Origin of the sequence: Micromonospora sp. MA102 (genome assembly GCF_025460765.1) — a bacterium.
GTDB lineage: Bacteria > Actinomycetota > Actinomycetes > Mycobacteriales > Micromonosporaceae > Micromonospora > Micromonospora halotolerans.
In genome coordinates, this window is record NZ_JAMWEG010000006.1 from 285,402 (window position 1) to 340,089 (window position 54,688).

Here is a 54,688-nt window from a genome sequence, read left to right on the forward strand (position 1 = left end):
GCACGCCCGCACCGGCCGAGCAGCGTGTCAGCCCGGACGTCGCGCGGCTGCTCGGCCGGGAGCCACGCGGCTTCGCCGACTGGGCGGCGCGGCACGTCGCCGACTTCCGTTGACGGCCCGCCGGCCCGCCGAACAACCCCGGCGGGCCGGCGGGGGTGGTCAGCCCTGCGGCCGGGGGCAGAGGCAGAACGGCTGGCCGATCGGGTCGAGCAGCACGGTCCACCGCTCGCCCCCCGGCTGGAACTCCGGCCGGGTCGCGCCGGCCGCCACGAGGTCCTTCTCCGCCAGGGCCACGTCGTCGACGTAGAGGTCGAGGTGGTAGCGCTTGCCGGCCGTGTCGTCCGGCCAGGCCGGCGGCGCGTACCCGGGTACCAGGCCGAAGCCGATCGAGGTTCCGTCCTTGCTGATCATGGCGTATTCGGCCTGGCTGTGGGTGACCTCCCAGCCGAGGGCGCGGGAGTAGAACGCGGCGTGGGCGGCCGGGTCGGAGCTGTCGAGGTTGACCATCGCGAGGTCGGCGTGCTCTGTCATGCCGGCAGTCTGCCGAAGGTACCTGCCATCTTCTGTCAGGTTCGTCCGGCGGATCGCCGCCGAGCGACCCGTCGGGCCGGGCCGTCACAACTTCCTGCGGACCGGCCCGCCAGTCTTTACCGTCGGTGGTGATGGGCAGGGAACGGGCGGGGAGCCGGCCGGCCCGGCGCCGCCGCCGGCCGGTACGCGCCGGTGCGCTGGTCGCCGTCCTCGGGCTGGGCACCTGTTTGGTCGGGGTGGCCGGCCTCGGCGTCTGGAACGTGCAGGTGGTGCTGCAGGCCAACGGCCCGGTCCGGGACACCGCCGAGGCGTTCTTCCGCGAGGTCGCCGCCGGGGACACCGACCAGGCGTACGACAAGCTGTGCCGGGAGGCCCGCGGGAAGTGGAGCCAGGTCGGCTTCGGCAGTTGGGTGCGCACCCCGCCGCAGGTCAGCGGCTACGAGATCGTCGACGTGGCGGTGCAGACGCGGGGCGGCCGGCCCCGCGGCACGGTGACGGTGCGGCTGACCCGCGACGGCGGCGGCAGCGAGGAGCGGGAGCTGCCGATCGTGCAGGAGGACGGGAAGTGGCGGGTCTGCGGCGACCCGTTCTGACCGCGGTCACCCCAGCTTCGGCTCGATCCAGGCCGCCGCGTCGTCGCAGGACGTGAGCCCGACGCTCTCGACCTTCAGCACCAGTCGGAGCTTGCCGGCTACCGGCACATCCACCTCGGCGACGTCCCCGAGCCCCAACTCCCGGCGGAAGGCCACCTCGCCGTCGACCAGCACGGTGAACCGGGTGCGGTAGTCGCCCGGCGCGGTGTCGGCCACGCCGGCCCGGGCCTGGAACCGGGTGAAGCCCGTGCCGAGGTTTAACGACGCCGTCTCGTCGTTGGTGGCGAAGCAGGTGGACGCGACGAGGCTCTGCTCGTACCGGTGGCCGGCGACGGTCGCGGGGCGGTGCCGCCAGCCCTCGCCGCCCTCGACGGGAGGCAGGTCGAACAGCCAGGCCCGGGACCCGGCGGGCGGCGGTGGCGCATTCGTGGTGGCGGGGCCCGGTGTCGCCGCCCCGTCCCGCGCCATGCCATCCTGCGCCACGGCGCCGGCCTGGGGATCCGGTGCGGGCCGCGCGGCGTAGCCGAAGATCGCCGCGCCGGCGACCGCGACGGCCAGGCCCAGCAGCGCGGTCCGGTCGACCGGCTGCCCCAGGCGGCGTACCAGGAGGTAACCGCCGGCCAGGACGGCGCCCGCGCTGGCCGCCAGGACGATGGGCCGGCCGCCGCCGGCGAGCAGCGCGGCCACCGCCGCCACGTCGGCGACCACGCCGACCCCGTGCGGCAGCAGGCGCGCGCGTCGGCCGTCGTCCGCTGCCGTGGTGATGACCTCGGTTCGCACGCGCCGTTTGTACCAGGCGCGCGCCCGTCAGGCGCGCGGGCCGAGGTCGCCGGAGCGGTAGTGGCGCCGGCACAGCACCTGGTAGCGCACGTCGGCGGTGTCCACGGTGTCGCCGATGACGACCTGCTCGCCTTCGCGCACCACCCGGCCCTCGACGACCCGGGCGTTGAGCCGCCCTTCGCGGCCGCACCAGCAGAGCACCTCGACCTGGATGCGGGCCACCTCGTCGGCGAGTTCGAACAGCCGCTGCGCGGCGGGGAACAGGCAGGAGCGGAAGTCGGTCGCCAGGCCGAAGGCGTACACGTCGACGTCGAAGTTGTCGACCAGGTCGGCCATCTGCTCGATGTGGGCCAGGTCGTAGAAGGACGCCTCGTCGCAGATCAGGTAGTCGACGCGGACGCCCTCGGCCCAGGCGTCGCGGACCAGGTCGCGCAGGTCCAGTTCGTCGGTCACCTCGACGGCGGAGTGGGCCAGCCCGATGCGGGTGGTGACCTGCGGGCCGAGCGAGCGGTCGATGCGGGTGGTCACCAGGCCGCGCCGGCCCTGCCGGGCGTGGTTGTAGTTCATCTGCAGCGCCATCGTGGACTTGCCGCAGTCCATCGGCCCCCAGAAGAACTTCAGCGCGGCGGCGTGCAGGGGCCGGCCGTTCACGGCGCGGGCGGCGGCGCAGCCGCCGGCACGGTCGTCGCCGGGGCCCGGAAGCGGGAGGGCCAGGCAGATCGGGGCGGCAGCGGCGTCGTCGGTCACGTCGGGGCAGCCTAGCCCATCGATCCGGAAGGATCTTGCCCGCGCACGGCGCGGGTGAACCTCACAGCACCCGGGGCGGGGTGTTGCCGGCGGCGACGATGGCCCGGCGGATCGGCACGGCGGCCAGCAGCGCGAACCCGACCACGAAGAAGATCAGCAGTGAGACCAGGCCCACCCGGTAGGAGGAGGTCAGCTGGAACACCAGGCCGAAGGCGAGCGGCCCGAGCCAGCTGGTGCCCTTGTCGCTGATCTCGTAGAAGCCGTAGTACTCGCCCTCCTTGCCGGTGGGGATGAGCTGGCTGAACAGCGACCGGCTCAGCGCCTGGCTGCCGCCGAGCACCAGGCCGATGCACCCGCCGAGCACCATGAACGGCACCGGCGCCTCGGCGGGCAGCCGGAACGCCGCGATGATCACCCCGGTCCAGAGCACCAGGGACAGCAGCACGGTCTTCCAGGCGCCGATGCGTCGGGCCAGGGCGCCCAGCGCGAGCGCGCCGCCGAAGGCCAGGAACTGCACCAGCAGGATCGTCACGATCAGCGTGCTCTGTTCCAGCTTCAGTTCCTCGGTGCCGTACTGGCTGGCCAGGGTGATGACGGTCTGGATGCCGTCGTTGTAGACCAGGAAGGCGAGCAGGAAGAACAGCGTCAGCGGGTAGGCCTTGATGTTGCGCAGGGTGTGGCCGAGCTGCCGGAACCCGTCGGTGAGCACGTTGCCGCGGCCGACCCGGGCCGCCGCGGCGGCGGCGGGGTGTTCGCGCAGCCAGCGCAGCGGCAGCAGGGTGAACGCCGCCCACCAGACGCCGGCCGAGACGATCGACCAGCGGGCCAGGTCGAGGGTGCGCTGCGGGTTGCCCTCCTCGCTGAGCAGGGTGACCGCGACGAGGTTCAGCGCGAGCAGCAGCCCGCCGCCGAGGTAGCCGATGGCCCAGCCGCGGCTGGAGATGGCGTCCCGGTCGTCGGGGCCGCCGAGCTGCGGCAGGAACGAGTTGTAGACCACAACGGCGGCGCCGAAGGAGATGTTGGCGACCAGGAACAGCGCCCCGCCGAGCAGGTAGCGGTCGCCGGTGACGAAGGCGAACGCGATGGTCGCGCCGGCGCCGGTGAACGCGGCGAGGGCGAGCAGCCGCTTCTTGTGCGCGGACCGGTCGGCGATCGCGCCGACCACGGGCAGCACGAACACGGTGAGGAACACCGACAGCGAGATCAGGTACGGGTAGAAGGAGCCCGCGGCGACCCGGATGCCCAGGGGGTGCACGACCCCGTCGCAGCTGTCCGCGCCCAGCTCGCAGCCGGCGGCCAGCTCGGTGACGGTGGTGAGGAACGGGCCGAGGAAGACCGTGATCACCGTGGTCTGGAAGGCGGAGTTCGCCCAGTCGTAGAAGTACCAGCCGGTGCGTTCCCGGCGGGTGCTGCCCGGGCGGGCGGGCTCGACGGTGGGGGCGACCGTATCGGCCATCGGGGTCCTCGAGGTTCAGGCGGCCCAGTGGCCGCGGCTGCGGTAGACGTCGCGCAGCACGCCGACGTGATCGGTCATGATGCCATCCACACCAAGATCAAGTAAGTCGTGCATCTCGGCGGGTTCGTCGATCGTCCAGACGTGCACCTGCAGGCCGATCCGGTGGCAGTAGTCGAGGAAGCGCCGGTCGACCACGGGCAGGCGTCCGTACCGGACGGGGACCTGGGCGGCGACCACCGACGGGGGCAGCCGCATGGGTCGCCCGTGCAGGGAGGCCATCCGCAGCCGGGCCACCCCGCGCATGCCGAGGCCGGTGGCGACCTTCGACCCGGCCAGCGCCCGCAGCCGGGCCAGCCGGGCGTCGCTGAACGAGGCGAGCAGCACCCGGTCGCCGGCCCCGGTGCGGGCCACCGTGTCGACGGTCGGGACGACACCGCCGTCGGCCTTGACGTCGACGTTGAAGCGGACCTCGGGCCAGGCGCCGAGGACCTCGTCGAGGCGGGGCACCACGGCGGCGCCGCCGACGCGTACCGAGGCCAGGTCGGCCCAGCGCAGGTCGGCGATGCGGCCGGGCTCGCCGGTGACCCGGCGCAGGGTGGTGTCGTGGAAGATCACCGGTACGCCGTCGGCGGTGGCGTGCACGTCGGTCTCCACGTAGCGGTAGCCCAGGGCGATGGCGCGGGCGAACGCGGCGGCGGTGTTCTCGTCGCCCTCGGCCGCGCCGCCGCGGTGGGCGAAGGCCAGTGGCGCGGGGGCGTCGAGGTAGCCGTGACGGGGCTGCACGCCGGAAGTATGCCGGGCGTGGGTGGCGTACGGGTGACCGGCTGGGGTCGGGGTAACAAAGTTCCCTATCGCGCCCTGTTAGCGCTAGCATGGGGAACGATGGGGAATGGCATGTACTCGGTCGAGCAGGTGGCGGAGCTGCTCGGGCTGCACGTGCGCACCGTGCGCGGCTACATCCGCGACGGCCGGCTGCGCGCCGTGCGGATCGGCAAGCAGTACCGGATCGCCCGCGCCGACCTGGACGCGCTGACCGGCCGGCCCGCCCCGGCGGCCGGGCCGCCCGCGGTGGAGGTGTCGAGCATCGTGCAGGTCGACGGGGTCGACCGGGCCGCGGCCGACCGCCTGGCCACGCTGGTGCTGGCCGGTGTCAACACCCACCACGACCCCGCCCGCCCGCTGCGCGTGCAGACCGTCCACGACGAGGAACGCCACCGTATGAAGATCGTGATCCTGGGCGACGCCGCCGCCACCGCCGACCTGCTGCGCCTGGTCGACGCCGTGCTGACCGGCGACAACGACCTGCTCATCGGGACGGAGACCGGCGATGCCTGACGTGCTGGAGGAGCGGGCCGGGGTGCCGGTGCTGGTCTGCGACCCGGCCGGCCCACCGGTGGCCACCACCGAGGCGGCCCTGGACCTGATCGGCGCGGCCTTCGGCGGCGCCGAGGTGGTCGCCGTGCCCGCCGGCAGGCTCGACCCGAGCTTCTTCTCCCTGGGCACCCGCTTCGCCGGGGACGTCATGCAGAAGTTCGTCAACTACCGGATGCGGCTGGTCGTCGTCGGCGACATCTCCGCGCACGTGGCGGCCAGCGGCGCGCTGCGGGCCCTGGTGGCCGAGTCCAACCGCCACGACCACATCTGGTTCGTGCCGGACCTGGCCGCGCTGGACGCCCGACTGGCCGCCGCCGGCTGAGCCTCAGCGCACCCACCCGGAGGTCAGCGCGGTCACCCCGAGCCCGTCGGGGTCGGCCAGCTTGACCCCGACGAACTGCCGGGCGGCCGCGGAGGTCTGCACCCGGGGCGCCGGCTCCGGGTCGATGAGCGTCGCCACCACCGCGGCGGCGGCGTCCGCGGGCGACTGGGCGGCGGCGAACGCGGCGGCGGTGCGGTCCAGGTACGCGCGCAGCGCCGGCCCGTACACGCCGGCGGCGGCCACCGCGGCCTCGGCGTCGAGGCCGACGTTGGTGACGAACTCGCTGGCCACGGCGCCCGGCTCGATCACGGTGACGCTGACCCCGAGGGTGGCGGCGACCGGGGCGAGGCTCTCCATGAAGCCCTCGACGGCGAACTTCGCGGCGCAGTACGCCTCGTTGAACGGCTGCCCGATGACCCCGCCGACGCTGGTCACGGTGATCAGCCGTCCCCGGGTGGCGCGCAGGTGCGGCAGCGCGGCCCGGGTGACGTGCAGGACGCCGAAGAAGTTGACCTCCATGACGGCCCGGACGACGTCGACGGTCTCCCGTTCGAGGGTGCCGACGTGCCCGGCACCGGCGTTGTTGATCACCGCGTCGAGCCGCCCGTGCCGGGCGACCACCTCGGCCACGCAGGCGGCCGCCTCGGCCTGGTCGACGACGTCGAGCCGGCGTACCTCCAGCAAATCGCCGACCCCGGCGGCGTCGGCGGCCGCGCGCAGCCGGTCGGCGCGGGCGGGATCGCGCAGGGTGGCGACGGTGCGCCACCCGGCGCGGGCCGCGCCCACGGCGGTCTCCAGGCCGATGCCGGTGGACGTGCCGGTGATCAGGACCGTCGGTGCGCTCATCCCCGCCTCCGCCGTCGGCTGCCGCCTTCCGCTCGCAGGGTCGCACCGGGCGGCGGGTCGGCGCAGCGGAACGCCCGACGTGAGCGTGTCAGCCCGGCTGCCGGCTCGGGCTGACCCCGGCGTCGCGGGTCTGCGGCGGCGGGTACGGCTGCTCGGCCAGCAGCCGCGCCAGGTGCGCGCTGTTGAGCGCCAACGCCGAGGTGGTACGGCCGGTGGTGTCCGGTTTGGGGCGGGCATCGATGTAGTCGGTCGTGTGCAGCGCCTCACCGACCCAGTAGGTGGCTCCGGCGGCGGGGCAGGTGAAGCCGACCTCGTTGAGCGCCTGCTGCACCTGGCCGATGGTGTGGTGCGCGCCGTCCTCGTTGCCGACCACGGCGACGCCGGCCACCTTGCCGTACGTGCGCAGCCGGCCCTCGGGGTCGGTCTCGGACAGCTCGGCGTCCAGCCGTTCCAGGACCATCTTGCAGACCGCCGACGGCTGGCCCAGCCAGATCGGGGTGGCGAGCACCAGGATCTGCGCGGCGAGGAGCTTCGCGCGGATGGCCGGCCACCCGTCCCCGTGACCCTCGTCCGTGGAAACCCCGAAGCGCACGGAGTGGTCGACGACCCGGACCATCTCCCCGGAGACCCCCTGGCCGGCCAGCGCGTCGAGCACCTCCTGACCGAGCACCCCCGAGCTGGACGGGGCGGGGGACGGCTTCAGCGTGCAGTTGAGCACCAGGGCCCGGATGGACGCCACGGTCGTTTCCTCTCAGCCGGCTGGGGTGACCGTGTCGCATACCCCGGCCGGTGGCCGGCGAAGCCTGCCCGGTCAGCGCGCCGGGCGGGGGCGGTGCGTCCGGGTGGTCTCGGTGGGCCGGCCGGGATCGACGTGGCGGGGCCGGTCCGGCTCGTCGGGACGCAGCGGCGCGAGGTCGTCGGTGATCGCGTCGATGATCCGGTCGGTGGCCCGCCGGGCCGCGCCCGGGGTGCCGGGGTGCAGGTCACGCAGCAGCACCGGGGCGCCGAAGCGCACCCGGATGACCGGCCGCCGCAGCACCGCCCGCGCGAGGCCGCGCAGCATGCCCTTCGGCGCCCGGTAGGGCAGCACCTCGTGCGAGCCCCACTGGGCGACCGGGACGACGGGAGCGCCGCTGGCGAAGGCGAGCCGGGCGGCGCCGGTCTTGCCCCGTTCGGGCCACATGCCGGGGTCCAGGCCGATGCGTCCCTCCGGGTAGACCAGCACCACCGAGCCGCCGGCCACCGCGCCGGCGGCCATCTCCAGCGAGTGGTGCACGGAGCTGGTGCCGCGGTCGACGCGGATGTGCCCGGCGCGGCGCATCAGCGACCCGATCACCGGGGCGCGGAACAGCCCGCCGGTGGCCATGATCCGCGGGCGGATGCCGCGGACCTGGCAGGCCGCGGCGAGCACCACGGGGTCGAAGGGGCTGATGTGGTTGGCGGCCAGGATCAGCGGCCCGTGCCGCAGGTCCTCCGGCACGTCGCCGGTGACCTCGAGGCGGCCGAGCAGGCCGACGAGGGCGCGGGCGGCCAGTTGCGCGGCGCGCCACAGCAGGGGCGCCCGCCAGTGGGTGGTCGGGGTGTCCATCAGTGCTGGATGGTCGCACGCGCCGGGGTGAGCGAGGCGACCGATCCCGGGTACGCCCCGGCGGCCGGTGTCCTCCACGGCGGCGGAGGACACCGGCCGGCCGCGCTATTCGGCGTAGGGCTGGTTCTCGCCCTGGGCGCTGTAGCCGAGGCTCCAGATGTAGCCGTCCGGGTCGGCGAAGGTGCCGCCGTACCCGCCCCAGGGCAGGGGACCGGCGGGCTTGAGGATCGTGGCGCCGGCCTTCTCGGCCTCCGCCATGACCTCGTCGATCCGCCCCTCGCTGCGGACCACGTAGGTGAGGACCAGGCCGCTGAAGCCGCCGCCCTCGGGGCTGGCGCCCACCTGCTCGGCCAGGCCGTCGCGGCCGTAGAAGCCGACGGGCGAGCCGCCGTCCGGCGCGAAGAACACCGAGACGCCGTAGTCCTGCGCGATCTTCCAGCCGAGACCCTCGGTGTAGAACCGCTTGGCGCGCTCCATGTCCTTGACGCCGAGGAGGATCGAGCTGACGTGGGCCTTCATGCGTTGTCCCCTTCTCCGTACCTGCTGATCAGGTGCACGCCGGTCACGCTACGGAGCGGCCGCGGGCCGGCGCTTCTTGAATCCTGACCGGTTTCCCGGGGTGATCAGGGTCATTGGTCCCGGGCCGGATCGGGCCCTGTGGCCCTGCACGTCCTGCTACGACGCCGAGTAGTATTTACTACGTCTCGTAGTATGCACAGCTGGGGGTTTCAGGTGGACGCGTTGGACGTCGCCCGCTGGCAGTTCGGTGTCACCACCGTCTACCACTTTCTCTTCGTGCCCTTGACCATCGGCCTGTCCGTGCTGGTGGCCATCCTGCAGACCCTGTGGCACCGCACCGGCAACGAGCGGTACCTCAAGCTCACCAAGTTCTACGGCAAGCTCTTCCTCATCAACTTCGCGATGGGCGTGGTCACCGGCATCGTCCAGGAGTTCCAGTTCGGCATGAACTGGTCGGACTACTCGCGCTTCGTCGGCGACATCTTCGGCGCGCCCCTGGCGATCGAGGCCCTCGTCGCGTTCTTCCTGGAGTCCACCTTCATCGGCCTGTGGATCTTCGGCTGGGACCGGCTGCCCAAGCGGTTGCACCTGGCCGCCATCTGGGCCGCGGCGATCGGCACCAACCTGTCCGCCTACTTCATCCTCGCCGCGAACTCGTTCATGCAGAACCCGGTCGGCTACCGGATCAACCCGGACACCGGCCGTGCCGAGCTGACCGACTTCGTCGCGGTGCTCACCAACAAGGTCGCCCTGATCACGTTTCCGCACACCCTGTCCGGCGCGTTCCTGGTCGCCGGGTCCCTGATCGTGGCCGTCGGGCTGTGGCACGTCATCCGCGGCTCCGGCGCCGACACCGACGCCTACCGTTTCGCCACGAAGTTCGGCTCCTGGGTGGTGCTCGTCTCCGCGGCGCTGGTGCTGTTCACCGGGGACATCCAGGGCAAGATCATGACCCAGGTGCAGCCGATGAAGATGGCCGCCGCCGAGGGCCTCTACACCACCGAGAGCCCCGCCTCGTTCTCCGTGCTCACCGTGGGCAGCCTCGACGGCAGCCGGGAGATCTTCGCCCTGAAGATCCCGTACCTGCTGTCCTACCTGGGCACCGGCGACCCGAACGGCACCGTGCACGGCATCAACGACCTCCAGGCCCAGTACGCCAGCCAGTACGGCGCCGGCAGCTACACCCCGATCATCCCGGTCACCTACTGGAGCTTCCGCTTCATGATCGCGCTCGGGATGGCCGCCGCCGCGATCGCCCTGATCGTCCTCTGGACCCACCGCAAGGGGCGCACCCCGTCGAGCCGCTGGCTGCTGCGCGCCGGCCTGGTCATGCCGGCCCTGCCGCTGCTGGCCAACTCCTTCGGCTGGATCTTCACCGAGATGGGCCGCCAGCCGTGGATCGTCTTCGGCGAGATGCTCACCCGCAACGGCGTGTCCCGCAGCGTCTCGCTGACCGAGGTGCTCACCTCGTTCACCGCCTTCACCCTGATCTACGCCACCCTCGCGGTGATCGAGTTCAAGCTGCTGGTCAGCTACGCGAAGGCCGGCGTGCCCGACGTCACCCCGCAGCCCGCCGAGGACGACACCGACGACGCCGAGCGCCCGCTGGCGTTCGCCTACTGACCCCGGAGCCCACCGTGGAACTCACGACCATCTGGTTTCTCCTCGTCGCCGTGCTCTTCACCGGCTACTTCGTCCTCGAAGGCTTCGACTTCGGCGTCGGCATGCTGCTGCCCGTGCTCGGCCGCGACGACCGGGAACGCCGCGTCCTGATCAACACCATCGGCCCAGTCTGGGACGGCAACGAGGTCTGGCTGATCACCGCCGGCGGCGCCATGTTCGCCGCCTTCCCCGAGTGGTACGCCACCCTCTTCTCCGGCTTCTACCTGCCGCTGCTGCTGATCCTGCTCGCCCTCATCGCCCGCGGGGTGGCCTTCGAGTACCGGCACAAGCGCCCCGAGGCGGCCTGGAAGCGCCGCTGGGACCGGGCCATCTTCTGGGGTTCGGCCCTGCCCGCGGTGCTGTGGGGCGTCGCCTTCGCGAACATCCTGCGCGGCGTGCCGCTGAGCGCCGACCACGAGTACGCCGGCGGCCTGCTCGACCTGCTGCACCCGTACGCGCTGCTCGGCGGGGTGACCACCCTGGGCCTGTTCCTCACCCACGGGGCGGTGTTCCTCGCCCTGAAGACCGCCGGCGACATCCGGGAGCGGGCCGGCGCGCTGGCCGTCAAGCTCGGTGTCGGCACCGCCGTGGTGGCGGTGGTCTTCCTGGCCTGGACGCTGAGCATCCGCTCCAGCGCGGCCGCCGTCGTGCTCGCCGTCGGCGCCGCCCTCGCCCTGCTCGCCGGTGTCGCCGCCGCCCGGGTGCGCCGGGAGGGCTGGGCGTTCACCGGCACGGCCGTGGCCATCGCCCTGGCCGTGGCGACCCTGTTCGCCGCGCTGTTCCCGAACGTGCTGCCGTCCACCCTGGACGCCGCCGGCACGCTGACGGCGACCAACGCGGCCTCCACCCCCTACACCCTGAAGATCATGACCTGGGTGGCCGTGGTGTTCACCCCGATCGTGCTGGCCTACCAGGGCTGGACCTACTGGGTGTTCCGCAAGCGGATCGGGGTACAGAACATCCCGCAACACTGAGAGACCTGTGGGCGCGGGTGACGCCGGGGCCGGTGCGAGGGGGTCGCACCGGCCCCGCGGGGCGTCTCACACCAGGTCGATCCGCTCCCACTCGACCGGGTAGCCGGCGCGGGCGAAGGTGGCCGCCATCGGTGTGTTGCCCTGGTCGGTGGCGGCGCCACGATCCGCGCAGCGGCGCCGCGCGCAGCAGCTCCACGGCCGCCTGCGCGTCGGTGAAGTCGAACCAGTCCAGGGCACGCCCCGCGCCCCGGCCGGGGCGTCTACCCGGCCGGGGCGCGGGGTGCGGCTCAGCGGGCCTCGCGCAGCTCCGCCAGCCGCGCCTCGATCTCGGCCAGCTCGGCGCGCAGCTTCTCCGCCTGCTGCTCCGCCTCGGCCCGCTCGGCGGCGAGGATCTGCTCCACCGCCTCCTGCACGCCGGGCACGTCGACCAGCGCCACCATCCGCAGCGCCTCGGCCGGCTTCACCACGTACGGCTTCGCGAGGGCCTTCGTGCCCTGCTGCGCCGCCACCGTCCACTCGCCCTCGGCGTAGGCCAGGGTCACCGTCAACCCGGCCGGGTTCTTCGGCTTGACCGCCTTCACGGCCCGCCGCGCCGGCTTCGGCTCCGCCTGCTGCTCCACCCTCGGCTCCTCCCGCCGCGGCGCCGGCACCGGCGGCGCGTCCAACACGAACTCCGGCTCCGCCGGCGCCGCCTCGGCCGGGGGCTCCGGCTTCGGCTCCGCCGGCCGCCGCCCGGCCCCCTTCGGCGCGATCGCCACGTCGGTGGGGGAGAAGGGCAGCTCGTCGCGGCCGAACCGCACCACCACGAACTCCTCGGACACCTCCGGGTCGGTCAGCTCCACCACCTGCCCGAGCTGGCCCGATATCTGCCCGGCCGCCGCCGTGAACACCACCCTGGGCCTGCGGCCGGCCGCCAGCGCCTCCCGGATGCCCTGTACCTCGTCAGTGGACAAACCCTGGCCCGCCATCACAGCCCTCTTCCGTACCCGTGTCTGATGCCTGCCTTGATACCAGCCGGCACCGACACCCGGAAGATCAACCCCCGGCGGTCCAGACGGCCGACACCTCCTCGGCCACCGCGGCGGCCTGCGCGAACCCGGCCCGCGCCGACGCGGCCCGCCGCGCCGGGTCCAGCACGTTGCGCCCGATCGCCGCCCGCGCCGCCCGGTCCGGCGACACCACCGCCACCTCCGCGCCCGCCGACCGCAACTGCGCCACCTGCGCCGACAGCCGCGGCATCGGCCCGAACCCGGCCCGCGTCGGCGCCAGCACGACCACCGCCCGCGCGCCGGCGGCCAGGTCCGCGTTCACCGGCGAGCGCACCCCACCGTCGACGTACCGCCGGCCGCCGATGGTCACCGGCGGCCACACCCCCGGCACGGCGCAGCTGGCCCCCACCGCGTCCGTCAGCGGCACCCGCGCGTCGGCGTCGAAGACCACGAACTCGCCGGAGGCCGCGTCCACGGCCGTCACCAGCAGCCGCCGCGCCGGCCAGTCCCGCGCGGGCAACCGCGCCGCGATGACCGCCCGCCGCGACTCCTCGGACGGGGTACGTGCCGCCAGGGCCATCGCGCCGACCCGGGCCCGCGCCCGCACCTCGTCGCGGCCGCGCGCGCCCGCCCACGCCCAGCGGGCCAGCACCGCGACCCCCAGCCGGGCCGGCAGCTCGCCCCGGGCCGGGCGCAGCTGCGCCGCGTACAGGTCCTCGACCGGTGTGCCGGAGCACACCTGCGCGCCGACCACCGAGCCGGCCGAGGTGCCGACCACCAGCTCCGCCGCGGTCAGGTCCAGCCCGCGCGCCGCGAGCCCGGCCAGCAGCCCCAACTCCCAGGCCACGCCGGTCACCCCGCCGCCACCCAGCACCAATGCCCGCGTCATGTGTGACCGTCCTCTCCACCGGGACCCGCGCCGATCACGGTAACGTCACCGGCACCGCCAGGGCAGGGGAGAGAACATTGACCTCCGTCACCATCGTCACGGGTGGGGGGCGCGGTATCGGCGCGGCCACCGTCCGCCGTCTCGCCGCCGCCGGCCACGACGTGGTCATCGGCTACCGCAGCGATCACGCCGCCGCCGACGCGGTCCTCGCCGACGTGCGCGCCGCCGGTCGCCGCGGTGTGGCCGTCGCCGCCGACACCGCCGACCCCGAGCAGGTCCACCGGCTCTTCGACGCGGCCGCGACGCTGGGCCCGCTCACCGGCCTGGTCAACAACGCCGGGATCACCAGCCCGATCGGGCCCTTCGCCGACCTGCGCGTCGAGGACCTGCGCCAGGTCGTCGACGTCAACCTCGTCGGGTACGTCCTCTGCGCCCAGCAGGCCGCCCGCCGGATGGCCCGCGGCGGCGCCATCGTCAACGTCTCGTCCGCCGCGGCGACCCTCGGCAGCCCCGGCGAGTACATCCACTACGCCGCGGTCAAGGCGGCCACCGACACCCTCACCGTCGGGCTGGCCAAGGAGCTCGCGCCGCAGGGCATCCGGGTCAACGCCGTCGCCCCCGGCATCATCCGCACCGACATCCACGCCCTGTCCGGCGCGCCCGACCGCCCCGACACCGCGGCGGGCCGCGTCCCGCTGGGCCGCGCCGGCGAACCCGACGAGGTCGCCGGCGCCGTGGCGTTCCTCCTCGGCCCCGACGCCTCCTACACCACCGGCGCCGTCCTGCGCATCGCCGGCGGCCTCTGACACCACGGCGGCCCGGGGGAGTTCCCCGGGCCGCCGGTGTCTTCCCGTCAGTGGGTGAACAGCTTCGCCGCCGTGATCACCGTCTGCACCACCCCGTACCCCAGCAGCGCCGACACCACCACCCACGACACCACCAGGCGGACCCGCTGCCCGCCACCGGCCTGCTCGTTCACGACCCGCTCCTCTCCGCCGTCACCGGCTGCGCACCCTCGACACCGTCCGGACCCGGCGCCGGCTCGTGGAACCGCTCCGGCACCGGCCGGATCAGCAGGTTCGCCACGAACCCGACCGCCAGCACCCCGACCATCGTGAACAGCGCCGGCCGGTACGCCGCGGCCGTCAACGTGCCCGGCTTGCCCTGCGCGTCCAGGAACGCGTTCACGATCAGCGGACCGGCCACCCCGGCCGCCGACCACGCCGTCAGCAGCCGGCCGTGGATGGCGCCCACCTCGAACGTGCCGAACAGATCCCGCAGGTACGCCGGCACCGTGGCGAACCCGCCGCCGTAGAACGACAGGATCACGCACGCCAACAGCACGAACAGCGCCGTCGCCGTCTGCCCGAACAGGGCCAGCAGCACGTACAGCACCATCCCGACGCCGAGATACAGCAGGTAGATCGGCTTGCGGCCGATCACGTCCGACGTCGACGACCAGACGAACCGGCCGGCCATGTTGAACAGCGACAGCAGGCCCACGAACCCGCCGGCCGCCGCCACCGACACCGCCGACGTGCCGTTGTCCCGGAAGAAGTCCTGGATCATCGGGCTGGCCTGCTCCAGGATCCCGATGCCCGCCGTCACGTTGCAGAACAGCACCACCCACAGCAGCCAGAACGCGCGGGTCTTCACGGCGTTCGCCGCGGACACGTTCGCCGTGGTCACCAGCGGTTTCGCCGCCACCCGCGACGGGTCGAACCCGGCCGGCCGCCAGTCCGCGGCCGGCACCCGCACGTTGAACACCCCGAACATCATGATCACGAAGTAGCCGACGCCGAGGGTCAGGAACAGCCACACCAGGGCGCTGCCCGACGCCGTCGAGCCCGCGTTCGCCGGGTCGTACCCCGGGTCGTAGAACGACAGCAGCTGCCGGGACAGGGGAGAGGCGACCATGGCCCCACCACCGAAGCCCATGATCGCCAACCCGGTCGCCAGGCCGGGCCGGTCCGGGAACCACTTGATCAACGTGGAGACGGGGGAGATGTACCCGATCCCCAGCCCGATCCCGCCCAGCACGCCGTAGCCCAGGTACAGCAGCCACAGCTGCTTCGTGGCGATGCCCAGCGCGCCGACCAGGAATCCGGCCGCCCAGAAGCACGCCGAGACGAACATCGCCTTGCGCGGCCCGTTCGCCTCCACCCACGTGCCCGCCACCGCGGCCGACAACCCCAGCATCACGATCGCGATGCTGAAGATCACCCCGATCGCCGTCTGCCCGGTGTCGAAGTGCGCGATCAGGGAGTTCTTGTACACGCTGGTCGCGTAGACCTGCCCGATGCAGAGATGGATCGCCAACGCCGCCGGGGGTATCAGCCAACGGCTGTAGCCCGGCGGCGCGACGGTGTGCCGACGATCGAGTGCGGAAAGCATGCCTGCTTCCTCTCCGGAGAATGGCGAGAATCCCACCTGTTCATGCCCCCGCCGCACGCCGCGCCGAAACCCGCCACGCGCCGGACGGTCGAAACCCTGAGCCGAACGGTCACCGCAGCTCCCGGCCCCGCACCCGCCGTCGCCCGACGGTCACCGCCGGTCGTGGCGGATCATGACACCCATGCCGCTGCTCACCACCCCCGCCCTGCGCCCCGGCGCCCTCGCCGGCCAGCCCCAACCCGACCTGGACGCCGGCAACCTGCTCCTGCGCCCGTGGCGCCCCGACGACCGGCCCGCCGTCCTCGCCGCGTACGCCGACCCGGCCGTGCGCCGCTGGCACTGCCGCACCATGACCGACGACGAGGCCCGCGACTGGATCGACTCCTGGTCGCGACGGTGGCACCAGGAGACGGACGCCAGTTGGGCCGTCACCGACCACGCCGGTGTGCTCGGTCAGATCGGTCTGCGCGCAGTCGACCTCTACGAGGGTGAGGCCGCGGTGTCGTACTGGGTGCTGCCCGCCGCCCGCGGCCGGCGGGTGGCCGCCCGCGCCCTGACCGCGCTCACCGCCTGGAGCCTCGATGAGCTCGGCCTGCATCGCCTCGGGCTGCGTCATTCCACGGCCAACGTCGCCTCCTGCCAGGTGGCGCAACGCGCCGGCTTCCACCTCGAGGGCACCCACCGCGGCGCCGCCCGCCACAGCGACGGCTGGCACGACATGCACGTGCACGCCCGCCTGCGTACCGACACCTGACCGGCGCCGCCGCCACGGATGCGACGATGAGCCGGTGAAGATCCTGTCCATCCAGTCGTCGGTCGCCTACGGGCACGTCGGCAACTCCGCCGCCGTGTTCCCGCTGCAACGGCTCGGCCACGAGGTCTGGCCGGTGCTGACCGTGCACTTCTCCAACCACACCGGCTACGGGGCCTGGCGCGGCCCGCTGCTGCCCCCGGCCGACGTCGCCGAGGTGATCGCCGGCATCGAGGACCGCGGCGTGCTCGGCACGGCCGACGCGGTGCTCTCCGGCTACCAGGGCGACCCGGCGATGGGCGCGGTGATCCTCGACGCGGTCGCGCGGGTGAAGGCCGCCAACCCGGACGCCCTGTACTGCTGCGACCCGGTGATGGGCGACGTCGGCCGCGGCATGTTCGTCCGGCCGGGCATCCCCGAGTACCTGCGGGACACCGTCGTGCCCCGCGCGGACATCGTCACCCCGAACCAGTTCGAGCTGGAGTTCCTCGCCGGCCGCAGCACCGACACCCTCGACGACCTGCTCGCCGCCGTCGACGTCGTCCGCGCCACCGGACCCCGGCACGTGCTGGTCACCAGCGTCCTGCACGGCGACCTTCCCACCGGTTCGCTGGAGGTCGTGGCCGTCTCCGACGACGGCGCGTGGGCGGTCACCACGCCGCTGCTGCCGATCACCCCCAACGGCGGCGGCGACGTCACGGCCGCGCTCTACCTCGCCCACCTCGCGAGCACCGGGTCACCGGAGACGGCACTGGAGCGCACCACCAACTCCATCTACGCGGTCCTCGAGGCCACCCTCGCCGCCGGCACCCGGGAGCTGCAGCTCGTCGCCGCCCAGGACGCCATCGCCGACCCGCCCACCCGGTTCGGCGCCCGCCGGCTGCGCTGAGCCGACCCCGCAGCGCCGGCCGGGGGACTTCACCGGACCACCGTCCCCCGACCGGCGGCTCGGCCTAGGCTCGGAGGCGACGCAGTCCGCCGCCGCGCCTGCGGGCCCGACGCGGAGGACGCCGGATGGAGGGAACCACCTTCGCGGCACCGGCCTGGGCCTGGCTGGCCGTCGGCGCGGTCATCGCCGCCATGCTCGCCGTCGACGTGTTCTCCCACCGCGACCACCACGTCGTCGAACTGCGCGAGGCGCTGCTCTGGAGCGCGGTCTGGATCACCGCCGGGATCACCTTCGGGCTGGTGATCTGGCTCTGGCGCGGCAGCGGGCCGGCGGTCGCCTACTACTCCGGGTACCTGCTGGAGAAGGCGCTGTCGGTCGACAACGTGTTCGTCTTCGCGCTGCTGTTCGGATACTTCCGGGTGCCCCCCGCGTACCAGCACAAGGTGCTCTTCTGGGGGGTGCTCGGGGCGCTCGGCTTCCGGCTCGTGTTCATCTTCGCCGGCGCCGAACTGCTGGACCGGCTGACCTGGGCCGGTCTCGTGCTCGGCGCCTTCCTGATCTGGACCGGCTGGCGCCTCGCCGTCCGCGGCGAGCCCGACGTCGACCCCGACCGCAACGTCGCCGTCCGGCTCTTCCGCCGGCTGGTGCCCACCGAGTCCCGCTACCACGACGGCCGCTTCACCGCCCGCGTCGACGGCCGCCGCAAGGGCACCGTGCTGCTGGTCGCGCTGGTGGCGATCGAGGCCACCGACGTCGTGTTCGCGATCGACTCGGTCGCGGCGATCCTGGCCATCACCACCAACACGTTCCTGGTCTGGACGGCGAACGCCTTCGCCGTGCTCGGGCTGCGCAGCCTGTACTTCTGCCTGGCCGGCCTGCTGCGGCACTTCGGCTACCTGCGCTACGGGCTCGCGGTGCTGCTCGCGTTCGCCGGAGTGAAGTTGATCCTCGCCGAGACCCCGGTGGGCAAGCTGCCGGTCTGGCTCACCCTCGCCGTGGTGGTGCTGACGCTCGCCACCGCCATCGGCTGGAGCGTGGTGGCCGCCCGCCGGGACACCCGGGCCCGCTGACCGGCCGCGGCACGCGTCGCCACGACCCGGAACGCGGTGGGCAACCCCCGCCCCGCGTGGCACCATCTGGCAGGTGACCAGCAGTTCCGACCCGGCGCAGCACCTGCGCGACCTCGCCCGGCTGCGCCGCGTCCGCGACCGCATCGACCGCGAGTACGCCCAGCCGCTGGACGTCGAGGCGCTCGCCCGCGGCGCGCACATGTCGGCCGGCCACCTCAGCCGCCAGTTCCGGCACGCCTACGGCGAGTCCCCGTACGCCTATCTCATGACCCGGCGCATCGAACGGGCCATGGCACTGCTGCGCCGTGGCGACCTCAGCGTCACCGACGTCTGTTTCGCGGTCGGCTGCTCCTCGCTGGGCACCTTCAGCACCCGCTTCACCGAACTGGTCGGCATCCCGCCGAGCACCTACCGGGCCCGGGCGGCGGCCGGCGGCGCCGCCGAACTGCCGCCGTGCGTGGCCAAACAGGTGACCAGACCGATCAGGAATCGAGAAGCGCCGGCCGTCACGCCGCACCTAGCCTGACTGCCATGGACATCACCATCAACACCACCGTCCTCCCGCACGACGACCCGGACGCCTCCCTGGCCTTCTACCGCGACGTCCTCGGTTTCGAGGTCCGCGCCGACGTGGGGCAGGGCCGGATGCGCTGGATCACGGTCGGCCCACCCGGGCAGCCCGACACCTCCATCCTGCTGGCGCCGCCCGCCGTCGACCCCGGGGTCACCGACGAGGAACGCCGTACCATCGTGGAGATGATGGCCAAGGGCACCTACGGGTGGATCCTGCTGGCCACCCACGACCTCGACGGCACCTTCGACAAGCTCCAGGCCGGCGACGCCGAGGTGGTCCAGGAGCCGATCGAGCAGCCCTACGGCGTCCGCGACTGCGCGTTCCGCGACCCCGCGGGCAACCTCATCCGCATCAAGGAGCTGCGCTGATCTGTCGTACGGACCTGATCAGATCGAGCCAGCCGACGCCGGACGGGGCCGCGACCACGGCCCACGGGACAGATGGAGACACGATGAGCACGGCCACGAGGACGGACACCCCGTCACCCGCGCAGCACGTCGCCGACACCCATGAGCTGATCCGCGTGCAGGGCGCCCGCGAGAACAACCTCAAGGACGTCAGCATCGAGATCCCGAAGCGCCGGCTGACCGTGTTCACCGGCGTCTCCGGCTCCGGCAAGAGTTCCCTGGTGTTCGGCACCATCGCCGCCGAGTCGCAGCGGCTGATCAACGAGACCTACAGCGCCTTCCTGCAGGGCTTCATGCCGACCCTCGCGCGGCCCGAGGTCGACGTCCTCGACGGGCTGACCACCGCGATCATCGTCGACCAGGAGCGGATGGGCGGCAACCCCCGCTCCACCGTCGGCACCGTCACCGACGCCAACGCCATGCTGCGCATCCTCTTCAGCCGCCTCGGGCAGCCCCACATCGGCTCGGCCCAGGCGTTCTCCTTCAACGTCGCCTCCATCAGCGGCGCGGGCGCCGTCACCCTCGAACGCGGCGGCCAGACCACCAAGGAGCGGCGCAGCTTCAGCATCACCGGCGGCATGTGCCCCCGCTGCGAGGGCACGGGCTCGGTCACCGACTTCGACCTGACCCAGCTGTACGACGACAGCAAGTCGCTCAACGAGGGTGCGCTCACCATCCCCGGCTACAGCATGGACGGCTGGTACGGCCGCATCTTCAGCGGCTGCGGCTTCTTCGACCCGGACAAGCCCATCCGCAAGTTCACCAAGCGGGAGCTGCACGACCTGCTCTACAAGGAGCCGGTCAAGATCAAGGTCGAGGGCATCAACCTCACGTACGAGGGCCTGATCCCGAAGATCCAGAAGTCGATGCTGTCCAAGGACGTCGACTCGATGCAGCCGCACATCCGCGCCTTCGTGGAACGGGTCGTCACGTTCACCACCTGCCCCGACTGCGACGGCACCCGGCTCAGCGAGGCCGCCCGCTCGTCGAAGATCAGCGGCATCAGCATCGCCGACGCGTGCGCGATGCAGATCAGCGACCTCGCCGCCTGGGTACGCGACCTCGACGAGCCGTCGGTGGCGCCGCTGCTGGCGAAGCTGCAGCACACCCTCGACTCCTTCGTCGAGATCGGGCTCGGCTACCTCTCCCTCAGCCGGCCGTCCGGCACGCTGTCCGGCGGCGAGGCACAGCGCACCAAGATGATCCGCCACCTCGGCTCCTCGCTCACCGACGTCACCTACGTCTTCGACGAACCCACCATCGGGCTGCACCCGCACGACATCCAGCGGATGAACGACCTGCTGCTGCAACTGCGCAACAAGGGCAACACCGTCCTCGTCGTCGAGCACAAGCCCGAGACGATCGCCATCGCCGACCACGTCGTCGACCTCGGCCCCGGCGCCGGCACCGCCGGCGGTGAGGTCGTCTTCCAGGGCACCCTCGCGGGACTGCGGGCCAGCGGCACCCTCACCGGGCGGCACCTCGACGACCGGGCCCACCTCAAGCCCGCCGTACGCACCCCCTCCGGGGCGCTGCAGGTCCGCGGCGCCAACACCCACAACCTCCAGAACGTGGACGTCGACATCCCGCTCGGCGTGCTCGTCGTCGTCACCGGCGTGGCCGGCTCCGGCAAGAGCTCCCTCATCCACGGCTCGGTGTCCGGGCGCGACGGGGTGGTGACGGTCGACCAGGGCGCCATCCGCGGCTCCCGGCGCAGCAACCCGGCCACCTACACCGGGCTGCTCGACCCGATCCGCAAGGCCTTCGCCAAGGCCAACGGTGTGAAGCCGGCGCTGTTCAGCGCCAACTCCGAGGGCGCCTGCCCCACCTGCAACGGCGCCGGCGTCATCTACACCGACCTGGCCATGATGGCCGGCGTCGCCACCACCTGCGAGGAGTGCGAGGGCAAGCGGTTCCAGGCGTCGGTGCTGGAATACCGCTTCGGCGGCCGCGACATCAGCGAGGTGCTCGCCATGTCCGTCACCGAGGCCGAGCAGTTCTTCGGCGCCGGCGACGCCCGCACCCCGGCCGCCCACAAGATCCTCGGCCGGCTCGCCGACGTCGGCCTCGGCTACCTCACCCTCGGCCAGCCGCTCACCACCCTGTCCGGCGGCGAGCGCCAGCGCCTCAAGCTGGCCACCCGCATGGCCGACAGCGGCGGCGTCTACGTCCTCGACGAGCCGACCACCGGCCTGCACCTCGCCGACGTCGAACACCTGCTCGCCCTGCTCGACCGGCTCGTCGAATCCGGCAAGTCGGTCATCGTCATCGAGCACCACCAGGCCGTCATGGCGCACGCCGACTGGATCGTCGACCTGGGCCCCGGCGCCGGCCACGACGGCGGCCGGATCGTCTTCGAGGGCACCCCCGCCGACCTCGTCGCGGCCCGCTCCACCCTCACCGGACAACACCTGGCGGCCTACGTCGGCGCCTGAGCGCGGCGGCATCGGGACGGAACGGCCCCCCGCCCCGATGCCCGGGCCCGCCGGGGGAGCACCCCCGGCGGGCCCGGCACCCGCCAGGCGCTCAGCCCAACGCGGCGGCGAACATGCCCGGCTCGTACGAACCGCCCCGCTGGTGCACGATCACGGCCATCCGGTTGGCCGCGTTGATCAGCGAGACCAGTGCCACCAGCGCGGCGATCTGGTCGTCGTCGTAGTGCTTGCGCACCGCCTCCCACGTCTCGTCCGACACCCCCTGGTGGGCGTCGGCGAGCCGGGTGCCCTCCTCGGCGAGCGCCAGTGCCGCCCGCTCGGCCTCGGTGAACACGGTGGACTCCCGCCACGCGGCCACCAGGTTGAGCCGGACGGCCGTCTCACCGGCGGCCGCCGCCTCCTTGGTGTGCATGTCGATGCACCATCCACAGCCGTTGATCTGGCTGGCGCGCAGCGACACCAGCTCCTGCGTGGAACTCGGCAGCGGCGACTGGTGGATCACCATTGCGGCGTTGGCGAACCGCTTGGCGAACTTCACGGCGATCTCGTTGGCGAACATGTCGAATCGAGCATCCATGGCTCGGCCTCCCTCGTGGTGTCGCATCGGACGACCATGAGATGCCGGGCGGCCCGTCCCCGTGACAGGGCGGCCACGTGACGCACCGCACACCCGTCCCGGTGTCACACGACGGCCCGGCCCGGCATCTGATGGGGGACACCATCGACACCGAACAGGAGCCACCCATGGCCGGCACGGCGCAGAGCGCACCCGACGACCGCCCGGACCCCGCCACCGAGGTGTTCCTCACCCACCGCAACCTGCTGTTCACCGTCGCCTACGAGATGCTCGGCTCGGCCGCCGACGCCGAGGACGTCCTCCAGGAGACCTGGCTGCGCTGGGTGGGCGTCGACCTCGACACGGTGCGCGAACACCGCGCGTACCTGGTCCGCATCACCACCCGCCAGGCGCTCGCGCGGCTGCGCACGCTCGGCCGCCGCAAGGAGTCCTACGTCGGCCCGTGGCTGCCCGAGCCGCTGCTCACCACGCCCGACGTGGCCGAGGACGTCGAGCTGGCCGACAGCGTCTCCATGGCGATGCTGCTGGTGCTGGAGACGCTCACGCCCACCGAACGGGCCGTGTTCGTGCTGCGCGAGGTGTTCGACCTCGGCTACGACGAGATCGCCGAAGCCGTCGACAAGAGCCCGTCGGCGGTCCGCCAGATCGCCCACCGGGCCCGGGAACACGTCGCGGCGCGCCGGCCCCGCGGGTCCGTGTCCGCCGCCGAGAGCCGCGACGCGCTCGCGGCGTTCCAGCGGGCCACCGAGACGGGCGACCTGCAGGGCCTGCTCGACATCCTCGCCCCGGACGTCGTCTTCCTGGGCGACGGCGGGGGAGTCCGCCAGGCCGTCCCGCGGCCCGTCGTCGGCGCCGACAAGGTGGCCCGGCTCCTGGCCGCCGGGCTGGGCCGGATCGCCGAGCTGATGTCGCTGCGACCGGCACAGGTCAACGGCTTCCCGGCGCTGATCATGGAGCAGGGCGACGAGATCGAAGCCGTCCTGGCCGTACGCATCGACGACGGGCTCGTCACCGGGCTCTACGCCGTACGCAATCCGCACAAGCTCTCACACATGGAGCGAGAGGTCAGCCTCAGCCGATGAACGCGCCTGCCGTGACCACCAGTTCCGTCAGTTGCGCACCGCCGACACCGGTCACCCGTCGAGGGTCACCGGATGGCGCGGCGCCGTCGGGTGAGGAGCAGCAGCACGCCGCCACCCACCAGCAGGGCGAGGCCGGTCCCGGCGGTCAGCCCGGCCCGGGACCCGGTGATCGGCAAGCTGCCGCCACCACCGCCGGCGCCGCCACCACCACCACCCGCGCCACCACCGTCACCGGGGTCGCCGCCGCTTCCTCCGCCGTTGCTGTTCGCGACCACCACGACGGCGAACCCGTCCTGGTTGTCGCTGTCGTCCACATCGACCGCCCGTACCGCGACGGCGTTCGCGGGAAGCGCGCTCCGCGCCGGGCCGGAACGGTCCGATTGAGCGTCGCTCAGACCCTCGACCCGGACGGTCCCGTCTCGCAACGTGACCGGCGCCTTCGTGGCGGCCGAGACTGTCACCAGGTGGTACAGCTCGACGGCGGAGTGGCGCTGGTCGTTCGGGTCGGTGTCCTGGTCGACAGGCACGAGGGCCAGCCGGTCGTAGGTGCAGACCGCCGCACGCCCGGCGTCACCGAGGACGCACTCACCCGGCGGCCTGGTGAACGTGGCACCCGTGGGCAGGCGCAGCTCGACCTTGACGCCATCCACCGGCTTCCGCCCCTGGTTGGCGATCGTGTAACGCACCGCGCCCGTCTCGCCCGGATTCAACGTCCCGGTGGATGTGAGGCTGCCGTCGGCAGCGATCCGCACCGACTGCATCACGTCCGGCGCGACCACCGAAAGGTCGGCTTCGGCCTGATCCACCACCTCGATCGGGAACCACTTCGTGTTGTCGGCCGGATTCGTGTCGACCGGTTCGACCTCGACCGTCACCTTGATCCGGCCCGCGAAGGGCTCTGCGGTCTGGACGGTGGCGAGAACGGGAAGCTCCACCGTCTCGCCCGGCCCCGGAAGCTGATCCGGCAGCAGGTCGCAGTACCAGCCGGAGAAGTCCCCGTCGCACTCACCCAGCCCGCCGGTCGGCCAGAGCATGATTCGGAAACTCGAATCATCCAGCTCCGACGCGTCGACCCGGACGACGACCCGGGTCGGGGTCGCATCGCCCCGGTTGCTGATCTTCAGGTGAAGCGTCTTCTTCGTGACCCCCAGCGGAATCGTCCCGCCGGCCAGGTCGACGGTGACGTCCGTACCCGCCGGCGCCGCCGAGGCGGACGCGCCGGGCGCGCCGACCCCTCCCAGAAGAAGCAGCACGGTGGCCACCGTTCGGGGCAGCCACGGAAGTCCGAACCTCATGACGGAGCCCTCCGGATGAACGGACGGTGCGATCCGTGGACACTATCGGCAACCGGCCGGGTTCGGTAGCCCCGGCGTGCCCGTGTCGGCGGCACCTGCAAGCTGTCGCACATGGAGCGGGAAGTCAGCCTGAGCCGCTGAACACGGCCGGGCACGGCAGCATTTCATCCCAAGGAGAGGCAGGAGAACATGGCGGACGAAACCAGCATCCGGCAGCAGATCGACGCGATCGTCGAAGGACTGCGGAACAAGGACCTCGAGGCCCTGCGAAGGCTCTACACGACCGACGTGGTGTCCTTCGACGTCGAACCGCCACTGCAACACGTTGGGATCGACGCCAAACTCAAGAACTGGGCGAACGTCTTCGCGTTCTTCGACACCGTGTCCTACGAGGTCCGAGACCTGACCCTGACCGTCGGCGACGACGTCGCATTCGGACACGCGTTCGGCCGGCTCAGCGGCACACTGCACGACGGGACCGCGACGAACGGGATGTGGGTCCGGGCCACCTTCTGCTTCCAGAAGATCGACGGAACCTGGCTGATCGCGCACGACCAGGTCTCCGTACCGCTCGACATCCGCACCGGCAAGGGAGTGGTCGACCTCCAGCCCTGACGGCGGCCCGAGGCCGGTCGAGCCGGAACCGCGGGGCATCCGCCCAGCCAGAGACCGTGATAGACACCCTGTTGTGGGTGCACTGCGCGACCTCGGAATGTCCGACCTGACCGAACGCGCCTACCTTGCCCTCCTGCAGGGAGGTCCTCCACACCGCGAGAAACTCGCCGCACGGCTCGGCATCGACGTGACCGCTGTCGACGACGCCCTCGACGAGCTGGCCGGCCTCGGCCTCGTGGAGCCCGACGGGGACAGGTGGGTCCCCCTGCCGCCCCGGCTCACCCTCGAGGTCCTCGCCGAACAACACCTGCGAGCCGCCGCGGCCGCCCGCCAGGGCTCCGAGGCCCTGGGGCGGCTGTGGGCGGAGCAGTCACCCCTGCCCGACTACCTGGAGGTGCTCACCACCACCGACAGCACGGTCGCGGCCCAGGAAAAACTGCACCGCGAGGTCCGCACCCAGGTCATGGCACTGTCCGTCGGGCCCGTCGGCGACGGCGCACCCCAGCTCGCGCAGGCGCCCGGGTCCGCCGAGGCGATGCACCGCGGCGTCACCTACCGTGTGGTCTACAGCACGCACATCCTGCGGCAGCCCACGGCGATGGCGCTCGTCCAGCAGGCGATCTCGGCGGGGGAGTCCGCCCGGGTCTTCCCGAACGTCCCCTGCAACCTCATCATCGCCGACAGCCGGTGGGCGGTGCTCACCGCGCCCATGCCCGGCGCCGAGCGCCTGCACGGGCTGGTGATACTCGGCGGCGGCTTCCTCGACGCCATGATCGGCGTCTTCGAATCGTTCTGGGCACTCGGCGTGCCCATCTCCGCCATACCCCTGGACGGCGCGCCCGACGGTGGCCCCAGCGAGTCGAACCGGCACCTGCTCACCCTGCTCGGCGCGGGCCTCACCGACGAGTCGATCGCCCGGGAGCTGGGAGTCAGCGAGCGTACGGTCACCAGGAGGATCGCCGCCCTGCAGAAGTCGCTCGGCGCCCGCAGCCGGTTCCAGCTGGGCGTGCAGGCAGCACGCCGCGGCTGGCTCTGAAACCGCCGCCGGTCGCAAAACCGGGCCGGCCATCCACGGGGGACAGCCGGCCCGGCTTCAGCCGCGTCGGATCACCCGTTCGCGTCCGGCGCGACGAACACCGGCAGCTGCTGCTCGAACCTCACGTCGAGGGTGGCCGTCGGCAGGATGTGACCCTGCTTCTGGGCGCCGTCGGCCAGCTCCGCACCCCAGGTCGAGGCCCGGAGCCGCTGGTTCGGGGTGCCGTGGTGGCCGTCCGCGGTGAACGAGCAGTCGCCCACCTCGTAGAAGGCCTGCTCCGCCTCCAGGACCCGGCGGTCGTTCAGGGCCAGACCACGCGCGTGGGTGACGAAGTAGGTGCCGAAGGCGTCGGCCATCAGCTCGGTGCGGCGGGTGGCCTCGGGACCGGTGAGCGGGCTGTCGAACAGGCCGGCCTCGTACTGGACGTGGTGGGCCATCTCGTGACCGAGCACCGCGCGCGGGCCGGCGTCGCTGATGCCCAGCACCTCCAGCGCGGTGAACATGCCCTCGCCGAAGACCATCTTGTCGGGCAGGCCCGCGAAGGGCGGCCCGGTCTCGTCCGCCGCGCTGAACGCGAAGGCGTTGAGGGTGAACAGCGGGCTGTTGCCGCCGGCCAGGCCCGGGTCGGAGTTGATGATGTCGACGAGCTGCTCGGCGATGCTGCGCGCGTCGTCACCGGTCAGGCCCAGGAAGAGCGTGACCATGCGGGCGACCCGCTCCGGATCCTGCAGCATGTCGTTCTGCATGGCGAAGAAGTCGACGTCGCCGAGCGGGACGTCCCAGAACTTCTGCGCGGCCTGGAAGGCCCGCGACATCGAGTTCTGGTACTCCGCGGGCAGGCCGTAGTCGGTCTGGTCCGCCGACGAGCCGTACAGGACCGCGTCGTAGGTCGGGTAGTCGAGGACGCCGAAGATGACCAGGACGAACAGCGTGCCGATGTCGATGCCGCCGATCATCTGGTCCACCCAGGCGCTGAACGCGGTGTCGCCGCACTCGTAGTCGCCGGGGTCGATGGCTGCCGCGATGGCGTTCCGCAGGCCGGAGGGCTCGACGCCGGACGCCGCCCGCACGGCGGCGAGCCGGGCACGCCAGTCCGCCGGCAGCTGCGCGGCGATCCTGTCGATCTTCGCCTGGGTCACCGGGTCGCTCGTGGTGCCGGTGGCGAGGTCGTAGGTGTAGGTCTGCGACGCGGTCGTCGCGAGGGCGGGTTCCGCCGCGGTGGCCGGCAGTCCAGGTCCCACGATGAGGGCCATGGCGGAGACTGCGGTGACCAGCCGAAGGGCGCTCTTCCTCATGCACGCTCCCTGGGTTGTTCGGCCGGGAGCCGTCCGCGGGCGGAGGGCTCCGGTGCAGTCAGCATCGGATCCGGCTTGAGGAAACGACAGGGCCCTCAGGTGGCGGGAAGTCGCCATGGCCGAATCCAGCCGCGCACGCTGCCGCAACGCTAAAGTCGATAATGCACATTATGTAAAGTAGACAGGTTCCGGGGCCTCCCCGGCGTCAGTCCACCACCGGATCGGCGAGGACCGACGCCAGGACCTGCACCTGCTCCTCGTGCCGGCGGCCCGGACCCGCCAGCTGGATGAGCGCCTTCCACAGCGCCCAGCCGCGGGCGCGCCGCCACGCGTCGTCGGGCAGGCCGGCCGCCTCCCGGAACAGTTGCCGCTCGGGACCGGCGAACCAGGTCCACGCCGGCACCAGGTCGCAGGCCGGATCCCCGACGCCGCAGGTGCCGAAGTCGATGACCGCGGCCAGCCGCCCACCGGAGACGAGCAGGTTGCCGACGGCGACATCCCCGTGGAACCAGACCGGCGGCCCCTGCCACGCCGACACCAGGGCCCGCGCCCAGACGTCCCGGCAGGCCGCCGTGTCCACCCGCCCCCGCAGCACGTCCAGAGCGTCCTCCACCTCGTCGCCGTAGACGCTCGGATGGCAGCCCCGGAAGCTCGAGTGCCTACCGGCCACCGGGCCGCCGGCCGACGGCGCCCGCCGCAGCGCGGTCAGGAACGCCCCGAGGTCACGCGCCAGGCCCGGCCGGTCGACCTGCGCGGCGGCCTCCACCGTCTCGCCGGGCAGCCAGCGCCGCACCGACCAGGGGTACGGGTAGCCGGCGCCGGGCCGGCCGGTGGCGAGCGGTTCGGGCACGGGCAACGGCAGGTGGCGGGCCAGCGCCGGCAGGCAGCGGTCCTCCTTGGCGACGCCCGGCACGTAGCCCTCGGCGCTGGGCAGCCGCACGACGAGGCCGTCCCCGAGGCGGAACGTCCGGTTGTCCCACCCCTGCCGGTCCACCGCCGTGACCGGCAGGTGCGCCCAGTGCGGAAACTGCGCGGCGACGAGCCGGCGTACGAGTTGTTCGTCGATGTCCACCACTGAGCCAGTCTGGGTGCCCGCGACAAGTGAATTTCCCGGGTCGCTCCCCTGCGCCGGGCACTGGCGGGAACGCGAAAATCATGCATAATATGCCTTATGCATGACAAACCGGACGAACCGGTAGGCCGGTTGATCGAGGAGTTCCTGACCGCCCGGGCCACCCGCAAGCCCTCCCCGCACACCCTGGCCGCATACCGGAGGGACCTCACCACCGTGTCGGGCCTCGTGGCAGCCGAGGACGGCACCACTCCCCTCCCCCTCGACCGACTCCCGGTCACCGCCCTGTCCCCCCGGGTCATGCGCGCGGCGTTCGCCCGCTTCGCCGCTCCCCGCGCCGCCGCGTCGGTCCACCGTGCCTGGTCCACCTGGAACAGCTTCTTCACGTTCCTGGTGGCCGAGGGTGTCGTACCCGGAAACCCGATGCCCGCCGTGGGGCGTCCCCGGACCCCGCTCCCCCAGCCCAAGCCGCTGCGGGGCGAGAACACCCCGGAGGAGCTGCTGGCCGCGGTGGCCCGGGAGGACGGCCGGCAGCGCGACCCGTGGCCGGAGCGGGACCTGGCGGTGCTGGCGCTGGCGCTCTGCGCGGGCCTGCGGCTGTCGGAGCTGCTGGCGCTGCGGGTGGCGTCGGTGGCCGGCCGGGACGGTGAGCGCCGGGTGGACGTGGCAGGCAAGGGCGGCCGGCCGCGGACGGTGCCGATCGAGGCGGGCGTGGACGGGGTGCTGGCGGACTACCTGGACAGCCGGCGGCGGCGGTTCGGGGCGCGCAGTGTCCGGCCGGACGCGCCGCTGCTGGTGGACCGGCGGGGTGAGCCGCTGCGCCGGGGCGGCCTGCAGTACCTGGTGGAGTCGTGTTACCGGCGGGCGGGCATCGGTGACCGGGTGCCGCGGGGCGCGCGGTTGCACGCGTTGCGGCACACGTTCGCGACGCGGTTGGCGGAGGACGGGGCGAGCGCGGCGGAGATCATGCGGTTGCTGGGGCACGCGTCGTTGGCGTCGTCGCAGACGTACATCGAGGTGACGGCGGGTCAGCAGCGCGCGGCGGTGCGGTCCAACCGGACCAACCAGGCGCTGGCGAAGCTGGTGCGTGGCGGCTGATCGAGCGGATCAGGGGGTGCCGGCGCGGACGGCGGTGGTCGCGAGAGTGGTGTAGTGCATCGTGAAGCGGCCACCCAGTGCGTCAATGGCGTCCCCCACCGCGCCCAGTATCTCGGTCAGCTGGTCGGGACGAAGCCGGGTGAGGCCGCCGGTGGTGGGAAGCAGGTTCAGCCATTGGTCGCGGGTGTAGGACTGCTTCCAGTCGAACTGCCACTGCTCCAGGTCGTTGAACCGCTCCGTCTCGCGGATCCTGTCGGCGATCTGCGCGTACCCCGCTCGGTATGTCTGCAGTGGACGTTGCGCTGGCTGGTTGCTGAACGGGGAGTCGGGCGCCACCCGCCGGTAGGCCGCGGCAAAGGGCTCGGCCACCTCGGCGGGTGGTTCGAATACGTGGCCGAAGATCGCCAGACGCCCGTTCGGGCGCAGCACCTGGGCTGCCTTCGCGGCGCCGACGGCGGGATCCACCCAGTGCCACGACTGGGCGGCGATCAAGGCGTCGAACATTCGGCCGGCGGGCTCCCAGGCTTCGAAGGTCGCCACCTCGACCTGCAGGCCGCGGGCCTGCGCGAGGTCGGCCATCCGTGCATCCGGCTCGATGCCGAGCACGGCGCAGCCGGCGGCCTGGAACTGGCGGGCCGCGATGCCGGTGCCGCAGCCGACGTCGAGCAGGTCAGGCCCGGGGCTGCCGGCGACGATCCGCGCCACCAGGCCGTCGGGGTAGCCGGGTCGGGCTTGGTCGTAGCGTTGCGCGTCCGTGCCGAACGATTCGGCCGTCTGCCGAGCCTGGTGTGGCTGCGCCGATTCTGGTTGCTCCCGCGGCTTCGTGGGCATGCGCCCACTATAGTGGGCGCATGCCCACTGGGTAACGGATGCCCGGCGCCGGGCATGCGAGAGGATCTGGCAGTGCCAACCGGGACGCACCTTCGCGACGCGCGGCGGCAGCTGTTCGACGCCGCCGAACGCGTGCTGCTGCGCGCTGGCCCGAACGGGCTGACCAGCCGCGCCGTCACCGACGAGGCGGGCTGCGCGAAGGGCGTCCTGCACCGGCACTTCACCGACTTCGACGCCTTCCTCGCCGAGCTGGTGCTCGACCGGGCCGCACAGCTCGACAGCCAAGCGCATGCGCTCCGCGAGGCCGCCGGCACCGGCACGGTGGCCGGCAACCTCACCGGCGCGCTGACCACCCTGTTCGGACCGGTTCCGGTGGCGATCATCCCGCTCATCACCTTCCGGGACGAGCTGCGCGCCCGGCTGCGGCAAGCCATGCCCGGAGGCGGCGTGGCGATCCTCGCCCAGGTCACGACCGCGGTCTCCGCCTACCTGGCTGATGAGCGCGAGATGGGCCGCATCGTGGCCGATGCCGACGTCGACTCCCTCACCCTCTCCCTGGTCGGAGGCGGGCATCTCCTGTTCGCCGACCGCGACCCGGGCCCGCCGACCACGGCAACCGTCAACAAGCTCGTGACCACGGTGCTCGCGGGCGTCCTGCCACAGCGGCCACGCCGAGCTTGACGGGTAGCGAAACCACCGCGGCAGTCCCCGCCGACGGGATGCGGGTGGGTACGGGGCGGGCGGTGGCGGCCGGGTGGGTGCGGGAGGCGATGCGCCGGGACCCGTCGATCGGGGGCGCGTTCTTCAGCGGGTCGACGGTGGGTCTGCCGGACGGGGCGGAACTGCCGGCGTCCTCGGATGTCGACGTGCTGCTGGTGCGGGACGCCCCGGCGGCGAAGGTGGGCAAGTTCCGCCACGGCGGGGTGCTCCTGGAGGTCTCGGCGCTGACGTGGGCGGAGCTGGGGTCGCCTGAGGAGGTGCTGGGGTCGTGGGTGTTCGCGCCGATGTTCCGCACGGACACGGTGATCGCGGACCCGTCGGGCCGGCTGGCGGTGATCCGGGACCGGGTGGCGGCCGGGTTCGCGGATCCGGTGTGGGTGCGTCGCCGGTGTGCCGGGGTGCGGCGGCGGATCGAGGGCGGGTTGGCGCGGCTGGACGGGCGCGCGCCGCTGCACGACCAGGTGCTGGGGTGGGTGTTCCCGACGTCGCTGCTGGCGGTGCTGCCGGCGGTGGCGGGGTTGCGGGATCCGACGGTGCGGCGGCGGTACCTGCGGGCGCGGGAGGTGCTGGCCGGGTACGGGTTCGCCGACCGGTACGAGGAGTTGCTGGCGTCGTTGGACGGCGGTGGGGTGGGTCCGGGCCGGGTGCGGGAGCACCTGGCGGGGTTGGCGGTGACGTTCGACGAGGCGGCGCGGGTGGCGCGTACCCCGTTTCCGTTCGTGGCGGACCTGTCGGCGGCGGGGCGGCCGGTGGTGCTGGACGGGAGCGCGGAGCTGGTGGCGGCGGGCGCGCACCGGGAGGCGATGTTCTGGGTGGTGGTGACGTACGGGCGGTGTCACGCGGTGCTGGCGGTGGACGCGCCGGAGCGGGAGCGGGTGTTGCGCCCGGCGTTCGAGGCGGCGTTGGCGGATCTTCGGGTGGCGTCGGTGGCGGAGCGGCGGCGGCGGGCGGCGGCGCTGCTGGGGTCGTTGCCGCGGTGGCAGGCGGTGGCGGATGCGGTCGTGGAGCGGGCTGTGGCAGGCTGAGGGGTGAACGCGACTGGCGGCACGGGGATGGGCAACCATCGGGGAGCTCGGCGCGGGGGTCGACCGCCTGGGCCTCCGTGGGCGGGGTGCGGCATGTCTTCTTCGGGTACGACGACGGCACGGTTGCTGCCGGGTGCGCCGGTGGCGGCGCAGGTGTTGGCGGAGGTCGCCGAGTCGGTGGTGGCGTTGCGCGCGGCGGGGGTGACGCCGGCGTTGGCGACGGTGCTGGTGGGCGACGACGACGCGAGCGCGGGTTACATCCGGATCAAGCAGCGGCAGGCGGCGGAGCTGGGTTTCGTGTCGCCGCACGTGCATCTGCGGGCGTCGGCGTCGCAGGCGGATCTGCACGCGGTGCTGGCGGATTTCAACGCGGACAAGGCCGTGCACGGGGTGCTGGTGCAGTATCCGATTCCGGGTCACCTGGACTATGACCGGGCTCTGGCGGAGCTGGACCCGGACAAGGACGTGGACGGGATGCATCCGGTGAACATGGGCCGGTTGGCGTTGGGGTTGCCGGGTCCGTTGCCGTGCACGCCGGCGGGGATCGAGGCGTTGCTGGCGTTCCACGGGGTGCCGGTGGCGGGCCGGGAGGTGGTGATCCTGGGTCGGGGCGCCACGCTGGGCCGGCCGTTGGCGATGTTGCTGGCGCAGAAGCGGCCGACGGCGAACGCGGCGGTGACGGTGGTGCACACGGGTGTGCCGGACTGGCCGCGGTACACGCGGCGGGCGGACATCCTGGTGGCGGCGGCCGGGGTGCCGGGGATCATCCAGCCGGAGCATGTGCGTCCGGGTGGTGTGGTGGTCGGCGGCGGGGTGCGGTACGAGGGGCGGCGGTTGCTGCCGGACGTGGACGAGTCGTGTGCCGAGGTGGCGGGGGCGATCACGCCGCGGGTCGGCGGGGTGGGTCCGACGACGGTGGCGATGTTGTTCCGCAACGCGGTGCGCGCGGCGGAGCGGGCGTCCGGGCTGGGCTGACGGCCCGGCGGGTCAGCCGAGGTCGACGATGAGCGGCCGGTGGTCGGAGATGGTGGACAGCGGGGTGTGCACGGCGGTGACCGGGGGCAGCCGGTGCAGGCCGCGCCGGTCGGCGAGGATGTGGTCGAGCTGCACCCGGGGTTGACCGGCCGGGTAGGTGGACCGGCGGCCCAGGGGTCGCCAGCGGGTCAGCAGCGCGGCGGGTCCGGCGGGCAGGTTGAGGTCGCCGAGGAGGATCCGCGGGGCGGGCAGCGCGCGGAGGGCGCGCACGACGCGGCGCAGTTGCAGCATGTTCCAGCCGGGCACGAAGGACAGGTGGGTGGCGGCGACGGTGAGCGGCCCGTGCGGGGTGTCGAGGACGGCGGCGAGGACGACGCGGGGTTCGTCGCGGAGCAGCACGAGCCCGCCGCCGGGGCCGGGGACGTAGATCGGTGAGCGGACGGGGGCGGGTCGCAGTCGGGTGACCTGCCAGGAGCGGACCGGGTGGCGGCTGACGAGGCCGACGCCGTAGAGGGGTTCGCCGTGGCCGTCGTCGTCGTGGGTCAGCGGGCGGAACTGTTCGCCGGGGGTGCCGACGACGGCGGCGGCGAAGCGGTGTTCGGGGGCGTCGAGGGCGCGGGCGGCGATGGCGGTGAGGTCGAGGCGGCCGCTGCGGGTCTGGTCGCGGTCGACCTCCTGCAGGGCGAGGACGTCGGCGTCGAGTGCGGTGACGGCGGCGGCGAGCCGGTCGGGGTCGACGAGCCCGTCGGTGAGGGACCGGCCGTGCAGCAGGTTGAAGGTGGCCAGGCGCACCTGCACACCCTACGTCCGCGTGGCAGGCTTGCCCGGTGCTGAAGGCGTTGCTGTGTTCGATGCTGGTGTTCGTGACGGTGGCGTCGTTGGGGTTGTGGCTGCGGCGGCTGCGGGGGCGTTGAGCTGCGGTGAGGCTGGCCACACGCCCGCCCGCCGCGGTGCCGGGGTGGGCAGAATGGCGGCCCGTGGATCCTGTGTCGCTGACGACCCTGTTGACCGCGGCCGCTCTGGCGGGCTGGGTGGACGCCGTGGTGGGCGGCGGTGGCCTGTTGCTGTTGCCGGCGTTGCTGCTGGGCGCGCCGGGGGTGCCGGTGGCGACGGCGTTGGGCACGAACAAGCTGGCCGCGATCTTCGGCACGTCGACGGCGGCGGTGACGTACGCGCGGCGCACGAAGCTGGACTGGGCGGTGGCGGGTCCGGCGGCCGGGTTGGCGGTGGTGACGGCCGGGGTGGGCGCGGCGCTGGCGGGTGCGGTGCCGGCGGGGGCGTACCGGCCGGTGGTGCTGGCGGTGCTGGTGTCGGTGGCGGTGTTCGTGTTGACCCGGCCGCGGCTGGGGGTGGTGTCGTATCCGGCGCGGCGCACGCCGGTGCGGGTGGCCACGGCGGTGGCGGTGGCGGGTCTGGGCATCGCCCTGTACGACGGGTTGATCGGCCCGGGCACGGGGACGTTCCTGGTGGTGGCGTTCACCGCGCTGGTCGGGGCGGATTTCGTGCACGCCTCGGCGATGGCGAAGGTGGTCAACGCGGGCACGAACCTGGGGGCGCTTGTGGTGTTCGCGGCGACCGGGCACGTGTGGTGGCTGCTGGGCGCGGCGATGGCGGTGTGCAACGTCGCCGGGGCGGCGGTGGGCGCGCGGATGGCGTTGCGGCGCGGGTCGGGTTTCGTGCGGGTGGTGCTGCTGGTGGTGGTGCTGGCGCTGGTGGGCAAGCTGGGCTACGACCAGTGGGTGGCGGCGTGAGGCGCTGACCGGCGGCGTGTGATCATCGGCGGGTGGCTGTCCGCGCCGAACACGACCGTGCCGTCCTCGCCGAGCTGCTGGACCGGGATCCGGTGTTGCACGCGTACCAGTTGGGCGACCTGGACGACTTCTTCTGGCCGTACACGTCGTGGTTCCGGCGGGGTGACGAGGTGGTGCTGCTATACCACGGTGTCGAGCTGCCCACGCTGCTGGCGTTCGCGCCGCCGGAGCGCGCCGGGGACCTGGCGGCGCTGCTGGCCGAGGCGGCGCCGGTGCTGCCGGCCCGGCTGTGGGCGCACCTCTCCCCCGGCCTGGCCGCCACCCTGTCCCGCTGGTACGCGGTGTCCGACGCCGCCGCGCACCACCGGATGGCGTTGACCGACCCGGCGCGGCTGGCCGCGGTGGCCCCGGCCGGGGAGCCGCTGGGCCGCGCCGACCTGCCGGAGCTGCGGGAGTTGTACGCGGCCGCGTACCCGGGCAACTGGTTCGACCCGCGGATGCTGGACACCGGCCGGTACGTCGGGGTGCGGGAGGGCGGCCGCCTCGTCGCGGTGGCCGGGGTGCACGTGTGGTCCCCGAAGTGGCGGGTGGCGGCGCTGGGCAACGTGACCACCCACCCGGACGCGCGGGGGCGGGGGCTGGCCGGGGCGGCGGTGGCCGCGGTGTGCGCGGGGCTGCGGGCCACCGTCGACCACGTCACGCTCAACGTCCAGGCGGACAACGCCGCGGCGGTGCGCCTCTACGCGCGGCTCGGCTTCACCCGGGTGGCCGATTTCACCGAGTGCGCGCTGCGCCGCCTTCCGTGACCGGCTGACCGCTCAGTCTGTGCTGTCCAGCCGCCACGCCGGGTCAACAACCCGACCCTGACCTGGGCTTGTGTCTGACCGGCCCGGCGCGGCCCAGCCCCTAGCGTCTGCCTTCGAGGCCGCGCCCGGGGCGGGCGCGGCGGAGCTGAAGGAGACACGATGGGTTTCACGACAGTGCCCCGGGGGCGAAGAACGGCGGTGACGGTGGCCGCCGCGGTGACCGCGTTGGTCACCGTGGTGGCCACGCCCGCCTGGGCGGCGCCCGGCGTCGACCCGGCCACCGTGGACCGGTCCGCCGATCCCGGCGCGACGATCCCGATCAGCAAGGTGGTCTCGACGCCGCCGATCCCACCGAACCCGGACGTGGTGCTGCTGGTCGACACGACCGGCAGCATGGGCCCGGCGATCGCGAACGTCCGCACCAACCTGCAGCAGGTGATCACCAACGTGCGGGGGGCGCAGCCCAGCGCGCAGTTCGCGGTGGCCTCCTACCGGGACGAGGGCGACGGCGCGGAGCTCTTCCGGGTCCGGCAGAACCTCACGGCCGACGCCACCGCGCTGCAGGACGCCGTGGACGGTCTGGCCGCGGGGGGCGGCGGGGACGTCCCGGAGGCGTGGGTGAACGGGCTGTTCCAGGTCTCCGACGGGGGCATCGCCTACCGCTCGGGCAGCAGCCGGATCGTGGTGCTGGTCGGCGACGCGCCCAGCCACGACCCGAGCGCCGGGCACACCCTGGCGCAGGCGACCGCCGCGCTGCTGGCCGACGACGCCCGCGTGCTGGCGGTCGACGTCACCGGCGGTGGCGGCGGCCTGGACGCGTCCGGCCAGGCCACCGACGTGGCGGCCGCCACCGGCGGGCAGGTGGTCGGCAGCGCCCCGGACACGGTCACCGCGGCGATCCTGTCCGGGCTGCGGGACCTCGACGTGACCGTCACCCCGCAGATGGCCTGCGACGCGGGCCTGTCGGTGGGCTTCGACGCGCCGTCGAGGACCCAGCAGAGCGGCACCGACGTGCCGTTCGCCGAGACCATCACGGTCGCCGGCGACGCCCCGCAGGGCGCCACCCTGCACTGCACGGTGGACTTCCTGCTCAACGGCCTCTCCGGGGGGCCGGCGTTCGTCGAGCACATCACGGTGACGGTCAACGACGTGACCCCGCCGACCGTGGTCGTCGACGACCGGACCGTGGAGGCGACCAGCCCCGCCGGCGCGGTGATCAACTACCCGGCGAGCGCCACCGACAACGTCGACGGCCCGCTCACCCCGACCTGCGCGCCGCCGCCCGGCAGCACCTTCCCGCTGGGCGCCACCACGGTCACCTGCACCGCCACCGACGCCGCCGGCAACACCGGCAGCGACACCGCGGTGATGCGGGTGGTCGACACCACGGCGCCGACCACGCAGTGCGTGCCGACCAACAACCCGAGCGGCGGCACCATCCCCGGCTCGTACAACCCGGACGGGTTCTACCAGCTGACCTCGACGGACATCGTCGACACGGCGGTCCAGGTCTACATCGCCGACGCCGCCGACCCGTCGGTGCGCTTCGGCCCGTTCCCGGCCGGCACGAAGATCAAGCTGGTGCAGGCGCCGGGCGCGCAGTCCCGGGTCAAGGACGGCACCGGCGACATCGACTACAAGGTGACGCTGCGCGGCGACGCGATCATCACCGGCGTGGACGACTCCGGTAACACCTCGACCGCGACCTGTCTGGTGGCCCCGCCGCCGAAGTGACCCGTCGCGACCGAACGTGCGGGGGTGGCCGGCGTGCCGGCCACCCCCGCACCTCGCGGTCAGCGGCCCCGGCTGGGCGAGTCGAACCGGCCGGCGCGGATCTCCCGCAGCGCCCGGCGGCGGGCGTCGCCGCGCAGCGTGTCCACGTACAGGCGGCCGTGCAGGTGGTCGGTCTCGTGCTGCAGGGCGCGGGCCAGGAATCCGCTGCCGGCGATGGTGAGCGGCTGGCCGTGCTGGTCGAAGCCGCGGGCGGTGGCGTGCATGGCCCGCTGGGTCGGGAAGTACAGCCCGGGGATGGACAGGCAGCCCTCGTCGTCGTCCTGGCGCTCCTCGGACAGCTCCAGGGTGGGGTTGACGAGGTGGCCGCGGTGCCCGTCGGCGTCGTAGACGAACACCTGCGCGTTGACCCCGATCTGCGGGGCCGCCACGCCGGCCCGGCCGGGCGCGCCGAGCAGCGTGTCCATGAGGTCCTGCACGAGCGCGCGCAGGTCGGCGTCGAAACTGGTCACCGGCTCGGACGGCGTGCGCAGCACGGGGTCGCCGATGATCCGGATCGGGCGCATAGTCATGCCCGGAAGGCTAGCCGCCCGTTACCCCGGCGGGTGCGGTACCCGCCCGGTCGCGGACCAGGACCTCGACGCCGTCGAGCAGGCGGGCCAGCCCGAACTCGAAGGCAAGGGCCGGGTCGCCGGTGGCCTGGTACTCCTGCCCGGCGGTGGTGCCGATCCGGGCGGCGAGGGGGAACCGGTTCGGGTCGAGGACCTTCTCCAGGTACGGGGCGTGCGCGTGCCACCACTGCTGCTCGGTCATCCCGGTGTGCCGGGTGGCCTGGGCGGCCTCCACGGCGGGGCGGGCGGCGCCGTGGACGTAGCCGGTGACCAGGGTGATCACGGCGTCCATCTCCAGGTCGGTCAGGCCGATGCCGTCGACGGCGCGCAGTTCGTACTCGTACTTGGCGATCAGGTTCGGGCCCAGCGGCGGGCGGGTGGTGGCGACCTGCAGCAGCCACGGGTGGCGCAGGTAGAGGGCGAAGTTCTCCCGGGCGATCTGCGCCAGCCGGCCCCGCCAGCCGCCCGGGACCTGCTCGGGGCGGGCGGTCTCGCCGTAGACGGTGTCGAGCATGACGTCGAGCAGTTCGCCCTTGCCGGGCACGTGCGTGTAGAGGGTCATGGTGCCCACCCCGAGCCGCTCGGCGACGCGGCGCATCGACAGCGCGGCCAGCCCCTCGGCGTCGGCGACCTCGATGGCCGCGCGCACGATCCGCTCCACGGAGAGGTCGCCGCCCTTGCGGCTGACCTTCTCCCGGGTACGCCAGAGCAGGGCGAGGCTGCGCGCCGGGTCCCCGGTGCCGCTGTACTCGGTGGTCACTCGCCGACTGTACCGACCCTCTTGTCGTATGGTGTACGGTACGCCGTACCGGACGAGGAGCGGAGGGACCATGCGACGGGACGGACCGGCGATCGAGGCGGAGGGCCTGCGCAAGCGGTACGGCGAGGAGGTCGCCCTGGACGGCGTCGACCTGACGGTGCCCGCGGGCACGGTCTGCGCGGTGCTCGGGGTGAACGGGGCCGGCAAGAGCACCCTCGTGCGCATCCTCACCACCCTGCTGCGCGCCGACTCCGGGGCGGCCCGGGTGGCCGGCTTCGACGTGCGGCGGCAGGCCGGCCGGGCCCGCGCGCACCTGGGCCTCGTCGGCCAGCACGCGGCGGTCGACGAGATCCTCGGCGGCCGGCAGAACCTGGTGCTGTTCGGCCGGCTGTACCACCTCACCCCGGCCCGCGCGGCGGCCCGCGCCGACGAACTGCTGGACCGCTTCGACCTGGCCGGCGCCGCCCACCGCCCGGTGGCCGGCTGGTCCGGCGGGATGCGCCGCCGACTCGACCTGGCCGCCGCGCTGATCGTCGACCCCCCGGTGCTGTTCCTCGACGAACCCACCACCGGCCTGGACCCGCGCGCCCGCAGCGACGTCTGGGACGCCGTACGCGGCCTGGTCCGCGCCGGCACCACCGTCCTGCTGACCACCCAGTACCTGGAGGAGGCCGACCGGCTCGCCGACAGCGTGCGGGTGCTCCACCACGGGCGGGTGACCGCGGCCGGCACCCCGGAGGAGTTGAAGTCGACCCTCGGCGGCGACCGGATCGACGTGGTGCTCGACCACCCCGACGACCTGGCCACGGCCGCCGCGGCGGTCACCGCCGCCACCGGTGTGCCGCCCACCGTCGACCGCGCCGCGCTGCGGCTCAGCGTCCCGGTCACCGACCGGGTCGCCGCGCTCGCCGCGGTGCTGCGCGCCGTGGAGGCCGCCGGCCTTCGCGCCGGCGACGTGGCGGTGCGCCGCCCCACCCTCGACGAGGTGTTCCTGCGCCTCACCGACTCGCGCACGGAGGTGCCGGCGTGACCGTCCTGCCGCTGTCCCGGGCCCGCTGGGCCGCCGCCGACACCGCCGTCCTGACCCGCCGGACCCTCGCCCACTGGGCGCGCCGCCCCGGCGAGGTGCTGTTCGGCCTGCTGTTTCCCGTCCTGCTGCTGCTGATGTTCGGCTACCTGTTCGGCGGCGCCATGGCACTGCCCGCCGGCGGGGGCGGGACGCCGTCCGACGGCGCCGACTACCGGGAGTTCCTGCTGCCCGGCATGGTGGCCATGACCATGCTCTTCGGCGTGGAAACCACGTACACGGCCGTGGCGGTGGACACCGCCCGGGGCGTGACCGACCGGTTCCGGTCGTTGCCGATGAGCCGCGCCGCGGTGGTCACCGGCCGGGCCGTGGCCGACCTGCTGCATTCCGCGGTGGCCCTCGCGGTGGTGCTCGGCTGCGGCGCCCTCGTCGGCTGGCAGCCGCACCGGGGCCCCCTCGCGGCGCTGGCCGCGGTGGCGCTGCTGCTGCTCCTGCGCTTCGCGATGATCTGGCTCGGGGTGTACCTGGCACTGCTGCTGCGCCGCCCCGAGACGGTCGCCGTCCTGCAGATCCTGGTCTGGCCGCTGGGATTCGCCTCCAACGCGTTCGTCGCCCCGGCCACCATGCCGGGGTGGCTCGCCGCGGTCGCCGCGTGGAACCCGCTGTCGGCCACCGTCGCGGCCACCCGGGACCTGTTCGGCAACCCCGGCTGGGGCGCCGGCTCCTGGCCCGCCGAGCACGCGGTGGCCCTCGCGGTGCTCTGGCCGCTGCTGCTGGTCGCCGTGTTCCTGCCGCTGTCCGTGCGCCGCTGGCAACGCCTGGGCCGCTGAGGCCGGCGGGCCCGGCTCAGGCCGGCGGTCGGGCCGGCGCCAGGCCGGTGTCGGCGATCCGGTCGCGCAGCGGGCGGCGCCGCAGCGCCGCGAGCACCGCATACAGCTCGTTGGCCAGGGGTACGGGCAGCTCGGCGTCGAGCCCCCGCATGGCGGTGGTGGTGGCCGCCCACTCGGCCTCGATCGCCGGCAGCAGGGCGCGCGCCCGGTCGGCGAGGGTGACGATGCGCTGCCGGGCGTCCGCGCCGGGAGCCAGGACGACCAGCCCGGCGCGGGCCATCTGGGCGACGGTCTGGCTGGCCGCGGAGTGGGTGACGCCGACCCGGGCCGCCAGGTCGCGGATCGCGAGGGGACCGTCGGCGACGAGCACCCGCACCAGCGGTGAGAAGCGCGGCCGGTAGTCGGCCAGGTCGAGGCCGGCGTAGACGGCGGCCACGTCACCGTCGAGCAGGTCGAGGACGTGGCGCAGCAGGGTGCCGAGGGCCTCGCGGTCGGGGATGGCGGTCACGTCCGCTAATGTAACAGTGCTGTTGTATCCGGGCCGTGGGAGGGGAACCCGATGTATCCACCGATCGAGCCGTACGCGCAGGGCCAGCTCGACGTGGGCGACGGCCAGCGGATCCACTGGGAGACCTGCGGCAACCCCGACGGCCGCCCGGCCCTCGTGGTGCACGGCGGCCCCGGCTCCGGCGCGGGCGCCTCCTGGCGGCAGCTGTTCGACCCGGCCGCCTACCGGATCATCCTGTTCGACCAGCGCGGCTGCGGCCGCAGCACCCCGCCCGCCAGCGACCCGGCCACCGACCTGTCGGTCAACACCACCGCGCACCTGCTGGCCGACATGGAACGGCTGCGCGCGCACCTGGGCGTCGACCGGTGGCTGCTCTGCGGCGCCTCCTGGGGCTCCTCGCTGTCCCTGGCGTACGCCCAGCGCCACCCGGAGCGGGTCACCGCGCTGGTGCTGTTCAGCGTGGTCGCCAACACCCGCCGGGAGATCGACTGGGTGACCCGGGACATGGGCCGGATCTTCCCCGAGGAGTGGGCCCCGTTCCGCGACGGCGTGCCGGCGGCCGAGCGCGACGGGGACCTGTCCGCCGCGTACGCCCGGCTCGTGAACGACCCGGACCCGCGGGTGCGCGACCGGGCCGCCCGGGACTGGTGCGCCTGGGAGGACGTGCACGTCTCCCTGGCCGGCGGGTTCAAGCCCAGCCCCCGCTACGCCGACCCGGTGTTCCGGGCCGGCTTCACCCGGCTGGTCACCCACTACTTCAGCAACCTGGGGTTCCTGCCTGACGGGCAGCTGCTGCGCGACGCCGGCAAGCTGGCCGGCATCCCGGGCGTGCTGGTGCAGGGCCGCCTGGACGTCAGCGGCCCGCCGGACATCGCCTGGCAGCTCGCCCAGGCATGGCCCGACGCCCGGCTGGAGATCGTCGAGTCCGGCGGCCACGGCAGCGGCCACGGCGTGGGCGAGCGGGTGGTGGCCGCCCTGGACGCCTTCGCCCGCGCCTGAGACGGATCAGGCGGCGGCGAGCAGCGCGCGGACCGGGGCAGCCTTCGCGGCGGCCTCGGCGACCTCGGCGGCCGGGTCGCTGTCCCAGGTGATGCCACCGCCGGCCCACAGGTGCAGCCGTTCGGCGTCCGCGGCGGCGGTGCGGATGGTCAACCCCAGGTCGACGCGGCCCGGCCCGACCCAGCCGAACGCGCCCATGCTCGCGCCACGGCCGACCGGCTCCAGGGCGGCGATCTCGTCGAGCGCGGCGAGCTTCGGGGCGCCGGTCACCGACCCGCCGGGGCACACCGCGCGCAGCAGGCCGGCCAGGCCGAGCCCGTCGGCGGGCGCCGCGGACACCGTCGACTCGGCCTGCCACAGGTCGCACCACCGGCGTACGGCGAACAGCTCGTCGACCCGCACCGAGCCGGTGCGGGCCACCCGGGCCAGGTCGTTGCGTTCCAGGTCGACGATCATGACGTGCTCGGCGCGTTCCTTGGCCGAGGCGAGCAGCTCCCGGCGGCCGGCCGGGGTGGCCGGGCGGGTGCCCTTGATCGGCCGGGTGACCAGGCGGCCGTGTTCCACCGCGACGAGGGTCTCCGGGGAGGCGCAGCCGATCGCCCAGCCGAGCCCGGACAGGGTGCCGCCGTAGCGGGCGCCGGGCAGCGCGCCCAGCCGCGCGAGGGCGGGCAGCGGGTCACCGGCGTACCCGGCGGCGGCGTGACCCACGACGTTGACCTGGTAGACGTCGCCGCGCCCGATGGCCGCCCGGACCGCCGTCACGGCCTCGGCGTGCGCGGCGGAGGTCCAGCTGTCCCGCCAGGGGCCCAGCCACCAGCCGCCGGGTCCGGGGCGGGTCGGCGGGGCGGGCCGGTCGGCGTGGCCGTAGACCACCACCGCCAGGTCCGGCAGCGCCGGCACCGGCGTGGGCGCGCCCGCCGCGCCGCCGGCGGCGCGGGCCCCGGCCGCGGCGGACAGGAACAGGGCCGCGCCGCAGGTTCCGTGCGGGTCGTGCGTGGCCGGCCGGGCCAGGTCGGACAGGGCCACACCGTGCGCGGCCAGGAAGTCCTCGGCCAGCGCGGCCGGGTCGCCGCCGTCGGCGAGCCACCATTCCAGCCGGGCCCGTTCCACGAGCCGGTCGCGGCATTCCGGCGGGGCTCCCGGCACGTCGACCCCCATCTTTGGGAGCGCTTCCACGCCGTCCGGCCGGTTCGCACTCATCCGTTCAGCCGATTTCGGGTGAACAAGACGCATCCTTGCTCGATAGCGCGCGCTTCCGCTTGGTACTGTGCGTCACTGGTCATGTGAACCATGACACAGTGCCCCCACAGTCCGGAGAACCCGATGTGCCAGCACCTACCCCACTGCCCCTCCGCCGAGGCGACCGATCGCGAAGCCGCTCGCGTCATCGCCTGCTTCCCTGAGCAGGGCTGGAGCCTGCTCTGCAACGGTGTCATCGTCTTCGAGGACACCGGTGAGCTGCTTCCCGACGGCAGCACCATCGCCCCCCACCGCGGCCCCGCCCGGCACGCCCTCGTCGCCTGACCGATCACGCTCCGTCAGGGAGCGTACGCGCCGACCGACCGGTCGACGCGCCGGCCGGGGCGGCGGCACTGCACCGCCCCGGCGAGCTGCGCCTCAGCTCTCGAACGCCTCCGGCGCCGGACACGAGCAGACCAGGTTCCGGTCGCCGTACGCGCCGTCGATCCGCCGCACCGGCGGCCAGTACTTCCCCGCCCGGTCCACCCCGGCCGGGTACGCGCCCACCGACCGCGGGTACGGGTGGGGCCACTCGTCACCGGACACCATCGCCGCGGTGTGCGGCGCGTTGGCCAGGGGGTTGTCCCCCGCCGGCCACTCCCCCGAGCCGACCTTGTCGATCTCCGCGCGGATGGCGATCATCGCGTCGCAGAACCGGTCCAGCTCGGCCAGGTCCTCGCTCTCGGTCGGCTCCACCATCAGCGTCCCGGCCACCGGGAACGACATCGTCGGCGCGTGGAAGCCGTAGTCGATCAGCCGCTTCGCCACGTCGTCGACGGTCACGCCGGTCGCCTTCGTCAGCGGCCGCAGGTCCAGGATGCACTCGTGCGCCACGAGGCCCTTGTTGCCGGCGTACAGCACCGGGTAGTGCTGCCGCAGCCGCGCGGCCACGTAGTTCGCGGCGAGGACCGCCACGCCGGTGGCCCGGGCCAGCCCTTCGGCACCCATCATCCGCAGGTACGCCCACGGGATCGGCAGGATCCCCGCCGACCCGTGGTTCGCCGCGGAGATCGCCGGCCGCCCGTCGACGTGCGCGCCGAGGGGGTCGCCGGGCAGGAACGGCGCCAGGTGCGCCCGCACCGCCACGGGGCCCACGCCGGGGCCGCCGCCGCCGTGCGGGATGCAGAACGTCTTGTGCAGGTTGAGGTGCGACACGTCCGCCCCGAACCGGCCCGGCTTGGCGAACCCGACAAGCGCGTTGAGGTTCGCGCCGTCGACGTACACCTGACCGCCGGCGTCGTGCACCTTCGCGCACAGCTGCGCGATGCCCGTCTCGTACACCCCGTGGGTGGACGGGTAGGTCACCATGATCGCGGCGAGCGCGTCCCGGTGCTTGTCGATCTTCGCGTCGAGGTCGACCAGGTCGACGTTGCCGTCGTCGTCGCAGCCGACCACCACCACGCGCATGCCGGCCATCACGGCCGACGCGGCGTTGGTGCCGTGCGCCGACGACGGGATGAGGCACACGTCGCGGTGCGCCTCGCCGCGCTCCCGGTGGTAGGCGCGGATGGCCAGCAGCCCGGCCAGTTCCCCCTGCGACCCGGCGTTGGGCTGCACGCTGACCGCGTCGTAGCCGGTCACCTCGGCCAGCCAGCCCTCCAGCTGGGCGATCAGCTCCCGGTAGCCGGCGGTCTGCTCCGCCGGGGCGAACGGGTGCAGGTGCGCGAACTCCGGCCAGGTGACCGGCTCCATCTCGGTGGTGGCGTTCAGCTTCATGGTGCACGACCCGAGCGGGATCATGCCCCGGTCGAGGGCGTAGTCGAAGTCCGACAGCCGCCGCAGGTAGCGCAGCATCGCCGTCTCCGAGTGGTGGGTGCGGAACACCGGGTGGGTGAGGAAGTCGCTGCCGCGGGCCAGGTCGTCCGGCAGCGCCGCGTCGACCTCGCCGTCGACGCCAGCCACGCCGAACGCCGCCCACACGGCCGCCAGGTGGGCGGGAGTGGTCGTCTCGTCGCAGGAGACGCCGACCCGGTCGGCGTCGACCAGCCGCAGGTTCACATTGCGCGCCGCGGCGGCGGCCACCACCTCGGCGGCGCGCCCGGGCACGGTCGCGGTGACCGTGTCGAAGAACGCGACGTCCGCGACCTGCACGCCGCCGGCGCGCAGCCCGGCCGCGAGCCGCGCCGCCGCCTCATGGGTACGCCGGGCGATGGCCCGCAGCCCGTCCGGGCCGTGGTAGACGGCGTACATGCCGGCCATCACGGCCAGGAGCACCTGGGCGGTGCAGATGTTGCTGGTCGCCTTCTCCCGCCGGATGTGCTGCTCGCGGGTCTGCAACGCCAGCCGGTACGCCGGGTTGCCGTCGGCGTCCTTGGACACCCCGACGAGGCGGCCGGGCAGCATCCGCTCCAGCCCGGACCGGACGGCCAGGTAGCCGGCGTGCGGGCCGCCGAAGCCCATCGGCACACCGAAGCGCTGGGTGGTGCCGGCGGCGATGTCCGCGCCGATCTCGCCCGGCGGGCGCAGCAGGGTCAGCGCCAGCAGGTCCGCGGCGACGGTGACCAGCGCGCCGGCGGCGTGCGCGGCCTCCACCAGCGGCGTGTGGTCACGGACCGCGCCGGACGCGCCCGGGTACTGCAGGTGCAGGCCGAAGAACTCGGCGGGCAGCGCGTCGTGCTCCACGTCGAGCACCCGCACGTCGATGCCGAGCGGCTCCGCGCGGCTGGTGATCACGGCGATGGTCTGCGGCAGGGTGTCGGCGTCGACCACGTACACCGGGCTCTTGGTCTTCGACGCGCGGCGGGCCAGGGTCATGGCCTCGGCCGCGGCGGTGCCCTCGTCGAGCATGGAGGCGTTCGCGGTGGCCAGCCCGGTCAGGTCGGTGACCATGGTCTGGAAGTTCAGCAGCGCCTCGAGGCGGCCCTGGCTGATCTCCGGCTGGTACGGCGTGTACGCGGTGTACCAGGCCGGGTTCTCCAGCACGTTGCGGCGGATCACCGCCGGGGTGTGCGTGCCGTGGTAGCCCAGCCCGATCATCGACACGGCGACGGTGTTGCGGGCGGCCAGGGCGCGCAGCTCGGCGATGGCCTCCCGCTCGCTGGCCGGGGCGGGCAGGTCCAGGGCGCCGTGCCAGCGGATCACCTCGGGGATCGCGGCGTCCATCAGCTCGTCGATGGAGCTGTGACCGACGGTCTCCAGCATCCGGCGCTCGTCGTCCGGGCCGGGGCCGATGTGCCGGTCGGCGAACTGCTCTGCGGTCATGCGCTGCGCTCCTTGCGGGGGCGAGGTCGACGGGTCGGCCTCCCCCTGAGTCGCGCTGACGCGCTCCACAGCGCCTGCCCACGTGGTCCTTTTGCCTGAGAGGTTCCGGGGAGAATCTGCCCCTTCGGCGCCGTCCGGGTGGTTCCCGGGCGGTCTCTCCCACGTGGGTGGTACCGGCATGGTCAACGCTACCAGCGACCATGTTTCCGGCTCATGTCGTACCCCGCCGGGGGGTCGGTCACACGGCGGCGGGGACCGGACCGGCGGCGACCCCGTCGGCCAGGGCGGTCAGGGTCGCGCCCAGCGGCGCGTCGAGGGTGAGGGTGGCGTGCCCGTCGCCGCGGGTGGGTCCCTGGTTGACGATGGCCACCGGGATGCCGAGCTTCGCGGCGCGCAGCACGAACCGGCGCCCCGACATGACGGTCAGGGAGGAGCCGAGCACCAGCAGCGCCCGGGCCCGCTCGACCAGGGCGAAACAGTCGGCGACCCGCGGCGCCGGCACGGTCTCCCCGAAGAACACCACGTCGGGTTTGAGCATCCCGGCGCCGCAGATGCCGCAGTCGACGGTGCGGAACCGGGCCACCGCCTCGTCCGGCAGGTCCACGTCGCCGTCGGGGTTGACGTGCGCGACGTGCGCGTCGAAACCCGGGTTCGCCTCGACCAGCCGCCGGTCCAGCTCGTCGCGGGAGGTCAGGTTGCCGCAGTCCAGGCAGGTCACCTCGTCGAGGCGGCCGTGCAGCTCGATCACGCCGGTGGCGCCGGCGGCGGTGTGCAGGCCGTCGACGTTCTGGGTGATGATCCCGCCGAGCAGGCCGGCGCGTTGCAGCCGGGCGACCGCCCGGTGCCCGTCGTTGGGGGCGGCCCGGGCGATCAGCCGCCAGCCCAGGTGGCTGCGCGCCCAGTAGCGCCGCCGCGCGTCCGGGTCCCGGGTGAACGCCTGGTAGGTCATCGGGGTGTGCCGGCGGGCCGCGCCGGAGGGCCCCCGGTAGTCCGGGATGCCCGACTCGGTGGACAGGCCGGCGCCGCTGAGCACCACCACGTCCCCGGCGCCCACCAGCCGGGTCAACGCGTCGAACGTCTCGGTCACGGCGTCCATGCTGCCTCGCCCGACCCGCCTCCGGCGAACCCGGGCCGCCCGCTCACCCGGTGCGGGTCCGGTCGCGACGCTAGGTTGAGGGCATGCGCGTCGTCATCGCCGGAGGCCACGGGAAGATCGCCAAGCTGCTGGAGCGGGAACTCGCCGGACGCGGCGACACCGCCGTCGGTCTGATCCGCAACCCCGGGCACGAGGCCGCGCTGCGCGCCGCCGGCGCCGAACCGGTGGTCTGCGACCTGGAACACACCGACGTCGACACCCTCGCCGGGCACCTGGCCGGTGCCGACGCGGTGGTCTTCGCCGCCGGCGCGGGCCCGGGCAGCGGCGCGGCCCGCAAGGACACCGTCGACCGGGCCGCCGCGGTGCTGCTCGCCGACGCCGCGCAACGTGCCGGGGTGCGCCGCTACCTGCTGGTCTCCTCGATGGGCGTGGACCGGCCCCCGACGGCCGGCACCGACGAGGTGTGGGCGGCGTACCTGCGGGCGAAGAAGGCCGCCGAGGACGACGTCACCGGCCGGGACCTCGACGTGACGGTGCTGCGCCCCGGCCGGCTCACCGACGACGCGCCGGTCGGCCGGATCACCCTGGCCCGGCACGTCGACCCCGGGCCGGTCACCCGCGCCGACGTGGCCCGGGTCCTGCTCGCCCTGCTGTCCGCCCCGCACACCGCCGGGCTCACCCTGGAACTGGTCGGCGGGGAAACCCCGATCGCCGAGGCGGTCCGCGCCGCCAGCTGAGCGCGTCCCGCCCCGGCTGCCGTTCAGTGGCGCAGCCCCGCGTTGAGCCGTGCCGCCTGGCGGGTGAGGTGGTCGCGTTCGGGCAGGCTGTGCGCCGACCGGGCCGCCTCCGCGTACAGCCGCGCCGCCGTGACCGGGTCACCGTCACGCTCGTGCAGGTACGCCGCGACGGCGGTGTGACGCGGCAGGTCCGGGTCGAGCCCCGCCAGGGCGGCCAGGCCGGCGCGCGGGCCGTCGGCCTCCCCGACCGCCACGGCCCGGTTCAGGCGGGCCACCGGGCTGTCGGTGAGGCGCACCAGCTCGTCGTACCACTCGACGATCTGCACCCAGTCGGTCTCCTCGACCGTCCGCGCGTCGGCGTGGAGCGCGGCGATGGCCGCCTGGGCCTGGAACTCCCCCAGCCGGTCGCGGGCCAGCGCCGCCTGGAGCACGTCGACGCCCTCGGCGATCAGCCGGGTGTCCCACCGACCGCGGTCCTGCTCGGCCAGCGGCACGAGCCGCCCGTCCGGGCCGGTCCGCGCCGCCCGCCGCGCGTGGTGCAGCAGCATGAGCGCCAGCAGGCCCGCGACCTCCTCGTGGTCGATCCGCGCCGCCAGCTCCCGGGTGAGCCGGATCGCCTCCCCGGCGAGGTCGACGTCACCGGAGTAGCCCTCGTTGAACACCAGATACAGCACGCGCAGCACGGTGGCGACATCACCGGGCTGGTCGAACCGGACATCCGAGACGGTCCGCTTGGCCCGGCTGATCCGCTGGGCCATGGTCGCCTCCGGCACCAGGTAGGCGCGCGCGATCTGACGCGTGGTCAGGCCGCCGACCGCGCGCAGCGTCAGCGCGACGGCCGGCGCCGGCGTGAGCGACGGGTGCGCGCACAGGAAGTACAGCTGCAGCGTGTCGTCGGCCGCCTCCCCCGGCCTGGGCGCGGGCTCACCCTCGACGCGGGCCTCCCGGTGCCGCCGGGACGCGTCGGCGCGGACCGCGTCGAGGAACTTCCGCCAGGCCGCCGTGACCAGCCAGCCCTGGGGGTCGCGCGGCGGGTCCTCCGGCCACACCCGCACGGCCTCGACCAGGGCGTCCTGGACGGCATCCTCGGCCGCCGCGAAGTCGGCTCCGCGGCGGACGAGGATCCCGATCACGGTGGGGGTGAGAGCCCGCAGCAGAGCCTCATCCACCGTGCGTCACTCCGTGATGGTCGGGGCCTCGCCCAGGAACGGGCGCACCTCGAGCCACTCGTGGATCGGCTTCCCACCCGCACCCGGGGCCGCGGACAGCTCCCCGGCCAGCTCGACCGCCCGCTCGTAGGTGTCGACGTCGATCGCCATCCAGCCGGCGATGAGGTCCTTGGTCTCCGCGAACGGGCCGTCGGTGACCGGCGGCCGCCCCGCACCGTCGTAGCGGACGAACGTGCCCTCCGGGGACAGCGCCTGAGCGTCGACGAACTCGCCGGTGCCCTCCAGCCGGGCGGCGAAGTCCTGCATGTAGCGCACGTGGGCCGAGACCTCCTCCGGCGTCCACTGGTCCATCGGCACGTCGTTGACCGCCGCGGGCGCGCCCCGGTAGTGCTTGAGCAGCAGGTACTTGGCCATCATGTTCTCCTCGGTGCGGTACGGCCATTGTTGCCGTGTTCGCTCCGGGGACGGAGCCGCACCCCGGTTCTCGACATCCCACCGCGACTTTTTCCGGCCGACTTTTCCGCACGCCGCGTCGTGGCCGTCGGCGCCCGGCCCACCGGGGTCACCCCGGTGGGCCGGGCGCCGTTCAGCGCTGGTGGCGGGGCAGCGCCACCTGCGACTGCCCACCGGCCACCGCGGGCACCTCCCGGGCGATCCGCTCCATCGTCCGCGACAGCTGCTCGCTGCCGTCGTCGAGGTGCCGGGCCGCCGCCTGCATGTGCGAGATCATCATCTCGCCGAAGATCCGCAGGGCCTCCCGGGTGGCCACCGAGTCGTCGAAGTTGACCCCGGCGGTGCTGCGGTACTCCGTCACCGCCCGCTCGGCCTCCTGCTTCGCCTCCTCCGCCGCGGCCTGCATGTAGCTCTCGTACTGCATCCGGGCGTACTCGGCGACCCGCCGGGCGTAGTCGTGGGCCTGCGCGATGATCTGCTCGGCCTCCCGCTGGGCCGCCGACAGCAGGTTCACCTCCTTCGCCGCGGGCACCGCCGCCGCGTTGTCGGCGCTCGGGATCACCCCGTGCCGGTGCAGCTCCAGATGGTCGTTGAGCCGCTCGTTCTCCGCCCGCAGATTCGCCAGCTGCGTGGCCAGCTGGTCCAGCTCGTCGGCCACCTGCATCCGGAACCGGTCCACGTCGGCGTGGTCGTAGCCGCGGCGGGTGAACGACGCCGACCCGAACTCCCACCGGCGCACCCGGTCGGCGCTGAGACGCACCTGCACCGCGCCACCGGTCACCTGGCCCTCGTACCTGCTGATCGGGCTCGCGCTCACCGGGCACCACCTCCGGAATCGTCAGGGGCCGTCGTGGTCCGGAAGGCCGGCCCGTACCAGTGCTTGCCGAAACCCTCGTGGTGCAGCTGACCCGGCTGGTAGCCGGCACCGGTCAGCGCCGCCACCGAATGGCTCACCATCTCGTCGGATCCGCACACGTACACGTGCCGGGACCGCCAGTCCCCGTCGGCCAGGGCCTGATCGGCCACCTGCACGAACTCACCCGGCCGCCGCGGGTCCGAACCCGCAACGTACGTCACCCGCAGCCACGGGTACGACGCGGCGAACTTGTCGATCGCCTCGCTGTCGTAGAACTCCAACCGGGACCGGGCCCCCACGTACAGGTCGACCCGGCGGCCCACACCCTCCGCGGCGACCTGCTCCAGCAGGGACTTCACCGGCGCCCAGCCGGTGCCACCGGTCAGCAGCAGCAGATCCGACGACCCGGCCTGCCACAACGTCAACCGGTCACCCACCGGCGCGGCCAGGTGCACCTGGTCGCCCACCGCGCACCCGTACACCAGCCGCGACGACACCGCGCCACCCGGCGCGGCCCGCACGTGCAGCTCCAGCGTCCCGTCGGGACGGGGCGCGTTCGCCGGCGAGTAGTACCGCCACGACCGCACCGCGGGGTGCGACACCCCGATCGACTGGCCCGGCGTGAACTGCAGCAGGTACTGCGGCCGCAGCGTCAGCACCGCCACGTCGAACGTGCGCCGCTCGTGCCCGAGGATCTCCGCCACCCACCACGGCGGGGACTTCGCCTCCGCGGCCTGCGCGGCGTCCATCATCACCTGCGCGACCAACCCGTAGGCGGCCGCCCAGTCGGCCGCCAGTTCGTCGGTCCACGCCTCACCGGAGAAGTGCCGCAGTGTCGCCAGCAGCGCCTCACCGACGGCCGGGTAGTGCTCGGCGCGCACCGCGAACTTCCGGTGGTCCGCGCCGAGGTCCTGGAGGAACCCGACGAGCCGGTCCACCTGGTCCACGTGGGACACGATGTGCCCCAGCGCGTTCACCAGGCGGTCCCGCTGCCCGGCCATGTTCGTGGGGAACATCTGCCGGGTCTCCGGGTGCGCCAGGAACAGCGTCGAATAGAAGTAGAGCGGCACCTGGTCGCCGTGCGCGGCGACCAGTGACCAGCTCTGCTTGAGCCGCCCTGCGTCCACGCTCAGGCGTTCCCCGACGACACGACCTGGTCCTGGACCTGACCCAGCACGACGTGCACGTCGGCGATCACGTCGGCCGGCACCCCCAGCTCGACCAGCGTCGCGATCAGGTGCTCGCCGACCTTCACGTAGTGCGCCACCGGGATGTTCAGCGGCTGGTGCGCCTCGGCCAGGCCCCGGCCCGCGTACTCGTTCGGGCCGCCGAGCACCACGGCGAGCATCAACGCCAGGTGCCGCCGCTGCTCCGGCATGTTCACGTCGGTGAAGTAGCCGGCCAGGTCCGGGTCGGCCAGCACCTTCTCGTAGAACAGCTCCACCGCGGCCTTCACCGCGGCCGCGCCGCCGATGCGCTCGTAGTGGGAGATCGGGGTGGTCTCTTCGGTCACCGTCATGGTGGATCCTTCCGGGAGGGGGGCAACGCGACCAGCGCCGCGGAGGGGCAACCGGCAGCTCACGCGCGTCGCGCCGGCTCCACCGAACGGTCACGCGCAAGCGACCGTGTCGGACCATAGCGTGCCCGCCGAAACGGTTCAGCCCTGCCCTATCCGATTCCCGACATCCGTCGACCACGGACAGTCAGCGACCGCGGCGGATCGTTCGCGGGACGCGAGCACACCGACACGCTGGGTGGATGCCTCCGGCACCGGGCACCCTCGACGGTCCCTTTCGGACAGCGCCCGCCGACGATCCACCCGACCGCCGTTTCCGCACGTCACACCCGTTCCGCCTCGCGACGGCCCACCGCCACCGGCGGCCCCCGGCGCCCGGCCGGCCGCACGACACGCACGGTGATCAAAAAAGAGGACCACGCGCTGCCCGTTCTGGGCGTGGCGTGGCCCCGCTAACACTGAGCGGCGGCTCAGCCCGCCCGACGGCGCGCACGCCGCGCCGCCAACTCGTCACCGACCGACTCGGACTCCGCCTCCACCGGCGGCGCGGCCGGCTGCGGCTGCCCACCCACCGGCTCCGCCGGCAGATGCGACAGCGAACCCTGGATCTCCTTGAACGCGCCGCCGATCGCGATGCCGAACACACCCTGGCCGCCCTGCAACAGGTCCACGACCTCCTCGGGCGACCGGCACTCGTACACCGTCGTCCCGTCCGAGATCAACGTGATGCCCGCCAGGTCCTCCACCCCACGCGACCGCAACGCGTCGATGGCCTTCCGGATGTTCTGCAACGACACCCCGGCGTCCAACAACCGCTTCACGACCTTCAACACCACCAGGTCGCGGAAGGAGTACAAGCGGGACGTCCCCGAACCCGACGCGTCCCGCACGCTCGGCACCACCAGACCCGTCCGGGCCCAGTAGTCCAACTGCCGGTAACTGATGCCCACCGCGTGACACGCCGTCACACCCCGGTAGCCCACCTCACCGTCAACGACCGGGTCGGGCTGCTGCTCCGTCGTCGGACCAGGATCACGCGGCTCGTGCATCCGGACAACCTCCCCGCCCGTGCGGTGTCACGCCGTCTCCCCGTGCGCGCACCCCTCGATACCGCAACCCTAGCCCCGCCACCGGGAGTTACCCCGCAGGAGACACCACGACACGCCGCACCGCCACCCGGAAGATCACCGACGGCGGCAAGCCGTCACCCACCGTGACCACCGCCGCCGCATCGACACCGGCCCACCGGCCGGACACCTCAGCCCGCGAAATCCTCCGGACGCACCTGCTCCAGGAACTCGCGGAACTTCTCCACCTCGTCCTCCTGCTCGTCCGGGATCACGATCCCCGCCTCGGAGAGGACCTGCTCGGCACAACGAATCGGCGCACCGACCCGCAACGCCAACGCGATGGAATCGCTCGGCCGCGCCGACACCCGAACGCCGTCACCGATCAACAGATCGGCGTAGAAGACGTTCTCCTTCAACTCGGTGATCTCCACCGCGTGCAACGGCGCCTTCAACGCCGCCAGCACATCCCGCAGCAGATCATGCGTCAACGGCCGCGCCGGCTTGACACCCTGCTGCTCATAGGCGATCGCCGTCGCCTCGACCGCGCCGATCCAGATCGGCAGATAGCGGTCCCCCTCGACCTCCCGCAGCAGGACGATCGGCTGGTTGCTGGGCAGCTCCACCCGAACTCCGACCACGCTCAGCTCGCGCACCGCCGCCTCCGTGTCGTTGTCACCTACGCCCGCACCGCGCCCTTCCCTGCACGGTACACGGACCGCGACACGGGAGTCCCATCCGCTACGTGCACCACGCCTCGCCGCAACGGGTTACCCCGGCAAGCCTACGACACGCTTCCCGACCCAGATCTTTCCGCGCCCCGCGCCCGGCACGCGGCCCGCCCCGGTCGCCGCCGCCCACGGCAAAGGCCGGGCGCCCCCACAGCACCCGGCCCCACCCACCTCACCGACCCAACGTCG

At 73.5% G+C, this 54,688-nt stretch carries 62 protein-coding genes and 1 riboswitch (2 of these 63 only partly in view); of the genes, 28 read left to right on the top strand and 34 right to left on the bottom strand.

The annotated features are described in order from the left end of the window. Positions 1-113: the 3' end of an SDR family oxidoreductase gene (locus NFX44_RS15175; RefSeq protein WP_262284186.1), read on the top strand. It extends 715 nt beyond the left edge of the window; only the last 113 of its 828 coding nucleotides appear in the window; the start codon falls outside the window, past its left edge; the stop codon is at positions 111-113. 46 nt (positions 114-159) lie between these two features. On the opposite strand, the gene NFX44_RS15180 is transcribed toward NFX44_RS15175, so the two are convergent. Next, the gene (locus NFX44_RS15180; protein WP_262284187.1) at positions 160-531 is read right to left on the bottom strand and encodes a VOC family protein; all 372 of its coding nucleotides are present in this window, start codon (positions 529-531) and stop codon (positions 160-162) included. A gap of 131 nt (positions 532-662) precedes the next feature. Here NFX44_RS15180 and NFX44_RS15185 point away from each other — a divergent pair, with 131 nt between their 5' ends. Further along, positions 663-1,124, top strand: a complete 462-nt coding sequence (locus NFX44_RS15185) for a hypothetical protein (protein WP_262284188.1) — start codon at positions 663-665, stop codon at positions 1,122-1,124. A gap of 6 nt (positions 1,125-1,130) precedes the next feature. Here the strand turns inward: NFX44_RS15185 and NFX44_RS15190 are convergent, their stop codons facing one another. The 4 genes from NFX44_RS15190 to NFX44_RS15205 form a co-directional block, all read right to left on the bottom strand. Next, on the bottom strand, positions 1,131-1,904 hold the full coding sequence (locus NFX44_RS15190) for an NPCBM/NEW2 domain-containing protein (protein ID WP_262284189.1): 774 nt from the start codon (positions 1,902-1,904) through the stop codon (positions 1,131-1,133). 27 nt (positions 1,905-1,931) lie between these two features. Beyond that, a complete protein-coding gene (locus tag NFX44_RS15195; protein WP_262284294.1) occupies positions 1,932-2,555 on the bottom strand; it encodes a thymidine kinase in 624 nt (207 codons plus the stop codon). A 157-nt stretch (positions 2,556-2,712) separates the two neighbouring features. Next, complete coding sequence (locus tag NFX44_RS15200) at positions 2,713-4,107, bottom strand: MFS transporter (protein WP_262284190.1); 1,395 nt, start codon at positions 4,105-4,107, stop codon at positions 2,713-2,715. A gap of 15 nt (positions 4,108-4,122) precedes the next feature. Further along, positions 4,123-4,890: a glycerophosphodiester phosphodiesterase family protein gene (locus tag NFX44_RS15205; protein ID WP_262284191.1), complete on the bottom strand. Its 768-nt coding sequence runs from the start codon at positions 4,888-4,890 to the stop codon at positions 4,123-4,125. Between the two features lie 99 nt (positions 4,891-4,989). Here NFX44_RS15205 and NFX44_RS15210 point away from each other — a divergent pair, with 99 nt between their 5' ends. Together NFX44_RS15210 and NFX44_RS15215 are read left to right on the top strand one after the other, a co-directional pair. Then, a complete protein-coding gene (locus NFX44_RS15210) occupies positions 4,990-5,442 on the top strand; it encodes a helix-turn-helix domain-containing protein (RefSeq protein WP_262284192.1) in 453 nt (150 codons plus the stop codon). Then, positions 5,435-5,803, top strand: a complete 369-nt coding sequence (locus NFX44_RS15215) for a DUF4180 domain-containing protein (RefSeq protein WP_262284193.1) — start codon at positions 5,435-5,437, stop codon at positions 5,801-5,803. Before NFX44_RS15210 ends, NFX44_RS15215 begins: the two co-directional genes overlap by 8 nt. A gap of 3 nt (positions 5,804-5,806) precedes the next feature. On the opposite strand, the gene NFX44_RS15220 is transcribed toward NFX44_RS15215, so the two are convergent. The 4 genes from NFX44_RS15220 to NFX44_RS15235 all read right to left on the bottom strand — a co-directional run bounded on the left by NFX44_RS15220 (position 5,807) and on the right by NFX44_RS15235 (position 8,756). Further along, on the bottom strand, positions 5,807-6,649 hold the full coding sequence (locus NFX44_RS15220; protein ID WP_262284194.1) for an SDR family NAD(P)-dependent oxidoreductase: 843 nt from the start codon (positions 6,647-6,649) through the stop codon (positions 5,807-5,809). 88 nt (positions 6,650-6,737) lie between these two features. Then, a complete protein-coding gene (locus tag NFX44_RS15225; RefSeq protein ID WP_262284195.1) occupies positions 6,738-7,388 on the bottom strand; it encodes a flavodoxin family protein in 651 nt (216 codons plus the stop codon). Positions 7,389-7,460: 72 nt separating this feature from the next. Beyond that, complete coding sequence (locus NFX44_RS15230) at positions 7,461-8,237, bottom strand: 1-acyl-sn-glycerol-3-phosphate acyltransferase (protein WP_262284196.1); 777 nt, start codon at positions 8,235-8,237, stop codon at positions 7,461-7,463. 105 nt (positions 8,238-8,342) lie between these two features. Then, on the bottom strand, positions 8,343-8,756 hold the full coding sequence (locus tag NFX44_RS15235; protein ID WP_262284197.1) for a VOC family protein: 414 nt from the start codon (positions 8,754-8,756) through the stop codon (positions 8,343-8,345). Between the two features lie 213 nt (positions 8,757-8,969). Between NFX44_RS15235 and NFX44_RS15240 the strand changes: the two genes are divergently transcribed. Both NFX44_RS15240 and cydB read left to right on the top strand, forming a co-directional pair. Then, complete coding sequence (locus NFX44_RS15240; RefSeq protein WP_262284198.1) at positions 8,970-10,379, top strand: cytochrome ubiquinol oxidase subunit I; 1,410 nt, start codon at positions 8,970-8,972, stop codon at positions 10,377-10,379. Between the two features lie 14 nt (positions 10,380-10,393). Continuing rightward, positions 10,394-11,392 (top strand): cytochrome d ubiquinol oxidase subunit II, encoded by a 999-nt coding sequence (gene cydB, locus NFX44_RS15245; protein WP_262284199.1) that lies wholly within the window; start codon positions 10,394-10,396, stop codon positions 11,390-11,392. A 66-nt stretch (positions 11,393-11,458) separates the two neighbouring features. Here the strand turns inward: cydB and NFX44_RS15250 are convergent, their stop codons facing one another. From NFX44_RS15250 to NFX44_RS15260, 3 genes are all read right to left on the bottom strand, one after another. Further along, positions 11,459-11,629 carry a hypothetical protein gene (locus NFX44_RS15250; RefSeq protein ID WP_262284200.1) on the bottom strand — a complete coding sequence of 57 codons (171 nt, stop codon included), beginning with the start codon at positions 11,627-11,629 and terminating at the stop codon, positions 11,459-11,461. Positions 11,630-11,679: 50 nt separating this feature from the next. Further along, complete coding sequence (locus NFX44_RS15255; protein ID WP_262284201.1) at positions 11,680-12,360, bottom strand: hypothetical protein; 681 nt, start codon at positions 12,358-12,360, stop codon at positions 11,680-11,682. Between the two features lie 67 nt (positions 12,361-12,427). Continuing rightward, positions 12,428-13,270 carry a patatin-like phospholipase family protein gene (locus NFX44_RS15260; protein ID WP_262284202.1) on the bottom strand — a complete coding sequence of 281 codons (843 nt, stop codon included), beginning with the start codon at positions 13,268-13,270 and terminating at the stop codon, positions 12,428-12,430. A 77-nt stretch (positions 13,271-13,347) separates the two neighbouring features. Here NFX44_RS15260 and NFX44_RS15265 point away from each other — a divergent pair, with 77 nt between their 5' ends. Continuing rightward, on the top strand, positions 13,348-14,076 hold the full coding sequence (locus NFX44_RS15265) for an SDR family NAD(P)-dependent oxidoreductase (RefSeq protein WP_262284203.1): 729 nt from the start codon (positions 13,348-13,350) through the stop codon (positions 14,074-14,076). Between the two features lie 47 nt (positions 14,077-14,123). Here NFX44_RS15265 and NFX44_RS15270 read toward each other — a convergent pair whose 3' ends face one another. After that, on the bottom strand, positions 14,124-14,249 hold the full coding sequence (locus tag NFX44_RS15270) for a hypothetical protein (protein ID WP_262284204.1): 126 nt from the start codon (positions 14,247-14,249) through the stop codon (positions 14,124-14,126). Continuing rightward, positions 14,246-15,664 (bottom strand): OFA family MFS transporter, encoded by a 1,419-nt coding sequence (locus tag NFX44_RS15275; RefSeq protein ID WP_262284205.1) that lies wholly within the window; start codon positions 15,662-15,664, stop codon positions 14,246-14,248. The genes NFX44_RS15270 and NFX44_RS15275 overlap by 4 nt, the downstream gene beginning before the upstream one ends. A gap of 181 nt (positions 15,665-15,845) precedes the next feature. Here NFX44_RS15275 and NFX44_RS15280 point away from each other — a divergent pair, with 181 nt between their 5' ends. From NFX44_RS15280 to NFX44_RS15305, 6 genes are all read left to right on the top strand, one after another. Beyond that, positions 15,846-16,418 carry a GNAT family N-acetyltransferase gene (locus NFX44_RS15280; RefSeq protein WP_262284206.1) on the top strand — a complete coding sequence of 191 codons (573 nt, stop codon included), beginning with the start codon at positions 15,846-15,848 and terminating at the stop codon, positions 16,416-16,418. Between the two features lie 34 nt (positions 16,419-16,452). Next, positions 16,453-17,304 carry a pyridoxal kinase PdxY gene (pdxY, locus tag NFX44_RS15285; protein ID WP_262284207.1) on the top strand — a complete coding sequence of 284 codons (852 nt, stop codon included), beginning with the start codon at positions 16,453-16,455 and terminating at the stop codon, positions 17,302-17,304. Between the two features lie 125 nt (positions 17,305-17,429). Next, a complete protein-coding gene (locus tag NFX44_RS15290; protein ID WP_262284208.1) occupies positions 17,430-18,374 on the top strand; it encodes a TerC family protein in 945 nt (314 codons plus the stop codon). A 73-nt stretch (positions 18,375-18,447) separates the two neighbouring features. Beyond that, the gene (locus NFX44_RS15295) at positions 18,448-18,900 is read left to right on the top strand and encodes a helix-turn-helix transcriptional regulator (RefSeq protein WP_262284209.1); all 453 of its coding nucleotides are present in this window, start codon (positions 18,448-18,450) and stop codon (positions 18,898-18,900) included. A 5-nt stretch (positions 18,901-18,905) separates the two neighbouring features. After that, positions 18,906-19,316, top strand: coding sequence for a VOC family protein (locus NFX44_RS15300; RefSeq protein WP_262284210.1), 411 nt, complete (start codon positions 18,906-18,908; stop codon positions 19,314-19,316). An 83-nt stretch (positions 19,317-19,399) separates the two neighbouring features. Then, positions 19,400-21,790, top strand: coding sequence for an excinuclease ABC subunit UvrA (locus NFX44_RS15305; RefSeq protein ID WP_262284211.1), 2,391 nt, complete (start codon positions 19,400-19,402; stop codon positions 21,788-21,790). Positions 21,791-21,881: 91 nt separating this feature from the next. On the opposite strand, the gene NFX44_RS15310 is transcribed toward NFX44_RS15305, so the two are convergent. Continuing rightward, positions 21,882-22,367, bottom strand: coding sequence for a carboxymuconolactone decarboxylase family protein (locus NFX44_RS15310; protein WP_262284212.1), 486 nt, complete (start codon positions 22,365-22,367; stop codon positions 21,882-21,884). Between the two features lie 167 nt (positions 22,368-22,534). On the opposite strand from NFX44_RS15310, the gene NFX44_RS15315 reads away from it, so the two are divergent. Continuing rightward, positions 22,535-23,449 (top strand): RNA polymerase sigma-70 factor, encoded by a 915-nt coding sequence (locus NFX44_RS15315; protein WP_262284295.1) that lies wholly within the window; start codon positions 22,535-22,537, stop codon positions 23,447-23,449. A 65-nt stretch (positions 23,450-23,514) separates the two neighbouring features. Here NFX44_RS15315 and NFX44_RS15320 read toward each other — a convergent pair whose 3' ends face one another. Beyond that, positions 23,515-24,744: a hypothetical protein gene (locus tag NFX44_RS15320; RefSeq protein WP_262284213.1), complete on the bottom strand. Its 1,230-nt coding sequence runs from the start codon at positions 24,742-24,744 to the stop codon at positions 23,515-23,517. 189 nt (positions 24,745-24,933) lie between these two features. Here NFX44_RS15320 and NFX44_RS15325 point away from each other — a divergent pair, with 189 nt between their 5' ends. Together NFX44_RS15325 and NFX44_RS15330 are read left to right on the top strand one after the other, a co-directional pair. Further along, complete coding sequence (locus NFX44_RS15325; protein ID WP_262284214.1) at positions 24,934-25,359, top strand: nuclear transport factor 2 family protein; 426 nt, start codon at positions 24,934-24,936, stop codon at positions 25,357-25,359. Positions 25,360-25,432: 73 nt separating this feature from the next. Beyond that, complete coding sequence (locus NFX44_RS15330) at positions 25,433-26,395, top strand: helix-turn-helix domain-containing protein (protein ID WP_262284215.1); 963 nt, start codon at positions 25,433-25,435, stop codon at positions 26,393-26,395. Positions 26,396-26,466: 71 nt separating this feature from the next. Here NFX44_RS15330 and NFX44_RS15335 read toward each other — a convergent pair whose 3' ends face one another. Next, on the bottom strand, positions 26,467-27,690 hold the full coding sequence (locus NFX44_RS15335; RefSeq protein ID WP_262284216.1) for a neutral zinc metallopeptidase: 1,224 nt from the start codon (positions 27,688-27,690) through the stop codon (positions 26,467-26,469). Positions 27,691-27,895: 205 nt separating this feature from the next. Continuing rightward, positions 27,896-28,765, bottom strand: a complete 870-nt coding sequence (locus tag NFX44_RS15340; protein WP_262284217.1) for an aminoglycoside phosphotransferase family protein — start codon at positions 28,763-28,765, stop codon at positions 27,896-27,898. A 96-nt stretch (positions 28,766-28,861) separates the two neighbouring features. Here NFX44_RS15340 and NFX44_RS15345 point away from each other — a divergent pair, with 96 nt between their 5' ends. After that, positions 28,862-29,860, top strand: coding sequence for a tyrosine-type recombinase/integrase (locus NFX44_RS15345; protein ID WP_262284218.1), 999 nt, complete (start codon positions 28,862-28,864; stop codon positions 29,858-29,860). A gap of 9 nt (positions 29,861-29,869) precedes the next feature. Here NFX44_RS15345 and NFX44_RS15350 read toward each other — a convergent pair whose 3' ends face one another. Then, positions 29,870-30,691 carry a class I SAM-dependent methyltransferase gene (locus tag NFX44_RS15350; protein ID WP_262284219.1) on the bottom strand — a complete coding sequence of 274 codons (822 nt, stop codon included), beginning with the start codon at positions 30,689-30,691 and terminating at the stop codon, positions 29,870-29,872. 72 nt (positions 30,692-30,763) lie between these two features. Between NFX44_RS15350 and NFX44_RS15355 the strand changes: the two genes are divergently transcribed. The 3 genes from NFX44_RS15355 (at position 30,764) to NFX44_RS15365 (ending at position 33,411) form a co-directional block, all read left to right on the top strand. Further along, on the top strand, positions 30,764-31,372 hold the full coding sequence (locus tag NFX44_RS15355) for a TetR/AcrR family transcriptional regulator (RefSeq protein WP_262284220.1): 609 nt from the start codon (positions 30,764-30,766) through the stop codon (positions 31,370-31,372). A 38-nt stretch (positions 31,373-31,410) separates the two neighbouring features. Next, on the top strand, positions 31,411-32,436 hold the full coding sequence (locus NFX44_RS15360) for a hypothetical protein (protein WP_262284296.1): 1,026 nt from the start codon (positions 31,411-31,413) through the stop codon (positions 32,434-32,436). 93 nt (positions 32,437-32,529) lie between these two features. Continuing rightward, a complete protein-coding gene (locus tag NFX44_RS15365; protein ID WP_262284221.1) occupies positions 32,530-33,411 on the top strand; it encodes a bifunctional 5,10-methylenetetrahydrofolate dehydrogenase/5,10-methenyltetrahydrofolate cyclohydrolase in 882 nt (293 codons plus the stop codon). Between the two features lie 12 nt (positions 33,412-33,423). Here NFX44_RS15365 and NFX44_RS15370 read toward each other — a convergent pair whose 3' ends face one another. Further along, positions 33,424-34,203 carry an endonuclease/exonuclease/phosphatase family protein gene (locus NFX44_RS15370; RefSeq protein WP_262284222.1) on the bottom strand — a complete coding sequence of 260 codons (780 nt, stop codon included), beginning with the start codon at positions 34,201-34,203 and terminating at the stop codon, positions 33,424-33,426. A 185-nt stretch (positions 34,204-34,388) separates the two neighbouring features. Here NFX44_RS15370 and NFX44_RS15375 point away from each other — a divergent pair, with 185 nt between their 5' ends. The 3 genes from NFX44_RS15375 (at position 34,389) to NFX44_RS15385 (ending at position 37,702) form a co-directional block, all read left to right on the top strand. Further along, complete coding sequence (locus NFX44_RS15375; RefSeq protein WP_262284223.1) at positions 34,389-35,162, top strand: TSUP family transporter; 774 nt, start codon at positions 34,389-34,391, stop codon at positions 35,160-35,162. Between the two features lie 32 nt (positions 35,163-35,194). Continuing rightward, a complete protein-coding gene (locus NFX44_RS15380; RefSeq protein WP_262284224.1) occupies positions 35,195-35,968 on the top strand; it encodes a GNAT family N-acetyltransferase in 774 nt (257 codons plus the stop codon). Between the two features lie 159 nt (positions 35,969-36,127). After that, positions 36,128-37,702 (top strand): VWA domain-containing protein, encoded by a 1,575-nt coding sequence (locus NFX44_RS15385; RefSeq protein WP_262284225.1) that lies wholly within the window; start codon positions 36,128-36,130, stop codon positions 37,700-37,702. 59 nt (positions 37,703-37,761) lie between these two features. Here the strand turns inward: NFX44_RS15385 and def are convergent, their stop codons facing one another. Both def and NFX44_RS15395 read right to left on the bottom strand, forming a co-directional pair. Continuing rightward, on the bottom strand, positions 37,762-38,271 hold the full coding sequence (def, locus tag NFX44_RS15390; RefSeq protein WP_262284226.1) for a peptide deformylase: 510 nt from the start codon (positions 38,269-38,271) through the stop codon (positions 37,762-37,764). Positions 38,272-38,281: 10 nt separating this feature from the next. Beyond that, on the bottom strand, positions 38,282-39,070 hold the full coding sequence (locus NFX44_RS15395) for a TetR/AcrR family transcriptional regulator (RefSeq protein ID WP_262284227.1): 789 nt from the start codon (positions 39,068-39,070) through the stop codon (positions 38,282-38,284). A 70-nt stretch (positions 39,071-39,140) separates the two neighbouring features. Between NFX44_RS15395 and NFX44_RS15400 the strand changes: the two genes are divergently transcribed. Together NFX44_RS15400 and NFX44_RS15405 are read left to right on the top strand one after the other, a co-directional pair. Beyond that, on the top strand, positions 39,141-40,100 hold the full coding sequence (locus tag NFX44_RS15400) for an ATP-binding cassette domain-containing protein (protein WP_262284228.1): 960 nt from the start codon (positions 39,141-39,143) through the stop codon (positions 40,098-40,100). Next, entirely contained in the window at positions 40,097-40,927 is an 831-nt protein-coding gene (locus tag NFX44_RS15405; RefSeq protein WP_262284229.1) for an ABC transporter permease, read from the top strand. The genes NFX44_RS15400 and NFX44_RS15405 overlap by 4 nt, the downstream gene beginning before the upstream one ends. A 16-nt stretch (positions 40,928-40,943) precedes the next feature. Here NFX44_RS15405 and NFX44_RS15410 read toward each other — a convergent pair whose 3' ends face one another. Next, positions 40,944-41,435: a MarR family winged helix-turn-helix transcriptional regulator gene (locus NFX44_RS15410; RefSeq protein WP_262284230.1), complete on the bottom strand. Its 492-nt coding sequence runs from the start codon at positions 41,433-41,435 to the stop codon at positions 40,944-40,946. 51 nt (positions 41,436-41,486) lie between these two features. On the opposite strand from NFX44_RS15410, the gene pip reads away from it, so the two are divergent. Continuing rightward, on the top strand, positions 41,487-42,434 hold the full coding sequence (pip, locus tag NFX44_RS15415) for a prolyl aminopeptidase (protein ID WP_262284231.1): 948 nt from the start codon (positions 41,487-41,489) through the stop codon (positions 42,432-42,434). Between the two features lie 6 nt (positions 42,435-42,440). On the opposite strand, the gene NFX44_RS15420 is transcribed toward pip, so the two are convergent. Further along, on the bottom strand, positions 42,441-43,634 hold the full coding sequence (locus tag NFX44_RS15420; protein ID WP_262284232.1) for a chorismate-binding protein: 1,194 nt from the start codon (positions 43,632-43,634) through the stop codon (positions 42,441-42,443). A 123-nt stretch (positions 43,635-43,757) separates the two neighbouring features. On the opposite strand from NFX44_RS15420, the gene NFX44_RS15425 reads away from it, so the two are divergent. Continuing rightward, positions 43,758-43,958 carry a DUF5999 family protein gene (locus NFX44_RS15425; RefSeq protein WP_262284233.1) on the top strand — a complete coding sequence of 67 codons (201 nt, stop codon included), beginning with the start codon at positions 43,758-43,760 and terminating at the stop codon, positions 43,956-43,958. Between the two features lie 93 nt (positions 43,959-44,051). Here NFX44_RS15425 and gcvP read toward each other — a convergent pair whose 3' ends face one another. After that, positions 44,052-46,874 carry an aminomethyl-transferring glycine dehydrogenase gene (gene gcvP / locus NFX44_RS15430; RefSeq protein ID WP_262284234.1) on the bottom strand — a complete coding sequence of 941 codons (2,823 nt, stop codon included), beginning with the start codon at positions 46,872-46,874 and terminating at the stop codon, positions 44,052-44,054. A gap of 73 nt (positions 46,875-46,947) precedes the next feature. Beyond that, positions 46,948-47,046: riboswitch (glycine riboswitch) on the bottom strand. A 66-nt stretch (positions 47,047-47,112) separates the two neighbouring features. Beyond that, complete coding sequence (locus NFX44_RS15435; protein ID WP_262284235.1) at positions 47,113-47,970, bottom strand: NAD-dependent protein deacetylase; 858 nt, start codon at positions 47,968-47,970, stop codon at positions 47,113-47,115. 83 nt (positions 47,971-48,053) lie between these two features. On the opposite strand from NFX44_RS15435, the gene NFX44_RS15440 reads away from it, so the two are divergent. After that, entirely contained in the window at positions 48,054-48,707 is a 654-nt protein-coding gene (locus NFX44_RS15440) for an NAD(P)H-binding protein (protein WP_262284236.1), read from the top strand. A 23-nt stretch (positions 48,708-48,730) separates the two neighbouring features. Here NFX44_RS15440 and NFX44_RS15445 read toward each other — a convergent pair whose 3' ends face one another. The 8 genes from NFX44_RS15445 to NFX44_RS15480 form a co-directional block, all read right to left on the bottom strand. After that, positions 48,731-49,876 carry an RNA polymerase sigma factor gene (locus NFX44_RS15445; RefSeq protein ID WP_262284237.1) on the bottom strand — a complete coding sequence of 382 codons (1,146 nt, stop codon included), beginning with the start codon at positions 49,874-49,876 and terminating at the stop codon, positions 48,731-48,733. A gap of 6 nt (positions 49,877-49,882) precedes the next feature. Beyond that, a complete protein-coding gene (locus tag NFX44_RS15450) occupies positions 49,883-50,290 on the bottom strand; it encodes a YciI family protein (RefSeq protein WP_262284238.1) in 408 nt (135 codons plus the stop codon). Between the two features lie 172 nt (positions 50,291-50,462). Next, entirely contained in the window at positions 50,463-51,146 is a 684-nt protein-coding gene (locus tag NFX44_RS15455) for a DivIVA domain-containing protein (protein ID WP_262284239.1), read from the bottom strand. Beyond that, positions 51,143-52,312, bottom strand: coding sequence for a globin domain-containing protein (locus tag NFX44_RS15460; RefSeq protein ID WP_262284240.1), 1,170 nt, complete (start codon positions 52,310-52,312; stop codon positions 51,143-51,145). Before NFX44_RS15460 ends, NFX44_RS15455 begins: the two co-directional genes overlap by 4 nt. 2 nt (positions 52,313-52,314) lie before the next feature. Then, positions 52,315-52,704 (bottom strand): group 1 truncated hemoglobin, encoded by a 390-nt coding sequence (locus NFX44_RS15465; RefSeq protein ID WP_262284241.1) that lies wholly within the window; start codon positions 52,702-52,704, stop codon positions 52,315-52,317. Between the two features lie 467 nt (positions 52,705-53,171). Continuing rightward, entirely contained in the window at positions 53,172-53,750 is a 579-nt protein-coding gene (locus NFX44_RS15470) for a MerR family transcriptional regulator (protein WP_262284242.1), read from the bottom strand. A 209-nt stretch (positions 53,751-53,959) separates the two neighbouring features. Beyond that, positions 53,960-54,424 carry a bifunctional nuclease family protein gene (locus NFX44_RS15475; RefSeq protein WP_091258060.1) on the bottom strand — a complete coding sequence of 155 codons (465 nt, stop codon included), beginning with the start codon at positions 54,422-54,424 and terminating at the stop codon, positions 53,960-53,962. A 247-nt stretch (positions 54,425-54,671) separates the two neighbouring features. Beyond that, on the bottom strand, positions 54,672-54,688 hold the 3' portion of the coding sequence (locus NFX44_RS15480) for a MerR family transcriptional regulator (protein WP_262284243.1). 685 nt of this gene lie beyond the right edge of the window; only the last 17 of its 702 coding nucleotides appear in the window; its start codon lies beyond the right edge, outside the window; the stop codon is at positions 54,672-54,674.

Excerpts from the sequence above, each read along its gene's own strand:
- NFX44_RS15465 (WP_262284241.1), bottom strand. The coding sequence starts at position 52,704 with ATGACGGTGACCGAAGAGACCACCCCGATCTCCCACTACGAGCGCATC.
- NFX44_RS15180 (WP_262284187.1), bottom strand. The coding sequence starts at position 531 with ATGACAGAGCACGCCGACCTCGCGATGGTCAACCTCGACAGCTCCGAC.
- NFX44_RS15210 (WP_262284192.1), top strand. The coding sequence starts at position 4,990 with ATGGGGAATGGCATGTACTCGGTCGAGCAGGTGGCGGAGCTGCTCGGG.
- NFX44_RS15350 (WP_262284219.1), bottom strand. The coding sequence starts at position 30,691 with ATGCCCACGAAGCCGCGGGAGCAACCAGAATCGGCGCAGCCACACCAG.
- NFX44_RS15255 (WP_262284201.1), bottom strand. The coding sequence starts at position 12,360 with ATGGCGGGCCAGGGTTTGTCCACTGACGAGGTACAGGGCATCCGGGAG.
- NFX44_RS15450 (WP_262284238.1), bottom strand. The coding sequence starts at position 50,290 with ATGGCCAAGTACCTGCTGCTCAAGCACTACCGGGGCGCGCCCGCGGCG.
- NFX44_RS15260 (WP_262284202.1), bottom strand. The coding sequence starts at position 13,270 with ATGACGCGGGCATTGGTGCTGGGTGGCGGCGGGGTGACCGGCGTGGCC.
- NFX44_RS15470 (WP_262284242.1), bottom strand. The coding sequence starts at position 53,750 with ATGCACGAGCCGCGTGATCCTGGTCCGACGACGGAGCAGCAGCCCGAC.
- NFX44_RS15305 (WP_262284211.1), top strand. The coding sequence starts at position 19,400 with ATGAGCACGGCCACGAGGACGGACACCCCGTCACCCGCGCAGCACGTC.
- NFX44_RS15215 (WP_262284193.1), top strand. The coding sequence starts at position 5,435 with ATGCCTGACGTGCTGGAGGAGCGGGCCGGGGTGCCGGTGCTGGTCTGC.
- NFX44_RS15335 (WP_262284216.1), bottom strand. The coding sequence starts at position 27,690 with ATGAGGAAGAGCGCCCTTCGGCTGGTCACCGCAGTCTCCGCCATGGCC.
- NFX44_RS15220 (WP_262284194.1), bottom strand. The coding sequence starts at position 6,649 with ATGAGCGCACCGACGGTCCTGATCACCGGCACGTCCACCGGCATCGGC.
- NFX44_RS15235 (WP_262284197.1), bottom strand. The coding sequence starts at position 8,756 with ATGAAGGCCCACGTCAGCTCGATCCTCCTCGGCGTCAAGGACATGGAG.
- gcvP (WP_262284234.1), bottom strand. The coding sequence starts at position 46,874 with ATGACCGCAGAGCAGTTCGCCGACCGGCACATCGGCCCCGGCCCGGAC.
- pip (WP_262284231.1), top strand. The coding sequence starts at position 41,487 with ATGTATCCACCGATCGAGCCGTACGCGCAGGGCCAGCTCGACGTGGGC.
- NFX44_RS15360 (WP_262284296.1), top strand. The coding sequence starts at position 31,411 with ATGCGGGTGGGTACGGGGCGGGCGGTGGCGGCCGGGTGGGTGCGGGAG.
- NFX44_RS15315 (WP_262284295.1), top strand. The coding sequence starts at position 22,535 with ATGGCCGGCACGGCGCAGAGCGCACCCGACGACCGCCCGGACCCCGCC.
- NFX44_RS15435 (WP_262284235.1), bottom strand. The coding sequence starts at position 47,970 with ATGGACGCCGTGACCGAGACGTTCGACGCGTTGACCCGGCTGGTGGGC.
- NFX44_RS15230 (WP_262284196.1), bottom strand. The coding sequence starts at position 8,237 with ATGGACACCCCGACCACCCACTGGCGGGCGCCCCTGCTGTGGCGCGCC.
- NFX44_RS15385 (WP_262284225.1), top strand. The coding sequence starts at position 36,128 with ATGGGTTTCACGACAGTGCCCCGGGGGCGAAGAACGGCGGTGACGGTG.
- NFX44_RS15325 (WP_262284214.1), top strand. The coding sequence starts at position 24,934 with ATGGCGGACGAAACCAGCATCCGGCAGCAGATCGACGCGATCGTCGAA.
- NFX44_RS15300 (WP_262284210.1), top strand. The coding sequence starts at position 18,906 with ATGGACATCACCATCAACACCACCGTCCTCCCGCACGACGACCCGGAC.
- NFX44_RS15365 (WP_262284221.1), top strand. The coding sequence starts at position 32,530 with ATGTCTTCTTCGGGTACGACGACGGCACGGTTGCTGCCGGGTGCGCCG.
- NFX44_RS15290 (WP_262284208.1), top strand. The coding sequence starts at position 17,430 with ATGGAGGGAACCACCTTCGCGGCACCGGCCTGGGCCTGGCTGGCCGTC.
- NFX44_RS15280 (WP_262284206.1), top strand. The coding sequence starts at position 15,846 with ATGCCGCTGCTCACCACCCCCGCCCTGCGCCCCGGCGCCCTCGCCGGC.
- NFX44_RS15425 (WP_262284233.1), top strand. The coding sequence starts at position 43,758 with ATGTGCCAGCACCTACCCCACTGCCCCTCCGCCGAGGCGACCGATCGC.
- NFX44_RS15420 (WP_262284232.1), bottom strand. The coding sequence starts at position 43,634 with ATGAGTGCGAACCGGCCGGACGGCGTGGAAGCGCTCCCAAAGATGGGG.
- NFX44_RS15200 (WP_262284190.1), bottom strand. The coding sequence starts at position 4,107 with ATGGCCGATACGGTCGCCCCCACCGTCGAGCCCGCCCGCCCGGGCAGC.
- NFX44_RS15400 (WP_262284228.1), top strand. The coding sequence starts at position 39,141 with ATGCGACGGGACGGACCGGCGATCGAGGCGGAGGGCCTGCGCAAGCGG.
- NFX44_RS15275 (WP_262284205.1), bottom strand. The coding sequence starts at position 15,664 with ATGCTTTCCGCACTCGATCGTCGGCACACCGTCGCGCCGCCGGGCTAC.
- def (WP_262284226.1), bottom strand. The coding sequence starts at position 38,271 with ATGACTATGCGCCCGATCCGGATCATCGGCGACCCCGTGCTGCGCACG.
- NFX44_RS15185 (WP_262284188.1), top strand. The coding sequence starts at position 663 with ATGGGCAGGGAACGGGCGGGGAGCCGGCCGGCCCGGCGCCGCCGCCGG.
- NFX44_RS15310 (WP_262284212.1), bottom strand. The coding sequence starts at position 22,367 with ATGGATGCTCGATTCGACATGTTCGCCAACGAGATCGCCGTGAAGTTC.
- NFX44_RS15440 (WP_262284236.1), top strand. The coding sequence starts at position 48,054 with ATGCGCGTCGTCATCGCCGGAGGCCACGGGAAGATCGCCAAGCTGCTG.
- NFX44_RS15320 (WP_262284213.1), bottom strand. The coding sequence starts at position 24,744 with ATGAGGTTCGGACTTCCGTGGCTGCCCCGAACGGTGGCCACCGTGCTG.
- NFX44_RS15345 (WP_262284218.1), top strand. The coding sequence starts at position 28,862 with ATGCATGACAAACCGGACGAACCGGTAGGCCGGTTGATCGAGGAGTTC.